Origin of the sequence: Halosimplex carlsbadense 2-9-1, assembly GCF_000337455.1 — an archaeon.
GTDB lineage: Archaea > Halobacteriota > Halobacteria > Halobacteriales > Haloarculaceae > Halosimplex > Halosimplex carlsbadense.
The window spans coordinates 221,381-279,051 of sequence record NZ_AOIU01000033.1 but is presented as its reverse complement, the minus strand read 5'-3'; the positions used below and the strand labels follow the sequence as shown (position 1 = coordinate 279,051).

51 protein-coding genes and 2 pseudogenes (2 of these 53 running past the window's edge) are annotated in these 57,671 nt (G+C 61.1%); 35 read left to right on the top strand and 18 right to left on the bottom strand.

The annotated features are described in order from the left end of the window. The 3 genes from C475_RS15475 to C475_RS15465 form a co-directional block, all read left to right on the top strand. Positions 1-308, top strand: the final stretch of a protein-coding gene (locus C475_RS15475) for a carboxylate--amine ligase (protein ID WP_152436456.1). It extends 889 nt beyond the left edge of the window; only the last 308 of its 1,197 coding nucleotides appear in the window; its start codon lies beyond the left edge, outside the window; the stop codon is at positions 306-308. A gap of 229 nt (positions 309-537) precedes the next feature. Then, a complete protein-coding gene (locus C475_RS15470) occupies positions 538-1,539 on the top strand; it encodes a GNAT family N-acetyltransferase (RefSeq protein WP_049930727.1) in 1,002 nt (333 codons plus the stop codon). Positions 1,540-1,696: 157 nt separating this feature from the next. After that, the gene (locus C475_RS15465; protein WP_006884795.1) at positions 1,697-2,944 is read left to right on the top strand and encodes a prenyltransferase/squalene oxidase repeat-containing protein; all 1,248 of its coding nucleotides are present in this window, start codon (positions 1,697-1,699) and stop codon (positions 2,942-2,944) included. Positions 2,945-2,990: 46 nt separating this feature from the next. Here the strand turns inward: C475_RS15465 and C475_RS15460 are convergent, their stop codons facing one another. After that, positions 2,991-4,010: a lipid II:glycine glycyltransferase FemX gene (locus tag C475_RS15460; protein ID WP_006884794.1), complete on the bottom strand. Its 1,020-nt coding sequence runs from the start codon at positions 4,008-4,010 to the stop codon at positions 2,991-2,993. A 161-nt stretch (positions 4,011-4,171) separates the two neighbouring features. Further along, complete coding sequence (locus C475_RS15455; RefSeq protein ID WP_006884793.1) at positions 4,172-5,782, bottom strand: alkaline phosphatase family protein; 1,611 nt, start codon at positions 5,780-5,782, stop codon at positions 4,172-4,174. Between the two features lie 340 nt (positions 5,783-6,122). Between C475_RS15455 and C475_RS15450 the strand changes: the two genes are divergently transcribed. Then, positions 6,123-6,518, top strand: coding sequence for a hypothetical protein (locus C475_RS15450; protein WP_152436455.1), 396 nt, complete (start codon positions 6,123-6,125; stop codon positions 6,516-6,518). A gap of 105 nt (positions 6,519-6,623) precedes the next feature. Here the strand turns inward: C475_RS15450 and C475_RS15445 are convergent, their stop codons facing one another. Continuing rightward, entirely contained in the window at positions 6,624-7,565 is a 942-nt protein-coding gene (locus tag C475_RS15445) for a polysaccharide deacetylase family protein (protein WP_006884791.1), read from the bottom strand. A gap of 233 nt (positions 7,566-7,798) precedes the next feature. On the opposite strand from C475_RS15445, the pseudogene C475_RS24940 reads away from it, so the two are divergent. The 8 genes and pseudogenes from C475_RS24940 (at position 7,799) to C475_RS15415 (ending at position 16,044) form a co-directional block, all read left to right on the top strand. Continuing rightward, positions 7,799-8,071: pseudogene (locus C475_RS24940) on the top strand (ribbon-helix-helix domain-containing protein). 79 nt (positions 8,072-8,150) lie between these two features. After that, positions 8,151-8,348, top strand: a complete 198-nt coding sequence (locus tag C475_RS22445) for a type II toxin-antitoxin system RelE family toxin (protein ID WP_235728466.1) — start codon at positions 8,151-8,153, stop codon at positions 8,346-8,348. A 124-nt stretch (positions 8,349-8,472) separates the two neighbouring features. After that, the gene (gene glmU, locus C475_RS15440; protein ID WP_006884789.1) at positions 8,473-9,678 is read left to right on the top strand and encodes a bifunctional sugar-1-phosphate nucleotidylyltransferase/acetyltransferase; all 1,206 of its coding nucleotides are present in this window, start codon (positions 8,473-8,475) and stop codon (positions 9,676-9,678) included. Between the two features lie 40 nt (positions 9,679-9,718). Continuing rightward, entirely contained in the window at positions 9,719-11,509 is a 1,791-nt protein-coding gene (glmS, locus tag C475_RS15435) for a glutamine--fructose-6-phosphate transaminase (isomerizing) (RefSeq protein WP_006884788.1), read from the top strand. A gap of 181 nt (positions 11,510-11,690) precedes the next feature. After that, positions 11,691-12,875, top strand: a complete 1,185-nt coding sequence (locus tag C475_RS15430) for an NAD-dependent epimerase/dehydratase family protein (protein WP_006884787.1) — start codon at positions 11,691-11,693, stop codon at positions 12,873-12,875. 3 nt (positions 12,876-12,878) lie between these two features. Then, entirely contained in the window at positions 12,879-13,853 is a 975-nt protein-coding gene (locus C475_RS15425) for an NAD-dependent epimerase/dehydratase family protein (protein WP_006884786.1), read from the top strand. A gap of 157 nt (positions 13,854-14,010) precedes the next feature. Next, positions 14,011-14,973 carry an NAD-dependent epimerase/dehydratase family protein gene (locus C475_RS15420; RefSeq protein ID WP_006884785.1) on the top strand — a complete coding sequence of 321 codons (963 nt, stop codon included), beginning with the start codon at positions 14,011-14,013 and terminating at the stop codon, positions 14,971-14,973. A 249-nt stretch (positions 14,974-15,222) separates the two neighbouring features. Beyond that, on the top strand, positions 15,223-16,044 hold the full coding sequence (locus tag C475_RS15415; protein WP_006884784.1) for an undecaprenyl-diphosphate phosphatase: 822 nt from the start codon (positions 15,223-15,225) through the stop codon (positions 16,042-16,044). Between the two features lie 70 nt (positions 16,045-16,114). Here C475_RS15415 and C475_RS15410 read toward each other — a convergent pair whose 3' ends face one another. The 4 genes from C475_RS15410 to C475_RS15395 all read right to left on the bottom strand — a co-directional run bounded on the left by C475_RS15410 (position 16,115) and on the right by C475_RS15395 (position 19,370). Next, the gene (locus tag C475_RS15410; RefSeq protein ID WP_152436454.1) at positions 16,115-16,756 is read right to left on the bottom strand and encodes a hypothetical protein; all 642 of its coding nucleotides are present in this window, start codon (positions 16,754-16,756) and stop codon (positions 16,115-16,117) included. Further along, the gene (locus tag C475_RS15405) at positions 16,756-18,144 is read right to left on the bottom strand and encodes a DUF4330 family protein (protein WP_006884782.1); all 1,389 of its coding nucleotides are present in this window, start codon (positions 18,142-18,144) and stop codon (positions 16,756-16,758) included. The genes C475_RS15410 and C475_RS15405 overlap by 1 nt, the downstream gene beginning before the upstream one ends. Before the next feature lie 87 nt (positions 18,145-18,231). Further along, positions 18,232-18,639, bottom strand: coding sequence for a hypothetical protein (locus C475_RS15400; RefSeq protein ID WP_006884781.1), 408 nt, complete (start codon positions 18,637-18,639; stop codon positions 18,232-18,234). Positions 18,640-18,944: 305 nt separating this feature from the next. Beyond that, positions 18,945-19,370: a VanZ family protein gene (locus C475_RS15395; protein WP_204366174.1), complete on the bottom strand. Its 426-nt coding sequence runs from the start codon at positions 19,368-19,370 to the stop codon at positions 18,945-18,947. Positions 19,371-19,509: 139 nt separating this feature from the next. Between C475_RS15395 and C475_RS15390 the strand changes: the two genes are divergently transcribed. The 4 genes and pseudogenes from C475_RS15390 (at position 19,510) to C475_RS23255 (ending at position 23,980) form a co-directional block, all read left to right on the top strand. After that, positions 19,510-20,922, top strand: a complete 1,413-nt coding sequence (locus C475_RS15390; protein ID WP_006884779.1) for a sugar transferase — start codon at positions 19,510-19,512, stop codon at positions 20,920-20,922. A 388-nt stretch (positions 20,923-21,310) separates the two neighbouring features. After that, a complete protein-coding gene (locus tag C475_RS23260; RefSeq protein ID WP_152436452.1) occupies positions 21,311-22,306 on the top strand; it encodes an O-fucosyltransferase family protein in 996 nt (331 codons plus the stop codon). Between the two features lie 101 nt (positions 22,307-22,407). Next, positions 22,408-23,040, top strand: a pseudogene (locus tag C475_RS22440) (IS6 family transposase). 58 nt (positions 23,041-23,098) lie between these two features. Then, positions 23,099-23,980, top strand: a complete 882-nt coding sequence (locus C475_RS23255; RefSeq protein WP_152436451.1) for a glycosyltransferase family protein — start codon at positions 23,099-23,101, stop codon at positions 23,978-23,980. A gap of 712 nt (positions 23,981-24,692) precedes the next feature. Here C475_RS23255 and C475_RS15380 read toward each other — a convergent pair. Beyond that, complete coding sequence (locus C475_RS15380) at positions 24,693-25,439, bottom strand: glycosyltransferase family 2 protein (protein ID WP_049930715.1); 747 nt, start codon at positions 25,437-25,439, stop codon at positions 24,693-24,695. Positions 25,440-26,119: 680 nt separating this feature from the next. Here C475_RS15380 and C475_RS22435 point away from each other — a divergent pair. From C475_RS22435 to C475_RS23250, 4 genes are all read left to right on the top strand, one after another. Then, positions 26,120-27,298 (top strand): glycosyltransferase family 4 protein, encoded by a 1,179-nt coding sequence (locus C475_RS22435; RefSeq protein ID WP_006884776.1) that lies wholly within the window; start codon positions 26,120-26,122, stop codon positions 27,296-27,298. A 1,003-nt stretch (positions 27,299-28,301) separates the two neighbouring features. Next, entirely contained in the window at positions 28,302-29,369 is a 1,068-nt protein-coding gene (locus C475_RS24935) for an ABC transporter transmembrane domain-containing protein (protein ID WP_235728465.1), read from the top strand. Between the two features lie 83 nt (positions 29,370-29,452). Then, positions 29,453-30,115: an ABC transporter ATP-binding protein gene (locus C475_RS24930; RefSeq protein ID WP_235728464.1), complete on the top strand. Its 663-nt coding sequence runs from the start codon at positions 29,453-29,455 to the stop codon at positions 30,113-30,115. Between the two features lie 1,449 nt (positions 30,116-31,564). Further along, on the top strand, positions 31,565-32,368 hold the full coding sequence (locus tag C475_RS23250; protein WP_152436450.1) for an O-antigen polysaccharide polymerase Wzy: 804 nt from the start codon (positions 31,565-31,567) through the stop codon (positions 32,366-32,368). 446 nt (positions 32,369-32,814) lie between these two features. Here C475_RS23250 and C475_RS15370 read toward each other — a convergent pair whose 3' ends face one another. The 4 genes from C475_RS15370 to C475_RS15355 all read right to left on the bottom strand — a co-directional run bounded on the left by C475_RS15370 (position 32,815) and on the right by C475_RS15355 (position 38,518). Beyond that, positions 32,815-35,778, bottom strand: a complete 2,964-nt coding sequence (locus C475_RS15370) for a LamG-like jellyroll fold domain-containing protein (RefSeq protein WP_006884775.1) — start codon at positions 35,776-35,778, stop codon at positions 32,815-32,817. Between the two features lie 136 nt (positions 35,779-35,914). Beyond that, positions 35,915-36,883, bottom strand: a complete 969-nt coding sequence (locus C475_RS15365; protein WP_049930741.1) for a GDP-L-fucose synthase family protein — start codon at positions 36,881-36,883, stop codon at positions 35,915-35,917. Beyond that, positions 36,880-37,941, bottom strand: a complete 1,062-nt coding sequence (locus C475_RS15360; protein WP_006884773.1) for a GDP-mannose 4,6-dehydratase — start codon at positions 37,939-37,941, stop codon at positions 36,880-36,882. Before C475_RS15360 ends, C475_RS15365 begins: the two co-directional genes overlap by 4 nt. Positions 37,942-38,047: 106 nt before the next feature. Beyond that, positions 38,048-38,518 (bottom strand): GDP-mannose mannosyl hydrolase, encoded by a 471-nt coding sequence (locus tag C475_RS15355; protein ID WP_049930714.1) that lies wholly within the window; start codon positions 38,516-38,518, stop codon positions 38,048-38,050. Between the two features lie 1,156 nt (positions 38,519-39,674). Here C475_RS15355 and hisC point away from each other — a divergent pair. From hisC to C475_RS15295, 12 genes are all read left to right on the top strand, one after another. Beyond that, the gene (gene hisC / locus C475_RS15350) at positions 39,675-40,757 is read left to right on the top strand and encodes a histidinol-phosphate transaminase (RefSeq protein WP_006884771.1); all 1,083 of its coding nucleotides are present in this window, start codon (positions 39,675-39,677) and stop codon (positions 40,755-40,757) included. Beyond that, complete coding sequence (locus C475_RS15345) at positions 40,757-41,281, top strand: adenylate kinase family protein (protein ID WP_006884770.1); 525 nt, start codon at positions 40,757-40,759, stop codon at positions 41,279-41,281. Before hisC ends, C475_RS15345 begins: the two co-directional genes overlap by 1 nt. 13 nt (positions 41,282-41,294) lie before the next feature. Beyond that, positions 41,295-41,903 carry a CDP-alcohol phosphatidyltransferase family protein gene (locus tag C475_RS15340; RefSeq protein ID WP_006884769.1) on the top strand — a complete coding sequence of 203 codons (609 nt, stop codon included), beginning with the start codon at positions 41,295-41,297 and terminating at the stop codon, positions 41,901-41,903. A 105-nt stretch (positions 41,904-42,008) separates the two neighbouring features. After that, on the top strand, positions 42,009-42,683 hold the full coding sequence (locus C475_RS15335) for a helix-turn-helix domain-containing protein (protein WP_006884768.1): 675 nt from the start codon (positions 42,009-42,011) through the stop codon (positions 42,681-42,683). Between the two features lie 80 nt (positions 42,684-42,763). Next, complete coding sequence (locus tag C475_RS15330) at positions 42,764-43,555, top strand: glucose 1-dehydrogenase (RefSeq protein ID WP_006884767.1); 792 nt, start codon at positions 42,764-42,766, stop codon at positions 43,553-43,555. Between the two features lie 3 nt (positions 43,556-43,558). Beyond that, a complete protein-coding gene (locus C475_RS15325; RefSeq protein WP_006884766.1) occupies positions 43,559-43,948 on the top strand; it encodes a cupin domain-containing protein in 390 nt (129 codons plus the stop codon). Between the two features lie 276 nt (positions 43,949-44,224). After that, positions 44,225-44,572 carry a hypothetical protein gene (locus C475_RS15320; protein WP_006884765.1) on the top strand — a complete coding sequence of 116 codons (348 nt, stop codon included), beginning with the start codon at positions 44,225-44,227 and terminating at the stop codon, positions 44,570-44,572. Positions 44,573-44,718: 146 nt separating this feature from the next. Beyond that, positions 44,719-44,916 carry a hypothetical protein gene (locus C475_RS15315; protein ID WP_006884764.1) on the top strand — a complete coding sequence of 66 codons (198 nt, stop codon included), beginning with the start codon at positions 44,719-44,721 and terminating at the stop codon, positions 44,914-44,916. A gap of 358 nt (positions 44,917-45,274) precedes the next feature. Then, the gene (locus tag C475_RS24420) at positions 45,275-46,027 is read left to right on the top strand and encodes a hypothetical protein (RefSeq protein WP_006884763.1); all 753 of its coding nucleotides are present in this window, start codon (positions 45,275-45,277) and stop codon (positions 46,025-46,027) included. Between the two features lie 115 nt (positions 46,028-46,142). Continuing rightward, entirely contained in the window at positions 46,143-47,432 is a 1,290-nt protein-coding gene (gene dinB / locus C475_RS15305; protein ID WP_006884762.1) for a DNA polymerase IV, read from the top strand. Between the two features lie 71 nt (positions 47,433-47,503). Beyond that, a complete protein-coding gene (locus tag C475_RS15300) occupies positions 47,504-48,223 on the top strand; it encodes a fumarylacetoacetate hydrolase family protein (RefSeq protein WP_006884761.1) in 720 nt (239 codons plus the stop codon). 76 nt (positions 48,224-48,299) lie between these two features. Continuing rightward, positions 48,300-49,613, top strand: a complete 1,314-nt coding sequence (locus C475_RS15295; RefSeq protein WP_006884760.1) for an MFS transporter — start codon at positions 48,300-48,302, stop codon at positions 49,611-49,613. Positions 49,614-49,650: 37 nt separating this feature from the next. Here C475_RS15295 and C475_RS15290 read toward each other — a convergent pair whose 3' ends face one another. Both C475_RS15290 and C475_RS15285 read right to left on the bottom strand, forming a co-directional pair. Next, entirely contained in the window at positions 49,651-50,439 is a 789-nt protein-coding gene (locus C475_RS15290) for a CAP domain-containing protein (protein ID WP_006884759.1), read from the bottom strand. Between the two features lie 86 nt (positions 50,440-50,525). After that, positions 50,526-50,873, bottom strand: a complete 348-nt coding sequence (locus C475_RS15285; RefSeq protein WP_049930740.1) for a hypothetical protein — start codon at positions 50,871-50,873, stop codon at positions 50,526-50,528. A gap of 600 nt (positions 50,874-51,473) precedes the next feature. Here C475_RS15285 and C475_RS15280 point away from each other — a divergent pair. After that, a complete protein-coding gene (locus tag C475_RS15280; protein ID WP_006884757.1) occupies positions 51,474-51,761 on the top strand; it encodes a hypothetical protein in 288 nt (95 codons plus the stop codon). 161 nt (positions 51,762-51,922) lie between these two features. Further along, positions 51,923-54,028 carry a helicase HerA domain-containing protein gene (locus C475_RS15275; RefSeq protein ID WP_006884756.1) on the top strand — a complete coding sequence of 702 codons (2,106 nt, stop codon included), beginning with the start codon at positions 51,923-51,925 and terminating at the stop codon, positions 54,026-54,028. A 25-nt stretch (positions 54,029-54,053) separates the two neighbouring features. On the opposite strand, the gene C475_RS15270 is transcribed toward C475_RS15275, so the two are convergent. The 4 genes from C475_RS15270 to trxA form a co-directional block, all read right to left on the bottom strand. Continuing rightward, entirely contained in the window at positions 54,054-54,611 is a 558-nt protein-coding gene (locus C475_RS15270; RefSeq protein WP_006884755.1) for a sugar O-acetyltransferase, read from the bottom strand. 98 nt (positions 54,612-54,709) lie between these two features. Continuing rightward, positions 54,710-55,993 (bottom strand): MFS transporter, encoded by a 1,284-nt coding sequence (locus tag C475_RS15265; RefSeq protein ID WP_006884754.1) that lies wholly within the window; start codon positions 55,991-55,993, stop codon positions 54,710-54,712. Positions 55,994-56,071: 78 nt separating this feature from the next. Next, positions 56,072-56,452 carry a hypothetical protein gene (locus C475_RS15260; RefSeq protein WP_006884753.1) on the bottom strand — a complete coding sequence of 127 codons (381 nt, stop codon included), beginning with the start codon at positions 56,450-56,452 and terminating at the stop codon, positions 56,072-56,074. A gap of 31 nt (positions 56,453-56,483) precedes the next feature. Then, positions 56,484-56,840 carry a thioredoxin gene (gene trxA / locus C475_RS15255; RefSeq protein WP_006884752.1) on the bottom strand — a complete coding sequence of 119 codons (357 nt, stop codon included), beginning with the start codon at positions 56,838-56,840 and terminating at the stop codon, positions 56,484-56,486. A 250-nt stretch (positions 56,841-57,090) separates the two neighbouring features. On the opposite strand from trxA, the gene C475_RS15250 reads away from it, so the two are divergent. Next, positions 57,091-57,671, top strand: the 5' portion of a protein-coding gene (locus C475_RS15250; RefSeq protein WP_006884751.1) for a helix-turn-helix domain-containing protein. It continues 82 nt past the right edge of the window; the window shows 581 of its 663 coding nt (coding positions 1-581); the start codon lies at positions 57,091-57,093; its stop codon lies off the right edge, out of view.

Below are 57,671 nucleotides of genomic sequence, written 5' to 3'. Positions count from 1 at the left end.
GGGCGCGCGGCGAACCCGAGGCGATCGACCCGACGTACGAGACCGGCGTCGGGACGCACATGGCCTACGGCGAACTCTCGCACCTGTCGAGTATCCGCAGCGACGACTCGCCGTTCCTCGACCGCCCGGCGTTCGGGGAGACGCTGTTCGAGGTCGCCGCCTCCTGTCTCAGGGACCCGCGGTTCGACTACATCCGTCTCGACGATCCGCGACTGTTTCTCAGTGCCATCCGGGACGCGCTCGCCGCCGAGGACTCCGGCGGCAGGCAGTACGTCGCCGGAGCGGCGACCGACGAACCGCCCGCCTGAACTACGTGCCGTAACTGCGCCGTCCTCCGTCCCCCGTCTCACGGATCGACGGACTGCACTTCTGCGATAGTCGTTCTCGCGCGGTGTTCGTTCCGCTCCGAAGCGCCGCTATCGGACGTGACGTCCGACACTCCTATCGGGCTCCGGTAATCGGTATTTGACCGGCCTCCGTCGCCCGTTATAGAACGTAAAACAAAGCGGATGCTTCCCGGAGCGGTACCCGAAACACATGCGTATCGAAGAGATGGGGATAGACGAGTGGGAAGCTGCCCTCCCGCAGGGTGGGTTCGAGGTGTTCCACACGCCGCAAGCGCTCCGGGTGCTCGAAGCACACACCGATGCGACGCTGCGGCTGTACGGCGCGTTCAAAGGCGAGGTTCCGGTCGGCCTGTTTCCGGTGTTCGTCGGTTCGAGAGCCGGCGGGAGACTCGTCACCTCACCGCCCCCGGGGATGTCTGTGCCGCGACTCGGGCCGATCGTGATGCCGACCAGTCCGAAGCAGCGAAAACGCGAATCGGTCAATCGGAACTTCGTCGAACTCGTCCTCGACGAAGTCGGTGCCGACTCCGCACGGTCGCTGGTCCGGTTCGTCTGCCCCATGACGTACGACGACCCCCGCCCGTTCCAGTGGGCAGATATGGACGTCAGCCAATCGTTCACCTACGTTCTCGACCTGCGGTCGGAGACCACCGAGTCGATCAGGAGCCAGTTCAGCAAGAGTCTCAGGCGGGAGATCCGCCGAGCGGAAGCGGCCGACGTCTCCGTCTCTCTCGAGGGAACGGAGGCGGCGGAACGGATCTACGACGACGTCGCCGACCGATACGCCGAACAAGACGAGACGTTCCCGGTCGGTCGAGAGTACTTCCGCGACCTCGTCGGGACGCTGCGCGACCGGTGTCGCGTCTACACCGCTCGCGACGCGAACGGAGCGTTCCTCGGCGGGATCGTCGTCCTCTACTCCGACGACGTCGCCGCGTTCTGGCAAGGTGGCGTGCGTGCAGACTACGACGGCGCCAGCGTCAACAGCTACCTCCACTGGCGGATCATCGCCGACATCATACGCGGCGACGCTCCGGACGTGTGGGGCTACGACCTGGTCGGCGCCAACACCCCCAACCTCTGTCGGTACAAGTCCAAGTTCGGCGCCGACCTCGTCGCGTACAACACCGTCGAGTCGGCCGGGGCGCAGATGTCGGTGGCCAAGCGCGCCTACTCCCTCATCTCCAACTGATGCTCCCCGACTCGCCGGCATCCACGACAGCGCCATCTCGCCCAGTGCAGACCCGACCGAACCCGCGTCACGGCGGGACCGGGTCGCCGGATAGATCCCAGTTCGGTCGCCGAGGGTCGGTGACCACTCGCGTCACACCTCGTCTCGACCGATGCCTGTGAGCGACCGGTTAGACGGCAGTGGCGAAGACCAGCGGCCGACCGGCGAAGCGAACCCGGTCGCGGACGTGCTCCGAGACACGCTCGCGTACGCCCGAGACCGGTCGTACCGCGGTTGGGACTACGGCGACGGCATGAGCAGTCGGCTGTTGCGGGCCGCACCGGTCGACAGCAAGTGGCTGAACATCGCGGTCCAGGAACTCGCCAAGCGACCGCCGGTCAACATCCGTCCGCTGTTGCGCGTCGAGCAGCGTCGAAACTACAAGGGGACCGCCCTGTTCGCGATGGCCAACTGCAACGCCGCCCACCTGGATCTGGGCGGCGGCGACGTCGACTACGCGGAGGAGGGTCACGAGCTCGCGGCGTGGCTCGTCCGCAACCGGAGTCTCGGCTTCAGCGGCTTCTGCGGCGGGCACAACCACCCGATCCAGCACCTCGACGGGCGCGGCCACCCGAACGACCCCGACGTAGTCTCGACCTCCTACGCCGTCAAGGCGCTGCTGGCCGCCGGCGAACTCGACCCGCAGTTTCCGGCCATCGCGAAGACGGCCTCGGCGTTCGTCGAGTGCGACCTTGACTATCGCTCCGTCGAGGGGGGCGCCGCGATCGATTACCACCTCAACCACCCGGATTCGTCGATCACGATCAACGCCAACGCGCTCGGCGCCCGCCTGTTGACCGACCTTCACGCGCGTTTCGGCCGGGAGTCCGACCGCCGGAAGGCGGCCCGGATCCTCTCGTACGTCGCCGACCGCCAGACCGACGAAGGGGGGTGGTACTACCGCGACCCGCCGTCGGACTCACACCTCTCGATGGACAACCACCACAACGCCTTCGTGCTCGAATCGTTCCTCCGGTTCCGGGAGGTGGTCGACACCCAGCGGTTCGACGGGACGATCGACCGCGCACTCACCTTCTACCGCGACGTGCTGTTCGAGGAGTCCGGCGCGCCGAACTTCGACGAGTCGAACGCATATCCGCGGGACGTACACGCGGCGGCGAACGGCGTCCTCGTCTTCACCTACGCCGGTGATATCGAGTTCGCCGCGCGGATCGTCGACTGGACGCTCGACCATCTCTACTGCGGGGACGGTCGGTTCTACTTCCGAAACCATCGGTTCTACACGAAACGCCACGTCCTGATGCGGTGGTGCGTGGCCTGGATGGCGTTCGCCCTCTCGGAGTTTCTCGCCCGCCTCGACGACCGTGCCGACAGGACGGACCGCCGTCTGTCGGGCGAGGAGTGAGTTCCAGCGCCAGGGGTCGGCGCCGGGAGTGCCGGCGTCCGCGCGGTTACTTGTACCCCTGGAACCGCTTGTAGAGCGACGAGAGGACGCCGACGCCCAGCTCGGAGTACTCGGCGCTGTAGAACGACTCCAGTTCGGGGTTGAACTTCGCCTTGTACCGGTTGATCCGCTGGTTCTCGGCGCCGACGAGGTCGTAGGCCGATCGACCGGCTTCGATCGCGTCCTGCATCACGCGCCAGTCCAGGAGGTCGTTCACGGGCAGCCCGACGTCGAGGTCGGTCCGAACGCCGCCCTGCCAGCGCGACACGGTATCGTCGAAATCGAGGATCAGCATTCCCCCGACGAACTCCCCGTCGACGCGGCACACGTACGGTTTCAGGTGCCCGTCGGGGAGGCGTTCGTAGAGGTCGACCGCGAACTCCGTGGGCAGGTCGAACGCGATGCCCTGGGAGTTGTAGCGGTTCGAGACCTGTTCGAGGATGGACTCGATCGCTTCCCCCCCGCCGACCGTGATCTCGTACCGGTCCTCGTCGGCGTTGCGGACGTTCGACCGCGCGTCGCTGCTGAACCGGCCGAGGAGCTCCTCGGCGCCGCCGTTCAGGTCCACGATGTACGTGTACGACGGGGTCGCCGACCAGTCGTTCCACTTGAACGGTCGCAGGTCGTCGTAGCGGCCGCTGGTCCGGATGTGACCGTATCTCGGGGCGACCTCGGACTCGACCCAGTCGAAACAGCCCTCGACGAACCGCTGTCGCCGTCGGTCGCGCTTGCGCTGTTTCAGCTTCCCCATGTTGAGCATCGCCGGACCGAGATGGGGGATCCGCAGGTCCGGCGGTGGGGAGAACGCGCCGCGGATCGGCCCCTTCGACGCCTCGAACAGCGGGAACACACCGACCGGTTCTTCGCCCTTGAATCCGACCAGCGGATGCAGCGTCGCTCCGGCGTAGGTCGCCTGTAGTTCGAGCGACTCGTACAGGTGGAACAGGGTCCCCTGTGGCGAGCGCGACACGCGGTCGTTCCACGCCTGAATATCCCCCTCTTCGGCACTCTGAACGTCGATACCCATCAGTCCATAGCAGCGCGGTACCGACAATTGTTAATAGCTCAATACCGGTTCGCCACCAGTCTCGCCTCCGTTGGTACCGACTCTATTCCCGGGGCGATACCACCGTCGTCCCCGGTGGGTGCGAACGGGTACGAATCCGGAACGGGCCTCACAGAGGGGAATCATTCCAGGTATCCGAGGTCAGCGAGCCGCTCCTGGACGACCGAGTCGCTGACGGTATCTCCAGCCGTTTCCTTCCGGGTGGGGTACCGTCTCTCGCCGTGCGACGGGACGAACGGGAGCGGGCGCCCGTCCATGCGCTCGTCGTACGGGACGCCCATCGCCGCCATGACCGTCGGCGCGACGTCGAACAGGTGTGGCGATCCGAAGTCACCGTCGGTATCGACTCGGTTGCCCGCTGCCGCGATGACCCCCTCGCGCTTGTGGTTCCAGGGTTCGGACGGCTCGCCGAACGGCTCCGTTCCGACGGTCGCCGAGAGGAACTGGTCGAACTCGTGGGGCACTGTCACGATGTCGACGGCCTCCTCGGCCGCCGGCCCGTGGAAGTACGCCTCCCGTGGCGCGACTTCCTCGAACGCCGGCCGGCCGTCGGGCGTTTCCAGACCGGCCAGCAGGTCGATGAGCGAACTGCGGACTTCCTCGTACCGGCGCTGTGGGACGGTCCCCTCGGGGTCTCGACCCGCCACGTTCATCCGGACGCCGAGTTCGATCCGCGAGCGCACGTACGCCTCGGAGGAGGCGAACGCGACCCGTTCGGATCCGGCCCGGACCGCTCGGGCGGGGGCGAGTTCGCGGACGACCCCGTCGATGCCGAGTCGCTCGCAGGCGCGGCCGATGCGCTGGCTCGTCAGCCCGACCGCCGACAGACCCGCCATGATACGCTCGACGGCGCCCGTCCCGGACTCCTCGTCGTCGGCCCGCGCGGTCAGCCGACCGTCCCTGACCGTCGACCACGTCGGCATCCCTGTGCCCTCGGTCGTCGTCGATACGTACCCCTCCATCCGGAGGATCTCGTTCGTTCGCACCTCGTGGCCGTCGTACGGCCCCATGCCGTGGTCGCTGACAACGAAGACGGTGTCCGGATCGCAGGCGGAGAGGATCTCCTCGACCTCGCTGTCGACGGCCGCGTACACGTCCCGAACGAGCGCCGGGTCGTCGGGGAACTCGTGAAACAGCGTGTCGGTCTGCTGAAACTGGACGAACCCGAACTCGGGGTCGAACCGGTCGGCGAGATAGCGGAACGCCTCGCCTCGCATCGCCGTCAGCGCCAGGTACTCCGCCCGCGCCTCTGTCCGGGATACCGTCTCGCCGGTGTGTTCTGGATACACCCGGTAGGGCCCGATCGCGTCCCGGATCTCAGAGCGGAGCCCGTCAGGGTGACAGGTCGGGTCTTCCGGCGCCATGTAGCCAGGAACGAGCGCTCCGTCGAACGGGCGTACGGGAGCGGTAACGGGGGCGTTGACGACGACGCTCGATACGCCGTTCTCGTCGAGCAGTTGCCACAGTGGCGGCTCGCGCAGGTCCGCCGCAGAGACGACCCGCCAGTCGTACCCCTCGAAGGTGACGAAATCGTAGATGCCGTGTTTGCCCGGATTCTTCCCGGAGTACAGCGACGGCCACGCGCTGGCCGTCCACGGCGGAATTTGGGACTCCAGCGGCCCGCTCGCGCCTCCCTCGAAGAGCCGTTCGAGCGTCGGTATCGCGTCCGCTTCGAACAGCGGATCGAGCACGGGATAACAGGCGGCGTCGATCCCGACGACCAGCGCTTGCATACCTCGTGAGACGCGGTGGTAGATCGCTTTGTTATTGAGTGTATTCGGCCGCCCGTTCGCAGTCAGTGTAGTCCACTGGGACGAGCCGTCAAGCGATCGAGTGGCCGACCGCGCGGGATGGAGCGCCGCTCACGATCCAGGTACACCGCGAGTCGTGTTCCGGTAGCCGCCGGCTAAATGGCAGTGTATCCGGGCTGTCGGACGGTTAGCTATCGTTCGTTATCGGGCGTATACTGATTATTGACCGTTTGTACCACCGTACATGGTCAAACGGTTCTTCGAACACGCGTTCGAGGTTCTCGTCGCACTCGTATTCCGGGAGCGACGTTCGGACCGGGGTGTGGAGACCGACCACGGAACTGCGGTGGAGTCGACCGGCCTCGCGACCGACGACGAGTACGAGTTCGGTCACTACGTCGAGGCGAGGCCGGAGGTCGAGCAACTTCGGTCCGACGGTCGACACGACGAACTCGAAGACCTGCTCCGGTGGTGTATCGAGTTGGCCGAGGCCGAACAGCTGGTGGTCGAAGACCTCGCGAACTTCGGCGACCTCCCGGCGGTGTTCTACACCGATCTGGCACGGCTGTACCGCGATGCGAATCGATACGAGGACGAGGTAGCGGTCCTCGAACGCTACGTCTCTACGCAGGAGCGACTCGGCGCGCCCGTCGAGAGCGAGGTCGAGGCCCAGTACCACCGGGCACAGAAACGGGTCGCCGAGTGGATCCGTCAGTGACCGCTCGGTCCCGTCGGCAGCCGCTGAGTGCCGCCAGCATCCGCTCGGTTTCGTCGGTATCGGCCCCGTGCCTCGTCGGTCGACGACGGCTGTCGTGGCCCGCAGTCACGAAGTGCGACCGTCGCCAGACGCGTCGAGTCCGCTCTCGGGCGCCCCCATGTCCTCGACTTCCCTCGGGGTCCGTCCGTCAGCGATATGTCGCGAGTAGTACGCGCCGGGGGAGCCGATCCAGGCGTCCATCTCCTCGGCCGTCTCGATCAGCCGGCGGTACAGCCGGGTGTGGCCGGGAAACTCTTCGGACGCGAAGTACCGCGGGTGCCACAGCACCGTCATTACCGCGTCGTTGGCCGCCGCTTCGTCGAGCAGGTCCGCGCAGACGGCCCACGCCTCTTCGAAGGACGCCCCGGGGTCGGGCAGGTCCGTCTCCATGAACGTCAGCGGGAAGACTGCGAACTCGTCGTCGAACGGCCGCCGAACGTCGTAGCCGTGCTGGAACCCGTAGGTGTCGGCGCCGAGGGTCGCGTCGTAGTCGAGTCCGATCGCTCGGTGGTGGCGCCACGACTCGGGCGGGTCGAGGTTGAGGTAGTGCTGGCGGCCCCCAGTGATCTCCTCGCCGAGCGTTCGTTCGATGCGGCCCTTCTCGTGGGCCAACCGCTCGCGGTCGTCGCAGGAGTCGTACGAGCCGTGGAGCCCGACCTCCCAGCCGCCGTCGGCGAGTTTCCACATCGTTTCTGCGATCTCCGGCCGGGTGAGGTCGTACCGGAAGAGCAGCTGGACCCACTCGTTCCAGTCGCGGAGCTGGGTCGTCGACTTCTCGGTCAGTGGCGGCTCCGAGAGGAAGTAAAAGGCCGAGCGGACGCCGAGTTCGTCCTCGATCCGGGCGATCCGGTCGAACTGCCAGTAGGGGTTAGCCTCCGGACGGAGCGCGGTGAGGTGGCTCGGCTCTCGCTCCAGCGCGGTGTAGAACAGCGCGTGCGCCCAGGTCTTGTACGGTCGGTCGACGTCGTGCGTGAGACACAGACTGAACTCGTGTTCGCTATCACTCATTGGAGATCGAGCAGGGTATCCTCGTTCAGATGACACGTGGCGCAGATACGGCTTAATTATAGGGTCCATACGAGGACCCTCGAGACGATCTGACCATGCCGTGCCTCCTCGTACTACCCTCGCCCTGCGTTCGGAGCCTTCCTGAGGAAGCACAGACATTTCGTCGCCCCACTCGGACAGTCCCGAGAACGCCAATAGTGTTTTGTGTGTGTGTGCGTCCGACGTGCGCCTGTATGTCGAAAACTGATTCGGACGGGAACGATCCCGAGATCGACCGGATCAATCTCCGAATTGCCCGGTCGTTTCTCGACGTGGTCGACGAGACGTGGCGTGAACGGGATTCAACAGCCGGAGTGAGTTTATCCGTTATGCACTCCGCGACTCCGTAAATCATCCCGAGAGGGCGGGCGTCTGGAAGGATCTGGCGATTAGCGAAGCACAGTTCGACGACGGTGAGGATTTCGAGCGAGGAGATGCGGGAGAAGTATGGGACAGACGCCGAGTGACGACGAGTGGGGTTGGAAGTTCTCTCCACGCGGAGAATCTCAGTTCGCGCAGTTAGATCCGTCCTCTCAGCATAGAATCATGGACAAGCTGGACGAGGTGGTTTCATCCGAACGGCGCGACCCGGAAGAGTTTCTCGAACCGTTAACGGGATCGCCCTACCGAAACCTTCGGATCGGCGGATATCGAGTTTGTTGTCGTCTGCATCACGAAGCTAAGACGCTCCGCGTCGAGAGCGTCCGGAAGCGCGAGGGTGCCTCCAAGGGCGACGATGACTGAACACGTCGGTCACAGCTACCCGGACTCTCCGAGCGGCCGATTCTGAACGAGACGACGACGCCAGACGACGCGTGTCGTATCCTCCGCCCAGAAAGTTGAAAGTGGGCGACCACGACCACTCTGTATGAGCATCGACACGGCGGTGGTCCTCGCGGCGGGTGAGGGGACGCGGCTGCGGCCGCTGACGCGCAACCGGCCCAAGCCGATGTTGCCGGCGGCCAACCGGCCGATCCTGGAGTACGTCTTCGACGCGCTGGTCGCGGCGGACGTGCGGCAGATCGTGGTCGTGGTGGGGTACAAGCGCGGGCGGGTACAGGACCACTTCGGGCCGACCTACGACGGGGTCGACCTGGAGTACGTCACCCAGCACAAGCAGCTCGGCAGCGGGCACGCCCTCCTACAGGCCCGCGCGGCCGTCGACGGACCGGCGCTGGTCGTCAACGGTGACCGCGTCATCGACGCCAACATCGTCCGCGACGTGGTCGAGGAGTTCGAGCGCAGCGGCGACCCGTCGATCGCCGTCCTCGAACGACCCGAGACCAGCCAGTACGGCGCGGTCGTGCTCCACGAGGGCGACGTCGCCGAACTCGTCGAGAAGCCCGACACCGACGAATACCGGCTGATCAACGCCGGCGTCTACGCCTTCGAGTCGTCGGTGTTCTCGGCCATCGACGCGACCGATCGCTCGGACGGCGAACTCGCGCTGACCGACACGATCGGCCGGCTGATGGACGACGGCCGGGTTCGCGGCGTCAGGACCGAGGGGATGTGGGTCGACGCGACCTACCCCTGGGACCTGCTGGCGGTGGCCGACGAAGTGCTCGCCCGCGGGCACGTCGACGAACCCGCTCGCGGCACCGGCGCCCGCGACGCCGACGTGTGGGTCGACCCTGCGGCGACCGTCCACGACGCGGCGGTCCTGCAAGGCCCGGTCGTCGTGGGACCCGACTGCGAGGTCGGACCCGGTGCGGTTGTGGGGCCCGACGCCGCGCTCGGCCAGAACGTGACCGTCGGCGCGAACGCGACGGTCCGCAACTCCGTCCTCGACACGGACACGCGCGTCGAGTCGGGCTCGACGCTCATCGACGCCGTCACCGGCCAGGACGTGACCCTCGGCGCCGGGACGGTCGTTCCGGGTGGCCCGGCCGACGTGCGCGTCGGCCGCGAGGTGTTCCGGGACCAGCGCCTGGGTGCCGTCGTCGCCGACCGCGTGACCGCCGAGGGCGACGCGAGTTTCTCGCCGGGGACGCTCGTCGGCCCGGGGGCGCACATCGGGACCAGCGTCCGCGCGAGCGGGCGCATCGCCAGCGGCGCGGAGGTGGTTCGATGAGCGGCTTCGAGACGCGCGGATCGACCGAGGTGACTCACTAATGTGTGGTATCATCGGCTGTGTGGGCCGGGAGGACGAGACGCTCGACGTGCTCGTCCACGGCCTCTCGAAACTGGAGTACCGCGGCTACGACTCGGCGGGCGTCGCTCTCTCGGGCGACCGCGTCGACGTCTGCAAGAAATCCGGGAAGATCGAGGACCTCAGGGGAGCCCTCGAACCGCGTTCGATCGGGGGCGCGGCCGGCATCGGCCACACCCGCTGGTCCACCCACGGCCCGCCGACCGACGCCAACGCCCACCCCCATCTCGACTGCACGGGCGACGTGGCCGTCGTCCACAACGGCATCATCGAGAACTACCAGTCGCTCCGCGACGAACTCGCCACCGCGGGCCACACGTTCAAGAGCGACACCGACACCGAAGTCGTCCCCCACCTCGTCGAAGACGCGCTGGCCGACGGGGCCGACAACGAGGGTGCCGTCCGCGAGGCGATCTCGCGACTGGATGGGAGCTACGCAGTTGCGGTCGTGGTTTCGGGTGACGACACCATCTACGCCGCGCGCAACGACTCGCCGCTGGTGCTCGGGATCGACGACGATTCGTATTACTTGGCCAGCGACGTGCCCGCGTTCCGCGATTTCACCGACCGAGTGGTCTACCTCGCCGACGGCGAGTTCGCGACGCTCTCGGCCGACGGCTGGCGGGTCTCGGACGTCGACGGGGCGACGGTGGACAAGGACGTCGACACCGTCGACTGGGACCCCGAGGAGACGGGCAAAAGCGGCTACGACCACTTCATGCTCAAGGAGATCAACGAGCAGCCGCGGGCCATCCGACAGTGCCTCCGCGGGCGCGTCGACGAGATGGCCGCCGAGGTGGATATCGGGGACCTCGGCGACCTGTCGCCGACCGGCGTCCAGTTCGTCGCCTGCGGGACGAGCTATCACGCCGCCCTCTACGGCGCGCAGTTGCTGCGCGACGCGGGGATTCCGGCCCACGCGTTCCTCGCCAGCGAGTACGCGACTGCCGTCCCGCCGATCGGGGACGCGCTCGTGGTGGGCGTGACACAGAGCGGCGAAACTGCGGATACGCTCTCGGCGCTCCGCGAGGCTCGCAAGCGCGGTGCGCGGACGTTGGCCGTGACGAACACCGTCGGGTCGACCGCGGCCCGGGAGTGCGACCACGCGCTGTACATCAGGGCCGGCCCGGAGATCGGCGTCGCGGCGTCGAAGACCTTCGCGTCGCAACTGGCCGCGCTGAACCTGTTCTCGCTCGGGACGACCCGCGCGGACGGGCGCCGGGACAGTATCGGTGCGTTGCGTGACCTCCCGAGTAACATTCAGGCGATCCTGGACGATTCACGGGCGGAGGCCGTGGCCGAGGAGTACGTCGACAGCGACGCCTACTTCTTCATCGGCCGCGGCCTGCAGTACCCCGTCGCGCTGGAGGGCGCCCTGAAGATGAAGGAGATCACCTACAAGCACGCCGAGGGGTTCGCCGCCGGTGAACTGAAACACGGGCCGCTGGCGCTGGTTACGGGAGAGACGCCGGTGTTCGCGGTAGTGACCGGTGACGGCGAGATGGCGCGCAAGACCATCGGGAACGTGAAAGAAGTGGAGGCTCGGGACGCTCCAGTGGTCGCAGTGACGGACGGGCAGTCGGACGTGGAGCGGTATGCTGATGAAGTGTTGCGGGTGCCCGAGACGCATCCCCAGGCCGCCGCAGTCCTGGCGAACGTGCAGTTGCAGCTGGTGTCGTACTACGTGGCCGACGAGCTAGGGCGGTCGATCGACAAACCGCGGAATCTGGCGAAGAGCGTGACCGTAGAGTAATCCGACCGTTCCGTTCTTCCCGTCCCTGACTCAGCTTCTTCTCGATCACCTCCTCTCGCCAGGCTGCCCACCGCCTCTCGCCGTTGTCTTCCGGACTTGGTCCTCCGTCCCGTTTCGTGAGCCCATCGCTCCACGAAAAGATATTTAACTGCTCCGAGTTACTCACAATCTGAGTAACTCAATGACGATCCTCGTCACCGGCGCCGATGGCTACATCGGCTGGCCGACCGCACTGCGTATCGCGAACCGGACGGACGACCGCGTGCTCCTTGTCGACAACTTCGCCCGCCGCGAGTGGGTCGAGGAGGTCGGATCGAAGAGCGCGACGCCCATCGCGGGCATTGACGGGCGCATCGAGGCGGCCGAGGAGGTCTTCGGCATCGGGAACATGTCCTTTGTCGAGGGCGACCTCGTCGAGAAGTCGTTCGTCGACGAGCTGCTCGCTGTCCACGAACCGGAGGTCGTCGTCCACGCGGCCGCCCAGCCCTCCGCGCCGTACTCCCAGATTAACGGCGAGCGGGCCAACTACACCCAGCACAACAACATGCAGGCCACGCGGAACCTGCTGTGGGGCCTGGAGGAACACGACCTCACCGACACCCACTTCATCGAGACCACCACCACCGGCGTCTACGGCGCGCCGGAGTTCCCCATCCCCGAGGGCGGCGCGGTCATGGAGAACCAGGGCGACAGCGACGAGGTGCCGTTCCCGGCGATGGCGGGCTCGTGGTACCACCTCACCAAGAGTCACGACGCCGCGAACATGCGCCTGGCTCACCAGCAGTTCGACATCCCCATCTCGGACGTGCGCACGGCCATCACCTACGGCACCGAGACCGAGGAGACCCGCGAGGACCCGCGGCTCAAGACCCGCTTCGACTTCGACTACTACTTCGGGACCGTCGCCCACCGCTTCGCCGCCCAGGCCGTCGCGGGCTACCCGGTCACCGTCTACGGCAAGGGCGAACAGCGTAAGCCGTTCATCTCCCTGGAAGACGCCGTCGAAGGGCTCGCCAACCTCGCCCTGGCCGACCACGAGGAGCGCCCGGACGACCTCACGGTGTACAACCAGGTCACGCGCGCCATCTCCATCGTCGAGATCGCCGAGACCATCGCGGGCGTCGGCTCGGAGTTCGACCTCGACGTCGCCGTCGAGCACTTCGAGAACCCTCGCGACGAGGACGAGACCCACAAGATGGAGATCGAAGACGACCGCTACGCCGACCTCATCGGCGACCAGGCCCAGGACTTCGAGAGCGGCATCCGCGACGTGTTCGAGTCGCTGACGGCTCAGGCAGACACAATCGCGGCCCACGAGGACCGGTTCCTCCCGGGCGTCCTCGAAAACTGGGACGCCGAGGAGTAAGCCGTGGACGTACTCGTCACCGGCGGGTGTGGCTATATCGGAAGCCACCTCGTCCCGAAGCTGCAGGCCGCCGCCGACGTCGACCGCGTGGTCGTCCTCGACAGCCTCGTCTCCGGGTCGCCCCGGGCCCTGTTCGGCTGCTTCGACGACGGCCTGGACTTCCGCCGGGGCGACGTGCGCGAGTACGGCGACGTCGAGAGCGCGATGCGCGAGGTCGACCGCGTGGTCCACCTCGCCGCCATCACGGGCGCGGCGAGCACCCACGACCGCCGCGAGGAGACCTTCGCCGTCAACTACGACGGCACCGAGAACGTCCTGACCGCAGCCGGGAAGCTCGGCGTCGACCACGTCGTGTTCGCCTCCTCGTGCAACATCTACGGCCGCGCGACGAGCACGGACATCGACGAGACGGTCGACCCCGACCCGATCAACCCCTACGCCGAGACGAAGTACCAGTCCGAAGACCTGCTTGCCGACTACTGCGAGGAGTACGACATGACCGGCACCGCACTTCGGATGGCCACCAATTTCGGCTACTCGCCGGCGGTCCGGTTCAACCTCGTCGTCAACCACTTCGTCTTCCGCGCGGTCACCGGCCGGCCGCTGACGGTGTACGGCGACGGCTCGAACTGGCGTCCGTTCGTCCACGTCGACGACGCCGCCCGCGCCTACGAGCGAGCCGTCCGCGAGCCCGACGCGTGGGACGAGCTGGTGTACAACGTCGGCTCGAACGGCGGCAACTACCGCATCGAGGAGATCGCCGAGGTCGTCCGCGACGAGGTCGGCCCGGTCGACATCACCTACCTCGAAGACGAGCATCCCGGCCCCTCCTACCACGTCAACTTCGACCGACTGGACGACACGGGCTTCGACACCGAACACACCCTCCGCGAGGGCGTCCGCGACCTGGCCGCGCGGTTCCGTGACTCGGAGCTGAACGCACATGCGGCCGTCGGCGGGACCGACTCCGATCGATGAGTCCCAACGCCCTCACCGAAAGACCCGCTCGTGGGACATCGGCCCGAGCGGGCGTAACGCCCATTACGTCGGATCAGAAACGACGTAATGCTTCGGGTCCCGTCCGCCGAACAGCAACGTACAGCCCATCCCACTCGACAGACACGACACACAGACTATGACAGACCAACGCACCGTCGCCGTCACCGGCGCGGCGGGATTCATCGGCAGTCGCGTCGTCTCCGAACTACAGCAGGCCCACCCCGACTGGACGATTACGGCGCTCGACAACTTCTATCTCGGGGACGTGCGGGAGATCGGCGACGTGACCGTCGAACACGTCGACGTACGCGACCGCGACCGGCTGGAAGAAGCGCTCGACGGTGCGGACATCGTGATGCACCTCGCGGCGGTCTCGGGCGTCGACGACTGCGAGGAGAACCAGGACTTAGCCTACGAGGTGAACGTCCAGGGGACGAACAACGTCGCGTGGTTCTGTCGGAAGACCGGTGCGGCGCTCGTGTTCCCGTACTCGATGGCGGTGCTGGGCGATCCCGTCGAGTTCCCGATCACCGTCGACCACCGCCGGGACCCGATGAACTGGTACGGCCGAACGAAGCTGCTCAGCGAGCGCGCCATCGAGACGTTCGCCGAGGGCGAGTTCCCTGCCCACCTGTTCCTCAAGTCGAACCTCTACGGCGAACACGAGATCGACGGCCAGACCGTCTCCAAGGGAACCGTGATCAACTTCTTCGTCGGCCGCGCGAGAGACGGCGAACCGTTGACCGTCTACGAGCCCGGCGACCAGGCGCGCAACTACGTCCACGTCGTGGACGTGGCTCGCGCCTACGTCCGTAGCGCCGAGCGACTGGTCGACCAACTCGACGCCGGCGAGACGGGCGTCGAGAAGTACGAGATCGCCAGCCAGGAGGACCCCGGCATCACGACCGTCGCAGAGATTGTCCGGGACATCGCGGCCGAAGAGATCGACTTCGAGCCGGATATCGAACTGCTGGAAAATCCCCGCGACGAGACGCTCGTCAGCGAGTTCGAGGTGGATACGACGCGCGCTCGGGAGGCGTTAGGATGGTCGGTCGAGTACTCGGTCGAAGACAGCATTCGCGAGTTACTCCAGACGTAGCCCCGTCTGAGGACCACTTCCGTTCTATCCTGCGTGCTGTATCCCGTATCGGTGAGGGGAACACCGCACAGATCGCATCGGACTCAAGCAGTACGACGAGGTGCCGAAGCGCTCGCCATCGTCCCACCGGAGTACGACTCCTTCGACGAGTTCGCGTAGTTACGGTCCTCCGATCCGGTGCCACTCGTTCCCAGCTCGGTTCGGGTACGAAGCGAAAACTCATTGGCCCCTGGTGTCCCGACCCTGAGTATGCAAGTCGACGAGACGGTCGTGGCTGTCATCCTCGGGTTGGTGCAGGGGGCGCTGGAGTGGCTTCCCGTCTCAAGCGAGGGTACCGTCGCGCTCGTGTTGACGCTGTTCGCCGGTGAGGCACCAGTCGTCGCGACCCGGTTCGCGCTCTTCCTCCACAGCGGGACTGCCATCGCTGCGACGGTCTTCTATCGAAGCGATATCGTGGCGCTGCTGCGCACACTACCCGACTGGCAACCGCGCGCTGCCTTCGACGACGAGTCGGCCTCGCTCTCCTTTTACGTGCTGGCGACGCTCGTTTCCGGGGTCGTCGGGATCTCGATGTATTTGACGCTGGCCGAACTCGCCTCGGAGCTCGCGGGCGGCGGGTTCGTTGCGCTGATCGGCGCGCTGCTGGTCGGGACGGGACTCATCCAACGGACCGCCGAGCAACGCGGTCACGGTGGTCGTGAGTCGCCTGATGCGGTTGATGCGCTCCTCGTCGGGGTGATGCAGGGGCTCGCGCTTCTCCCGGGCGTCTCCCGGTCCGGGACGACCGTCAGTGCGCTCCTGTTGCGCGGCCACGAAGGGGAAGCGACGCTTCGGCTGTCGTTCCTGCTATCGATCCCCGCATCGCTGGGTGCGGGCCTGCTCGTCGTCGTCGACGAAGGGGTTCCGGCAGTTTCGCCGGAAGCTGCGATGATCGCGATCGGCGTCAGTGCCGTCGTCGGCTTTCTGACCGTCAGCGCGTTAGTTGCGGTCGTCCGTCGAGTCGCATTTTGGGGTGTCTGTGTCGGCTTCGGCGCGCTGGCTATTCTCGGCGGTGCGCTGCTGGTCGTCTAGCCTCTAGACTGCTGTCTGATAGAGCACAGGGTGTGGGCTCCGAGAAAGGGGCGATCGCGGATCCCGGCAGTCACTCTTCGCGTCGCTCGGCCTCGATACCGGCGTTCCGATCTGCAGTGTCGCGAGGCGCTTCGGGTGGCTCGGGCGGTTCAAGGAGTGCGATGACGACCGCCGCGGACCGCGAGTCGGCCAGCGTCTCCCAGGAGACGGTCACGCGCGTTCCGGCGAGCGCGAGCGCAGCGACGATCAGGGTACCCCCTATCGCGCTGGTCGTCGCTGTGGTCAGGGCAACGGCGATACAGAGATTCGCCACGGCCGCGACGAGTGCGACGCCGCTGGCGATCTGGATAGGGCGAGCGCGGAGGGCCGCGGTTGCGCGAACGAATAGCCGGCCCGAACGTGCCTGGCGCCAGCCGTCGGCGAGGAGGCCGAGTACGATATCGAGTACTGCAATGATCGGGCCGACGATACGCGTCTCGCGAAGGTCGATAACGACGACTTCCGGGTCCGGTTCGGCCGTCAGCCAGCGGTAGAGCCACGAGGCCCGACACACCTGCTGTCCGCGTGCGGCAGTCTCAGCGAGGCGGCTGTGCGAGACCACCGCGGCCACCCGGCTGGCTATCGCCCGTGCCCAGCGCGCTGTGGTCGCCGCGGTGAGACGGCGACGGACTGTCGCGAGCGCGGTCGCAGTTCGGGAGTCGCGTACGGCCATTATCCCCCGTCGAGGTCGACGACGGTCGGCTGGATCGTCGTCGAGTCCAGGTCCAGCAGGACGGTTCCGCCCTCCTGAATCGTCTCGCTCTTGAACTGCACCCGCGAGTCACGCTCGCGGACCTGGAGTTCGACGGTGAGCGTTACGTCCTTGTTCACCGGATGTTGGCGCTCGAAGATCTCGCCGCTCTCGCTCGTGAGCGTGATCGTCGCCGGTTCGGTGGTCACGTCGGTCACTTCGGCGATCGTCCGGCCGCCGTTGGTCTCGGTCAGTCCCTCCCGGATGCTGCCGGCTCGTTCCGGTCGAATGTTGTCCAGCTGGAGTTCGACGGTCCGCGTCGTCAGTTCACCGGGCTGTGACACCGTCCCGATGCGGGTTATCTGTCCGGTGAAGTTGTAGGTGGCCGTCTCGAACGGGATCGCCGCATCTTCGCGGACCTGCTGGGGCCCGAACCGCGGCACGTCGCCGTACTCCAAGGTCTGTAACGTGAGGCTCACGTAGACTCGCCGCTGGTCGGGATCGTCCGTCCCGTAGACGGAGACGGATTCGATGGTCGCGACGGTGTCATCAGTGACGGTGAACGTATCCCCACTGGACATCGCGCGTGCCGTTTCCGCGTCGACGACACTTGTGACGACCACCTCCTGGCTTCCCCGGCTGAGAGTGTCACTGAAGCGGTCGACCGTCCCGCTGAACTGCGCTCCGGCGAGCGGGAGTGTTACGTCCCGACCGGCCTGTATCGGTGTACCGCCGAAGCGGTTCTCCTCACCGTACGTTCGCAGCGTCACGACGGTGTAGACGGACCGCCGGTCGTCCGCCTCCGCGTCGTAGGTCGCGACTGCGTCGACCGATCCGACCGAGCGACCACCGACAGTGATCTCACTTCCGGTGTCGATGCCTGCTGCGACGCCGGTCGGGGCAGTCCCGGTGACGATGACGGACCGTTCTTGGGTGGGTAGCGTTGCGGTGTTGCCTACGTCCTGAATCGAGCCGTTGACCGCGTACGCATCGGTATCGAATTCGAGCGTGCGGCCCAATCGAAGCGGTTCGCCACCGTACGTGAAGGTTCCTTCAGTGACCTGGCCGGCGACGGCAACGCGGACGAGCGCGTTCACGTTCGATTCGTTCGAGGAGACGTGGATATCCGAGATCGTCAGATTGCCGGGGCTATTGGTGAGATTCGACGTGTCGCCGGTCGAGAGCTGTTCGACCACGTACTCGGGCTGGGTCCCGAGGTCGACGGTCGCATAGCGTGTCTCGTCGGAGCTGGCGCCGCCCGCGACGAGCGCCACGCCGGCGACTCCGACCGCGAGGACTAGCAGAACGACCAGCGCGTCCACGACGTTGACCGTCCCGAACAAGCGGCCCTCCTCGTCGATGATCGGCATCTACCTCAGGTCTCTAGCAGTACGGATAAAGTGGTTTCGCTCTTGAGATGAGCGTTGTCTATAGAGGGCGCGAAAGGATTATACCGACTACTCGGTTTCATCGCCGTCCGCGGACCCGTACGTCTTGGCCGGGTCGTCGAGGTCGACGGTGACGAGGCCGTTGTCGTCGTCCCACTCTGGGACGTACTGGGTGGTGATCTCGGGGAGGAGTTCGTACGTCTCGAGAAACGCCTGGCCGGCGATCGTCCCGCCCGAATCAGTCTTCGAGACGGTGTACGCCGCTTCGTCCGCGTCGTTGTCCCCGACGGGCTCGATCCCGATTCGGTCCTCTTCCTCGTCGAAGTACAGGATCGCGCCGTCGTCGTCCTCGAAATACTCCTCGAGGGCGGCCTGGTTCACGCCGACCGAGCCTGACTTGCGTAGCGATATCTTCGGGCTGGTTCCCGCGGGTCGGCCCCGACCGCGCCCGGTTTCGTCGAATTTTTCGAATCCCATTGATTACGTTATCTCTCTGCTCTTCTAAAAGAGTTTGGCTAGTTTTATCGTCTTATATCGTATTTAATCTGTTAGCCTGGCTTTCGTAATTCGCGTAGAAAGATATTCCCGATACGCCGCTGACGGATGTGATCGAAGCTCTCAGTGAATTTTCGCAGAGAGCGTTGCACGCGTCTCCTCGCAGCTACAGCGATCGGCGAATCGTCCGAATATCGTTCGGTGCCGGAAGTATGGGTCGGAGTGAGCGATAGGGAGGGTCGGTACGAGGCTATCGAGCAGGTTCTGTGTGGGTCGGTGAACGGATATCACTCCGGCAAGACATCCGACACGAGTCGTCGCGCTCTGATGTACTCGATTCGTCGCTCGATCGGGAACCACAGCGCCACGAGCGCGGCGCCTAGACAGTTCGCCATCAGGTCGCCCCAGCCGAAGTAGCGGTAGGAGATCATTCCTTGAAGCAGTTCGACGGCGATTCCGACACCGATCGCTCCCCCGAGGACGAGTGTGGCGCGGCGGTAGGGTCGGTCACGCCAGGTCGCCGTCGCATACGCCAGCGAGAGTGCGACTCCAGCGTAGGCGACGAAGTGCAAGCGCTTGTCCCAGAACGGCGTCGGTTCGGGTGGGCGCGGCGGTGCGCTCGCTAACGAGAAGTACACCACAACAGCTAGGACGACAGCGACGCTGCTCCAGCGAAGCGCACGGGGTAATAGCGGGACAACTGGCCGGATCACGGCCTGGGTATCTACGTCGGGGAACAAGTAGCTTCTCGACTTACTCGAACCGAAGTTCCAGAGGACACCCGGGTTACAGTCGTTGAGCAGGGGAATGTGTCGTAGCTCTTATAACCTACCACTATAGTTACAAGGGTGAATGGCTGTACGGTGGCACTACCGAGTCGCGAGCGTCGTCGGCGTGGCCGCGCTGACGGTGTTTGCGGTCTGGGCCGCCAATCTCCCGCTCGTCCAGGAACTGTTCGCGCAGGTCCCCTACTTCGGGCGACCGGCGCCCGCAGTGTTGACCGGCAGCGACCTGACCGGCGCCGTCTCGACGGCCCTGGTCGTCACGCTCGCGGCGATGTGGCCACTGTTCAAACCCCGGCCGCGCCGGATCCTGGACACCGTCCTGCTGACCCACAAGCGGGTGCTGCTGGCGATGGTCGGACTGGCCGCGCTCGGATATTACGACTACAGCTACGCACTGCCACGGCCGACGCTCATCCTCATGACCGCCTTGCTGATGGGCGCGTTACCCGCCTGGACGACGGCGATCAGACAGCGCCCCTCGGCGCAGACGCGGGCGGTCATCATCGGCGACGACCCACAGGCCATGGAGGATCTCCTCGCGTCGACAGACGTGCCCGTGCTGGGTTACGTCTCGCCGCCCTCGTCGTACGTTGCTGAGGGCGAACGGATGATCGGCGCCCCCGAGATGGCCGACGGCGGGTCCGCCAAGAGTCGGCTGGACGAGCTGTCGAACCTCGGCGGGCTCTCGCGACTCGACGAGGTGTTCGTCAAACACGATATCGACACGGCGCTGCTGGCGTTCACCGAGACCGACCGCGCGGAGTTTTTCGGCGCGCTGGCGGAGTGTTACGAGCATGGGGTTGCGGCGAAGGTTCACCGCGACCACGCCGACGACATCCTGACGAAGTCAGTTGCAGGTGGTGACTTGGTCGAAGTCAACCTCGAACCCTGGGACTGGCAGGACTACGTTGCCAAGCGAGTCTTCGACGTGACCTTTGCGCTGTCGGCGCTAATCGTGCTTTCGCCGTTAATAGTGCTCATCGCAGTTGCAATCAAACTTGACGATCGTGGGCCAATATTGTACAGCCAAGAGCGAACGGCCGAGTTTGGAGACACGTTTATTGTGTATAAGTTCCGAACAATGACAGTTGGAGATGAGAACAAGACGCCCAGTGAAGACCACAGGAACGACCGTATCACGCGCGCTGGACAAGTGCTGCGGAAGGCACACTTAGACGAGATTCCGCAGTTGCTGGCGATCTGCACTGGAAAGATGAGCGTCGTGGGCCCACGAGCCGCTTGGACCGATGAGGAGACGCTAATAGAAGACGAGACTGATAGCTGGCGTAAGCGCTGGTTCGTAAAGCCCGGACTAACGGGGCTGGCGCAGGTCAAAGATGCGTCATCGACTCGACCTCAAGAGAAGGTCCGATATGATGTCGCATATATCCGTCATCAGTCATTTTGGTTTGATCTGAAGATCGTGATTAGACAGGTGTGGAAAGTGTTGGTGGATATATTCGATACCATTATTCGGTGAAAGAAACTGCTCGCGTGAGGAAGATTGCAAATATATCATTGTTACTGAAACTCTATTATCAGAATCCAATAGTGAAGGACTCACATGACTAGGCTTCGAGTGATGATCCACTATTGGAAATCAAAGCAGGTGGCAACTAGCTACCTAGCGCTGGCCCTTGCCGAAGACGGGACAATATATTAGTCATTAGGACGTACTTCCGGATACTGTCCTTACACTCAATGGAGCATGTCGATAAGGTTTACTTGAAGGGTACATACCGCTCTCAACTACGCCAGGAGAACCTTCAAACTTTTAATGCTACCGGGGTTTCAGGAGGTCGGGAACTCATTGAAATAAACAAAGAGATTTATATCCTCTAGACAGAGTCGAATTAAGTAGATACCTAATGACGGGTAAGAAGCATATTATATATACTAGCGGCGGTGGAAGATTAGGAAATCAGTTAGTTAATTATGCAAATCTATGTGCTATAGAGATGGAATATCCTGGTGTGAGTGTTATAAGTTTGCCATTTCAAGACTACTCAGAGATTTGCAGTAGGGATTCCCCAGTGTCCTATGTTGTCGACTCAGATGGGCTGCCAAATTCTTATAAACATATAATCAAACACCTTTGGGATGGACCAATTAGAACGGAGTATTCTCGATTCTACAATGCCTCAGTCCTTCATGCTTTCTCGATCGTTTCTTCGAAAGGGGAGAGTGTAATCGGTGGAGACACCCATACGCAACTCCCGATACTAGGGAGAGAATATGAGGAAATCGCTATTTCAGAGGAGAATTTATTTCAATTTTTTGATGGTGAAAAAGTTTCCGTAGTTTCTGGTTGGGGTGTCCGTGCCTGGCCGTTAGTTAGGCAATACAGTGACAAAATCCGTGATGAGCTACAAATTGATAACAACTATATTTCTAAAGCAGAAGATCATCTTAGTCCCGTCCGAGAAGAATCTGACCTTGTTCTTGGTGCACATATCCGCCACAGCGACTATAGGACATGGATGTCTGGGCAGTACTTCTTTCCATTTGTCGAGTATATCGATTTATTAGAGGATTATGTTGAAAAGAGGCACCCGAACAAAAATGTGTCAATATTGGTCTTTTCTGACGAGCCACAGCCGGTCGGTGAGGTTGACAACAAATTTAAACCTTCCATATGTCAAGACGATGGTGCTGAGAGTGACTATCCATATGACTTCGCTGAACTGTCTCTTTGTGACCGGATTATTGGGCCCCCAAGTACCTTTAGCACGTTTGCAGCCTTCTTGGGCAATAGTCCACTAGTTCCAATATATCCGCACGTCAGGAGCAAGGGTTGGGAAGTACTCAAAGAGCCTTTAACCGAAGCAAAAAACCATCCCCACTTCGGAAGTGCAGTTAAGTAGTAATTTGTATAAGTGTTCGACAGTTGCGTCACCTTTGGTCCTTAGAGAGGGTGGTGTTTAATTAAGCTTGAAACGTGGACAGGCGAATTTCTTGCTGGTTTATAACAGAAGTCGCCTGCTTCAGCGGCCAAAGAGAGTGAATATATTTAGATTTGTGGAGCGCAACCACACTCCGAATCAGCGATGGTACAGGGTATCAGTCGCACGTTGCGGGCCTATTGCTGTCGAATATCACAGATCTACCCGAAAATTTGGGTGTCAAGCAGAGTTGTAAAGTGGTCCATGATTGGGTGTAGAAAGCGGACTTTCAGTCCGAATCCGGTCGATCTCCAAATCAGGTCGTGCTTGACAAAACAGTGATTCGGATCAACGAAGCAATTCTGGCTGTACGCTGCCGCAGGCCCCGAACGAACGACCACTTCAGGTCCGACCCTATTTAACGACCAAGACAGCACTCATCGAGATCTTCCTCTCCGAACTACGAGAAAAACAAAATGTCGAAACTACTGGCTTTCTAGTCGACGGCGCTCAACACCTCCAAACCGCGCTACAACGAGCTGGACACCAATTTTAGATGTGTCGCCACAAAAATCGCAGAATTGTCGAACGAATCTTTCAAGACTTGAAGTGCCGAACATCGTTGTTTCCGAACTCCTTTAGTCATGTTGAACTGGAAATAGCCGAATATTGGTTTTCAAACCTTTGCTTGCTGGAAAATGTCACTAAATAAATAATAATGCGGCCAGAAGCCAAGTGTTTATTTGGCCAGCATAGCAATACGTGGCAATCAAGATGACTAGTAACGCTGGAAAAAGTTATCAACTATACTTTGCCGGGCTGGCTAGAGACTGTGAGGAAAATCTAGAAGAAAATATCAAAAACATACTCAAGATAGGTAGGTCTGAAGAAGTGGAAGACTATAATATCGTAGTCGCAGAAAACGACTCTAAAGACAACACTAAAGATATTCTAAGTGAAATAAAAAACAATAATAAAAATTTTTATGTTCTTTCATTTGATGGAATAGATAAAAAATATCCGGTAAGAGAGGAAAGGATATCCCATCTTAGAGAGTGCCTGTTTAGAAAAATACGAAGGATTTCAGGGGCAAACGGCTCTGAAACCGGCCGCCTGTATATACCTATTGATCTTGACTCAAAAATTGCACAATCAATCGAAAAAAACCAGTTTTTTAATGAATGTGAGCGGATTATTAATGGCGATGCAGATGCGATTTTTCCTGTATCCCGACCATATTACTATGATATATATGCGCTAAGAGCCGAAGATTGGGTGGAAAACAATTACTGGAAGAATGTTGTTGAATCAAAAACTTTGTTTGGTTCCGCCATATCAAAGGTGAGATATAAGTACCTGAAGCAAAAGCACATAGATGAGCTGATCCCCGAAGGACGAATCCCTGTTAGAAGTGCCTTTGGGGGGGTTGGAATCTACAATTTGGAAAAATTAGATGGTGCAAGTTACAAGTTAAATGGAGAGTATCCTCAAAACGCATGTGAGCACGTCCTGTTCAATGAGTCAATTAAATCAAAAGAAATTAGCACAGATTTTGTGGTTAAGGCACCCACAGAACACATACAATATAAGATACCTGTAGTATCCAAGATAAAATCATATCTCTCATCTGGTCATAGTTATTGTAAGAGTTCTTAGAGACGCGGTGTTATGTTTATACACTCCTGCATCTGGTTAATGTAGCTCGTCCACATTCAACTTATCCAAGAATTATCATTGTCATAGATATTGAATCGCCTTTCAGCGTTCAGAGGTTCTTAAGTTCACTTCGTGACAACCAGTTCGATATTATTGAAAATAGTAAAATCCGGACATAACAAAACTGGCGGTTATGATGCCTGACTTAACAAGACTCTCATATTGGCGCTTGATAACTGAAGATATACTCTCCGCCAACGTCGCTATTTGGGGAGAGATTGTCTAACCGTACAGACGTGATCATAGTGTTTGGACAATTTGTGCGTGGTAAATTGGTTTTTCCAGTGTTGTTTTTAGGGTTCTAACAATTAAAACAATGAGTAGGTGATGTCTCGTAGTCGAGAACTATGGCTCATTGCACCACCATCATAATCAAAAGTAAAGATGGCCTCCGACCGATGGAATAATTAATGTTTGCGCGAACGAGCACCGATTTGACTGATTACCGCAGCATAGGGGTAGGGAGCCCAGTTCAGCCCAGATGAAAGAAGAGCCGGACCTAGCCAGTCGTCAATCTGATAAATGATCCTGATCAGATCATACCTGAAGCCTTAGATCGCGGATTTAACACGGTTGAGTGGCAAATATTTTGTAATAATGATCTAACAGTTGTGAAGGAATTATGTTATAAATTATAAGACGTAGGTCGGTTCTATGGCTTCTTTACATATTGGGTGATCTTTCTCAGTGGTTTTATGATGCCAACAAGTGGCCCAAATCTATGATTATGTTTCTGCCACGATTTGGCAACTTCCACATTTGCGTTAAATATGTTTGATAATGACCGGTTGCTTTGACCCCCGATCGACATTCGGACGAGTACTTCATTAATATAAGTTGCTGGAACCGCTTCTTCTACAAGGAGCCGCAACAAGAATTCGTAATCTGCCGCGATTTCGAACTCAAGATCAAATGTGCCATATTTTTTATACATCCCCCTACGCACAAAGACAGTCGGGTGCGGAGGCATCCACCCGAAATAAAACTTTTGAGAAGCATATGGTCCACTTTTCCAATATCGGACAACCGAATCGTCACTATTTACATACACTAGATTGCCATAACAGATATCTGTCTCAGTTTCATTAAAGGTATTGACAACGGTCCGAAGAACGTCCGGGTGTTGGTAGCGATCATCTGCATTCAGAATGCCAATAATGTCGCCGGTCGCTAAACTGATCCCCGTATTCATCGCGTCGTAGACGCCCTCATCGGATTCTCGGACAAGTACGTCTATCTTTTCTTGATACTCATCTAAAATATCCGTCGTTTTGTCCGTTGACTCTCCGTCGATGACGATCACTTCTAATTCAGGAACATCTCGCTGAGAGAAGATCGATTCAAGCGTGTCTGCTATCCGGGGTTCATTATATACCGGTGTGATGATGCTGACCTTCATTCTTAGTTCTTTGTATACACCGCTTCTAATCAAATAACGCTCTCGACCTCCTAATGAGTCTACTGTATTGGCTTCCTTGATGTTAGAATCTGAGCTAGTGCTTCTTAGAGGCAATCAGTGTCCAAATGACACTTGTTTTAATCGACTCATACGCCAAATCTCCGAACTCACTGGCATGGCGCTGTGCATTAGGATGGGGGGGGGGNAGTGTCCAAATGACACTTGTTTTAATCGACTCATACGCCAAATCTCCGAACTCACTGGCATGGCGCTGTGCATTAGGATGGGGGGGGGGTGCAATTAAATTCTGACACCAGTGTAAAGAGTTAGCTGACACATTGGCGCAATGTTCGTTGCGAAGTCCACAATGCCATGATGTTCTGAGTTTTTAATATAATAACCTACCACGATTATACTCGTGCCCCCGCAGCGCGTAAAGCGCTGAAATCACCGCTTCCTAGGCTAAATATTAGTGAAGCCGAAGACATCACCTCAAGCCCTCTGTAAGCGACTATCTGAGGATCACCTAGTTGAATAATCTAAAGTGCCTTTTATTTTACCTATCAGATAGACGGTGCGACAGTAAAACAACTGCATCGGCTATAAGATACTTATGCTGATTGGTTTCAACATACCTAAATCTTATAGACGCTACGTCTTGAGTAGGACTAATAGAAAAGATGAAGATCGCACATATTCAACATCCATATCTGCCAGGTTATGGGTACCAAGAAAACCATCTGCCTGCACATCAAGCGGATCTGGGCCACGATGTGAAAATAATAACTAGTACAGAAATACCCCCAAAGTTCAGATCCGAGTTTGAAAGAGAATTCTTCGAAGCAGGGGAATACGAATATAATGGTGTAAAAACTATTCGGCTACCCCCATGGTTCAAAATTAATGCTATAGAAGACCTTGCTTTGCGAGGACTCTGCCCAAAATTAAACAAATTTGATCCAGATATTATCCATGCCCATGGACTTATTTCGCCCAGAACTTTGCAGGCATACTTGTATGCAGAGAGAACAAACTCTAAAATATTCGTTGACACCCACATTGACAACGGAAATTTAAGTCTGGGTTCATTCTACAAAATTGGGCTATTTTCAATATATAACTATATTATAATTCCACTAATATCTAGAAAGTGTGCATCTTATATTGCAGTGAATAGATACGCGGAACAATTCCTCGAAGATTCTACTACTGTTCCAAATTCAAGAATTGACTTTCTTCCACTGGGCATATCTAAGTCGAATTTCACCCCTAACAATAAAAAGCGTGAAAAAACTAGGGAAAAGCTCAACATACCTCTCGATAGATTTGTTATGATCTTCGCGGGGAACGTAGAGCCGACCAAAGATCTGGAGACATTGTTACGAGCACTCGCCAGCATTTCCTCAAAATATGAATTAATTGTATTAGGAAGCTGTGACCAAGATTATAAAAACAAATTGGAGGTTGTATCTAAGGAACTGGGTATAACAAATAAAGTTACATTCATTGATGCCGTCCCTCATGACACACTTTCTTGCTATTTGAATGCTGCTGATCTTGGTATCTGGCCTGGAAAGTTGGGAATTACATGTATTGAGGCTATTGGGACAGGCCTGCCACTAATAGTCTCCAACGATGCTGCAATGGAGTTTCTAGTTTCGAACAATAATGGATTCACCTTCGATAGAGGGAGCCCGCGGTCCCTATCGAGTCGTATTCAGTATTACATTGATAATCCAGCTACTTTGGAATCACACAGTCAAAATGCGGCATCGTTTGCATCAGACGAATTGTACTGGGATACTATAGCTGAAAAATCAATAACCATATATAGTAAACGAACTGATCAAGATCACTAATAATGCTACCAAATATAAAGAATTTTATGCTTCGGTGCTGCGGACTTGATTCCTACTAATGCCAGAGGCATCACTGCTAATCTCAGTATTAATCAGAAGCGGCAAATTCCCTCTACCATAATTGGTAAAATATTTGTAATTCAGTATAGGGGTCATAGAATTAGGACTAAATATTCCTATATGTATGATCCATTGTCCACTTTGTTGTCCTAACTACCTACTCAACTCGTGGGTCAGTTCGTCTCCCACCCGAGAATCGTCAGAATGGTACCTAATGGACGCCCGGATCAGGATTATATAATAACACGCAGATAAAAACAATAGTACATAAGTACTAGAATTAAGTTAGTTAATCAGGTAGTACTTGAGGAAAACCAGGAGCAGACCGTCGGGAGACGAGGACAACATTATGAAGCGGTGTGATCCCTATGAGAGGTGACTGGACCATTGACGATCTTTGGGCAGCGGTCCTTTGTCAGACACCACTGGATACGTCCCAGTCACCCGTGGGCTAGTGTGGTGAAAGCGCCTTCCTTGTGAGATGCCAGAACGAGCCAGCAGAAGGGGAATGGTTCGTTCGGGGCGGTTCGACATAAAAGAAGAGCGGGTGACTAGAGCTGTTCACTGTGTCGTTGAGGAGAGCTTGGATTGATGTCGTGGATTTTTGGGGTTTGACACTTACAATCAGTCTACTGAGTTGCTGGCATTGTGGGAACCGCCGGTGAACATATTGTGGCCAATGGTTTCGCGGCGGTACTAAAATCGGAAGGATTTATACTTGACGGGCAGTACATCTGGTCTGAAATACTCTCCTCTAAGGAGATGCCGACTCTGCATCACCATGTAAGAGTGTATCTGGGGGATACGAATGAACCATCCAACACTGAACATGACTCTTTTCAGCCTAACCTGGCCTGACCACAGACACTTTGATGGAATAGTGACTACCAAGTCCGTATTTAATCCCGCAACAGAAGGTGCAATCGGAACTCACTACTAACATATGACATCAAAACAAGACACTAAGAAAGAAATAACATTTCGTGATAAGGTAGAAGCTTTGTATCAGGTAGCAAAATTCCGGCCGAAGTTCGCAGTGGCGGTGATCGTCCTCAGCACACTTGCTGCGATGCTAGAAGGATTCGGACTAAGTTTTATCCTCCCAATTATTGATGTTGCTCAATCAGGTGGAGCAGAACCTAAAGATGCTAGTGGAGTTCTTCAGGTATTCTTGCGCGTGTACGATATTCTCAACTTGCCGTTCACGATTGAGTATTTAGTCACAGGAGTAATTGGGATTATGACGATCAGATTCACCGCCAGTTTTCTTGTGGGATGGTTTCGAGCAGCCATCGAAACGCAGTACGTTCGGTATCTCCAAACAGAGGTGTTCGATCGTGCACTCGATGCTCGGATCTCATATTTCGACAATCAGGGTTCAGACGCGATTCTGAATACTATTGTAACCCAGTCAGAGTATGCCGGTCAGGTGATACGGTTTGCGATTCAGACTATTGAACAGGCGATGCTATCACTCGTGTATGTGAGTATCGCACTGTACTTAGCTCCCCAGCTGACGCTTGCTGTAGGGGGCTTCCTAACTGTGGTATTTTATTTTTTCAGTGACTATCTTGAGTCAGGTTATTCTCTTGGAGATCAAGTGGCGACTGCAAAGGAAGAGATTCAAGAATTCGCCCAAGCAGGGACTCAAGGGATTCGTGACGTGAAGCTATTTGGAGTGTCCTCTGAACTTCGTCGTAAATTCAAGGGCTCCGTCGAGTCATTCGAAACAAACAGAATTATACTCCGAAGAAACGAAGAAGCAATCAAGAACTTCTACCAATTAGCAACTGCAGTTGGCGTCTTCGTGCTGTTGTACGGGGCGTTAACATTCTCTTCATTGTCGTTCGGAGCGCTTGGAATTTTCCTTTTCGCAATGTTTCGTCTCGGACCTAAGCTCAGCGCCCTCAATAACAACTTTTATCGGACGCAGGGCGAACTGCCTCACCTTGTCAAAACTCAGGCGTTTATAGATACTATAAAAATAATCGAGAGCAAAAAAAGTCGGTAGAATCCGCTCCTGGATCTATAGATACTATATCGTTTGAAGATGTGTACTTCAGTTATGAGGAGGGTGAGCCAGTTTTGGAGAATGTGTCCTTCGAGTTTGAGAGTGGTGACTTCGTTGCTTTCGTCGGACCATCAGGAGCAGGAAAATCAACTATCACGTCACTATTAGCGCTATTATACCGGCCGGACTCTGGTGTAATTCGGGCAAATGGTTCATCCATTGGCAATTTCGGTGCGGGGGACTGGCGATCACGTATTTCTGTAGTGAGACAAAACCCGTACATCTTCGATACAACTCTCCGAGAAAACTTGACAATCGGAAACCGGAATGCGACAGATGACGAGATTGAGACAGCGTGTAAAGTTGCTCAGGTAACTGAGTTCTTAAATGAATTGCCAAACGGATACGAAACAGAACTGGGCGACCAAGGTGTAAAGCTTTCGGGTGGCCAGCGTCAGCGACTCGCAATCGCCCGTGCACTCTTAAGAAATGCAGAGTTATTAATTCTTGACGAAGCAACGAGCGATCTTGATTCATCGTTAGAAGCGCAAGTTCAAGAGGGCATTGAAAATCTGGATCGAGAATATACTGTGCTTACGGTTGCTCATAGGCTCTCAACTGTCAGGAATGCTGATCGGATCTATGCGCTGAAGGACGGACGCATCGTTGAAGAAGGAACGCATGATGAACTCCTCAATGAAGAGGGAGTGTACGCATCACTGCATGGAATGCAATTTTCCTCATGACTGGACACTATTTCAAGGCATGGTCTGAATAGCGAACAATCCTCATATGAAGTTTCTATACCAACTTCTATCATCTTTGATCATAGTATTCCATGAGCAAACCCAAAGCAGAAATTTGGGGGGCTTTGATTTGGTTGACTGAAACAGTTTAGAAGTAACGACACTCGGTGTTTCAGTTTTCGGGAAGTTTGATAATATTCTGATTTCCGTAGCGAGCCATCTGAAACAGAATCCAATTCGCTACAGCGCGGCTTGGATGTACTGAGCAGCTCGGTGAGAAAGGCAACAGTTTCAACATTGTGCTGTGCCGCAGTTTGTGGCCGAGGCTCTCGATAGGGGCTGTGGTGATCGTTGGAAAGGGCTGAACGTGAGGCGAAACTAGCTTCGATCTACGACGATATAAACCCAGAATGGCTAAATGACGTCTGAATTACAATTTTGCCGGGTGCGATCTGACTCGAGGACTAGCTAGGTATAAGCCTGATATCAACTCCTGGGCGGAATAATGGACCGTACTGTAGCTCTGATCAATGCATAGAGGTCCAGATAAATACATAATAAATTGTACGGATAAATTATATTCAGTCGAGTATTCAGTGCCGTCGCCGATCCGGATGTCCGGCTACGGCCCAGAATGACAACTTTATTTAACTACTATGCCGCTGTCACCGGCAATTTCATCTATCAGGCAGAAGTCATTTTCATCACTTCGACGCGCAATCTAGTAAGACAGTTGCCACAATGCCACCCACGAATCGCTACCGATACACTGTCATGAAGCAATTCATAACCGTTTTGTTCTAGTATTAAAATTAGTCTCACGTGGACCGAAGGTCCCATTTCAGGGTGCAAATCCGAGGCAGAAGGAAGCTGTATTTATTAATAGTATTTACGTTGGTTTCTACTATAGCAGTCTCTATCTCAAGGGATCCTATGACCCCATCGATCTACGGGGTTGTTTATATTTTATCTTTCATCCCTATTTGCTTCCTTTGTGTTGGTATGATACATAGTTCTATTACCAAAAGTAGGTTTTCTCTAGATATGGTCCATTGGTACTTTACGTTGGTGTTCTTGGTAGTTGCTCCAATTGGGCAGTACCTTACACAGTCGTACCGCTACTCCCCTGCCACAGAATATCTATTAGCCACAAACATCCTCATTATATTCTGGTGCCTGTGTTACATAGTTGGACGTTTTCTAGTGAAAAATGCCGGTTCAACGCCTCTTGACTTTTCTTTGTTTGTAACTGGTGTCAATCGTGAACAGCGTATTGTTCTGTCAGTTGTGAGTTTGATAGCTTCGGTATCTCTAGTACTGATTTATGGGCCCTCCGCTTTCCTCACGCGTCATCTACGGTCGGTGGCTGTTGAACAGGCATTCGGTGATTGGGGCCCAATTTCGTTTTTCCTTCTAAGATGTATTAGGCCTTTTTCGCTTCTCTGTGTAATGGTTGTTTATACAAAATTTGCCAAAGTTAACGATGGACGAGCTGCATTTTATCACTCACCGGTTCTCCTACTTGCGTTCTTCGTAAATAACCCTATCTCTACTCCAAGGTATTATGCACTAAACATTATTTTTGGGATATGCTTGTTGGTGTTAATTAAATACCTGTCTACTGGATGGGCTCCATTTTCGATACTTATGGTTGCTCTCCCGGGTGCGCAGATAGTTGATGCATTCAGGTATGCCGAGTCTTTCTCTGATGTAGTCAGGTCAGTAGCTCTATCACCCTTTTCGTATATTCTTTCTCAAACTTTTGATGCTCACGAGAATATTAGCCATACTATTCACTATACAGACGAAGTTGGATTTGAAATGGGTAGTCAGTTGATTGGTGGACTCTCATTCTTCATTCCGCGAACGGTCTGGCCGAACAAACCGGTCGGTTCTGGAATATTTATTTCGAACTGGTTGGGTACGCAGGGGCATACGGTGTTAAACACCAATATAGGCGTTCCATTCTTGGCGGAATCATACCTAAATTTTGGCATATTAGGCATACTGGGAATGGGTATCCTCACAGGGGCCGGTATCCAAATTTTTGATAGGAGACTTGATATTTCTATTGGCAGACATGTTGATAATTCAGATTCAGTTGATCTATGGCTACAGCTTGGCGTATTTTCTACTGGGAACTTACTATTGTTTTTTCGAGGAAGCTTTCTTTCGGCAACATCATATCTATCATTGTTTGTATTGGCATGGATTAGCATGGTTATGCTCGTCGAGATCGTAAGATGGCGATGAAAGTGTGACAATGTATCAAAAGCCGGTGTAGCGTTAGCTATGTTGGTCTCAATTGAGAGACACAGGATCCTACAAAACTGACACGGAATCGAAGCCAGCATTCGAGGTAGACTTATCTAGCCATCGCAGGCCCAGCCCTCCCGTAGTAACCTTCCATCCTCTTAGCACAAATGTGATGTTTCTATCACACGGGCTGTGTGAATCTATTCATATTTGACTACCTCCTCGGCATGAACTGATCAATCATCTCGCCCATGAGGTCCGGAACCGACTCAAAAATTGGTTCCAAACTGTAGTCATAGGGATGGACCGCTTCCACACGTATTTATACGACAGTCATTCAACTGTGAAACAGTAGTCTCGACGATTCAGTGCTTTCATATTCGTGATCAATTGAAACGAGGACTTAGTGGCTTGACTTAGCAAATGGGGTTAATACCGCGGTCCTATTTCCTAAGATTGGTAAGTTCTTCGTCGGACAACACCCTATTGTGGATTCGAACTTCATCAAGCAGACCAGCATAGCCGTGTCCGGACGGTGTCGAAAATTGATTCCCCAAGCGTAGTGTTCCACCCCAATCCAACTTTCCGACAGACACTCGATCACGGGCCTTTCTCTCATTATTAATGTATATCGTGCGGACTGATCCATCGTATGTCATTGCAATATGCTGCCACTCATTTGTCTGGATGCCACGTCCGGTTAGCCGGCCATCATCAACACCAGGCAGTCGGAAGCTGATCTTCCCACTTTGTTCAAAAACCATAATTCTCCCAGTTGGTGTTCGTATGATATCTCGAAAATCGTTATCTTCCGAAACATCAAGAGCGGCCGGTTTAGCCCACAGAGAGATAGTAAACGTCTGTAAGGATGTTACAGGGCTCTCAACAAAGTCGGACGAGTTTTTTCCACTGAATGATAGTGCAAACTCTGACCGTCCCCTGTTTGTCCACTCAGCCTCATGAATTCGACCATGGTGTCCGCCGACACGATCATACGCCCACTCACCGGAACCCTCGTTAAAAGACCAGTAGGCGTAACCATTTCCACTGAACCCTGATATGACGCTTCCCTGTTGTACGTCATCTTCTGACACACTTAGACGGTTTCCATTAACCTGATAAATTCCAGGTAGTGGTACCACTGCCTGGTAAATGCCTTGGTCGCCGGTATGCCTTTCAATCGCAATGGACTGCGATTTCTGCCCAATCTCTGCCGTTACTTCAATGTTCAATGTCCTATTTTTCGGCGCAGGACCAGTTACCAATGCTCCAGAAACCGGAGTAAATACCCGCAGTGAATCCGTTGAATTCATCCACACTGCGCGATAATTTTCCGTGTCAATCCCAAAGGTGTCGCTCCAGAGTTGGTCATAAAGTTCACCGAATTCCGTCGTGGCGGAGGGATCGCTCTCTTCTATAGTAATGAACCCAGCACGGTTTCGTAGTTGCTCATACCACTCTGCACTATTACCCGAGGTCACAAAGTCTTGAAAGTTTGACTGAGCATACCCGTACCCTCGAGATTCTCCGTTCACGAACCAATTGTACACTCGATTACGACCCCACTGACTAAACACATAATTTTTCGGATAATCCCATCCCTGTTCTTTAGAATGCTCTCGCATAAACTTTGCAGCCTCGTACATCGAATCGTCGATCACTAACTGCGAGTGCCGAATAGGCGTCAACAACCCGCCGAGACTCCCCGCCCCGAATCCGAGCACGCCGAGATGAAGCAATTGCCGGCGATTGGGCCGAACCAGTTCACCGGCAGAGCTAAACTCATCTCCACTGCTACCGACGACCCTAGGGCCATCAGCCAGACGATTATCAACGAACGGCGTGGGAACCGACGCCAAGTCGACCCACGCCGCCAGATGGACGAACCCTAACCCACCAAACAGCGCCGCAAATAGTGCCAGTTGGCCCGCAAACCGAACCTGGATCGCAGACAGCAACAAGAAGTACCAGCCGTATACAGTGATCAGCAGCCAAGCCGGCGCGTGGCGCCGATAGCTCATCCAGAGGGCCCAACACATGTGCCCCAACGCTAGGAAGAGCCCGAACCCGAAGAGGAATATCGGACCGATGATCGTCCCCAAGTCGCCGGACACTATTGAGGTCGTCTCCGCGATCCCCTCGGTCGTCAGCAGGAAGTCCATACCGCGCTCTAACTCCGTCGCAAACACCGGTACCAGCGACCACAAAGCGACGATACCGAGGACTAACCCGACGACCGAGACCCCCACAACCAACCGCGAGGACACCTCAGCACGCCGCGCACCCTCACCCAACACGAGCAGGCCAGCGATCCCGACCGACAACAGTACGGGCGCGACGATGACCGCTGGCGTGTGCCACCCCAGCGAAATGTGCGCGAGGACAGCCACGAATGTCCCCATTGACACACCGGCCAGCAGGGGCCTGCCAGCCCGAAGCGGCGACCCACCGTCTCGCAACACCGACGGCACCAGTCCCAGCGCGAACAGTCCGAGCGGCACCAACAGCAGCGGTCCGGCGTCCCACGCGAGCATCTGTCCGGCGACACCGACAGCGAGGGCGCCGACCCATGCCCACGTCCGCCGCTCCAGAATATCACGACCGACCACGGAGACGGCCGCCAGCACAGTCAGCGCCAGCCACGGGTAGTCGAAGGCGTGATGATCCGCAAACCCGAGCCCAGTGCGAAAGGCGTGACCCGGCGTCACCGCCAGGAGCGCGACCGCGGCGATACCGACCCGCTTGTCGTCGGTCACCCGCACCGTCAGCGCGTACACCAGCAGCGCGGTCACGACTGCGGAGACGACAGGGAACCACGCCAGCACGCCGTCAACTGCGGATTCCCCGCCCAGCAGCGCCGACACCCACCACATCGACACGAGCATCAGTGGCTCACCGTGCGCCACACCCGACGGCAACGATGACAACACGGACAGGTCGAACGGATTCGAACTCACCGCCAGCAGTTCGTGAACGAGATAGCGATAGTAGTAGGGGTCGTTGCCCGACAGCACCACGTCGCCGCCGCGGAACACCGACTGCAGCGGCAACACTCGGAAGACGACGACCAGCGCCAGCGCACCGAGCAAGCCGGCGACCGCCACCCGATCAAACTCGACAGATAACGACTCGGTAAATGACGCCGACTGCTCGTCGTCAGACGACACGCTTCCATCACCATCTAGTGCTTGCCGAACAGCTTTCGGATCCGCTAGCGTGTACTCACCGTTGACCTCCTCGACGATGCCCCGAGAGACCAGCTCACCGAACGCGCCCGAATCCAGCGACACGTCGTCGAACGCCCAGGACTCGGTCGACTCATCAACTGCCAAGACTTCCTCAAGCTGCGACTCCAAGTGAGACTTGTCTGCGAGGAGGGCTTCGGTCTCTGTCCGCGCGTCAGCCATTACTGCACTACAATTGGCCGGAGGGTATAAATAACATACATTCCTCGTACCGCCGCCTGGTTACCCGCAATAATTAGTGTCGAAGGTTAAAAACCACAAACAACGACTGTAGAGCATACATTAGCAAGCTAAACCATTAGTCGGGAATAACTATCTGTTTGCGGTTTTCCTCGTACCAGTCGATCGTTCGTTTGAGTCCGTCTCTGAAGGCTGTCTGCGCTTCCCAGTCGAATCGCTGTTTCGCTCGCGAGACATCAAGTCTCCGACGAGGTTGGCCGTCCGGCTTCGAAGTATCCCAGTTGATGTCGCCCTCGAAATTAGTGAGATCTGCGATCAATTCAACCAATTCCCGAATGCTAATCTCGGTTCCGCTTCCCAGATTCACCGGGTCGCTCTGGTTGTAGCGCTCCGTGGCAGTGAGAATACCGTCTGCCGCGTCCTTCACGTAAAGGAACTCCCGGGTTGGCTCTCCCGTTCCCCACGCCGTAATTGAGTCCTCACCATGCTCCCGCGCCTCAACGCATTTCCGGATGATCGCGGGGATGACATGGCTTGTCTCCAAGTCGAAGTCATCCTGCGGCCCGTAGAGATTGACGGGCATCAAGTAGATGCTGTTGAAGCCGTACTGTTTCCGATACGCCTGCGATTGGGTCAGTAACGCCTTCTTTGCGATGCCATACGGAGCGTTGGTCTCTTCGGGATATCCGTCGTACAGGTCGTCCTCGCTGAACGGGATATCTGTCATCTCCGGGTATGAGCAAATCGTCCCCAAGATGGTGAATTTCTCCACGTCAAATTGCCGAGCCTGTTCCATGAGCTCGATGCCCATGATCGCGTTATCATAGAAGTATCGGCCAGGGTTCTCTCGATTCGCACCGATCCCGCCGACAGTCGCCGCGAGATGAATGACGACATCAGCATCTGAATCCTCAAACGCCCGCTGGATGTCAGATTTCTCGCGGAGGTCGTACTCTGCACTTCGTGGGACAAAGGTTTCGACACCAGACGATCGTGATTCGAGACTCTCAACGAGGTGTGAGCCAAGGAAACCCGACCCACCAGTCACCATGACGGTTTTGTCGCCCCAGAACTGGCTCTCGCTCATCGCCAGTCCACCCGCCCGTACCACTGCTCTCGGTTCTTGTCGTACCAGTCAATCGTCTCGTGGACGCCCTCCCGCCAGCTCACTTCAGGCTCCCAGCCAGTCTCCTCGTGGAGTTTTTCGTAGCCAACGAGAAGCTCCTCGACATCGCTGTCACCTGGCCGGTACCGATCCTCTCGTTGGACGATCTCGGGATTATTCCAGTAACCGTGTTCACTCCCAACCTCGAGAATCAGGTTCGTCCACTCCCGCATCGAGATGTTCTCGCCGTGGCCGTAGACGTACTGCTCACCCGGAGTGCCCTCCAATGCGACGTGAAGGTGACCACGGACGCCATCACTCACATGACACATGTCCCGTTTCGGCTGGAGGTTTCCGAGCTTGACGACATCGTTCTCCAGTGCCTGTGTGATGATCGTTCCAGTGATGTACCGTGGATTCTGACGCGGACCGTAATTGTTAAACATCCGCGTCGTGACAGTTGGCAGTCCGTACCCGTCGTGGAAGTTCATCGTAAGGAAGTCAGCCGCAAGCTTCGAGGTCGCGTAAATACTGGTGGGATTCACGGGCGACCGCTCGCTCAGCAGTACCCGTCCGTCTTCCTGGAACTCGTGCTTTTCCTCCATTTCGTCCTTGATATTGCCATACTCTTCGCTTGTTCCAGCGGTATCTATCTTCGCGACATCGAGATCGAGGTCGACCACCGCTTGCAAGAGGTTTAGCGTCCCTGTGACGTTGGTTTCGATCGTCTCATACGGTCGATCCCAAGACTCGCCCACGTGAGCCTGCGCAGCGAGATGGAAGATCAGCGAATCGCTGTAATCTTGCAGGCTTGACAGCGCCTCACGGACGGAATGGCTGTCTCTGAGGTCGCCACGGTGGACTGTGACCTCCTTTGACTGGTGGACGATGTTGTTGAGTTCGCCGCTGGATGTCGCACGAACAAAGACGTGGACATCGGCTCCAGCGTCTACGAGCCTATCAACCAGGTGTGACCCCACGAATCCATCAGCCCCGGTGACGAAGACCGGGCGATCTTCGACTTTCGTATCGATATCCATCGTTATTGGCTCTAGCCTAACCACGTATTTAAGTTACTAATATCAGGAACCTCCAGTCGAAGTAACCCGTCACGGTAGCAGGCAGACAGGCGTTGAAGATGTGTACTTAATTTTCGGCAACCTGGAATCCTGCATCCACCAAGTAATCTTTCACGTAGGGGTGCAAGTCGATACTGTCGAAAGGTGAAGCGAACGGGCGAAGTGACTCGTGTTGGTCGTCAAACTCGAGTTCAGCATCGTCAGCAGTGACGTGGTAAGCGATCGGGACGTAGTGTTTCCCATCGCTGTTGTCAACATCAGCGATGTCGTAGAAATGTTCGTAGACGCCAAGTTGCTCCTCAATCGACACAGACACACCTAACTCATCAGCAGCCACGCGGTGGACGGCATCTTCTAAGGACTCATGTTTACGGACTGTCCCACCAGGCATGAACCACTCGCCCTTCGCAGGCTCATTTGTACGCTTTCCAAGTACCACGCCATCTGGGTGCTCAACGACTAGGTCAACAGAGACAAGCGGTACGTTTGCTACAATAGTTTCCCAATCAGACTGGGGGACCGGCTTCTTCTCAGACATACAGGGGGTAGTAGATCATGTCATACCCATCTTGTGGTCGTCGGCAGATTAACCGTCCACCATCGCCGGCCTGAGCACCGTTCCGTTCGGACTCACCTCGTCGTCTCAACTCAGAACCCGGTCAACCCGGAAACATGGGCGATGTGGAGTGCTTCTCGATTCGTGAAGATCCTGCCTATTTCAATATTTTCGAGACTAAACGGTCTGTACTTCAGTCCACTCGGTCCCCGTGTGTCTCTCCGGACTCGTGTGCTCACAGCTAACTCCCACTCGAAGCCATCGGGACACATTGGCGAAGGCATGATGGGTCACCACACAGGCCATCCACGACTGGTTGACCGGTAATCGTTCGGTCATCTAAATCTAAGAACCCCTCCCGTGACGTTGGAAAACGGACGGCCGCTCGTTCAGTTCACACACCCGACGAACTATGTCAGTCACCACACCATTCTCAGCAAACCCGCCGTGATCTACAACCCCCCGAAATCCCCGAATCGAGAGGAACACCCCTATGTATCGCCTTTGATCCGCACGTACACCCTGGCCATTCCCCGCTAGTATACCGGTTTCCTACCCCGATTCGCGTCTAGACTCCCCAGAAATCTCTAGATTGCGACCACCCGACCACATGCTCGATTCTGCTATTTTCGGCCCACAACAGCGTTTTCGAGCCGAATCCATCGAACACGACGCTGGCCGAAACATGTCGACATCCCTATTTCGCTGCACCCCTGAAACCGGACATACCTAGCGTATGAAGGGGTGTTCCGCTAAGTATGGGACAATTCAGAATTATGGTAGCTCCAGGATCCCAAGCAGGCGCCGGCCGCGCTCCGTGGGGATTTCGGCCACCTGAGTCTCCCCGGGGTGGGCCCGCCGTCTCGCTTGGGCGACCAATCGGTGTTTTCGCTTCGAATCCGTGTATTTTCCACTATACTAGCGGGGATCTTCTTACCCTGTATCCTGGAATTCCAAGCGATTCAGACCGAACTGACGGCAATCTCCCGATCTCAGTGGGTTGCAGATTCGATCGAGCGCTACTGAAAGGCGCCTTCCACGGAACAGCTGGTGTCTCCGATCAGTGGCTCACGACTTCACTCGCGGGTCACTGACGCCGTGTGAGCACGCTTAAGATGCGGCCGGCGCTGGTTCCGGTATGGAACCACGGGACCTCTCCGACCACACCGTCTACCGCGCCGGGAGGGGCATCGAGGAGGTCGCCCGCGAACTCGGGCTCGACCCCGACGACCTTGTCAAGCTCTCCTCCAACGAGAACCCCTTCGGCGCCAGCCCGAAGGCCGTCGAGGCCGTCCGCGAACACGCTGACCGCGTCTCCAGCTACCCCAAGTCCGCCCACACCGACCTCACCGAGAAGGTCGCCGACCGTCACGGCCTGGCCCCCGAGCAGATCTGGCTCACTCCCAGCGGCGACACCGCGCTGGACAACCTCGCGCGGGCGTTCATCGAGCCGGGCGACCGGGTGCTCGTTCCGACGCCGGGCTTCGCCTACTACCCGATGTCCGCTCGCTACCACCACGGCGAGGTCGACGAGTATCGCCTGGAGAAGGCCGACGACTTCGAACAGACGCCCGAGACCGTCCTCGACGCCTACGACGGCCACCGGATTGTCTACGTCACCAGCCCGCACAACCCGACGGGCTCGGAGATGAGCCTGGACGACGTGCGGACCGTCGCCGAGGAGACCGACGAGGAGACGCTCGTCGTCTACGACGAGGCCTACATCGAGTTCACGGACTCGCCTTCGGCTATCGACCTCGTCGAGGGGCGCGAGGACGTGGCCGTGATCCGGACGTTCTCGAAGGCCTACGGGCTCGCGGGGATGCGTCTGGGCTACGCCGTCGCGCCCGAGGAGTGGGCCGACGCCTACGCCCGCGTGACCACTCCCTTCGGCGTGACCGAGCTGACCTGCCGGGCCGGTCTCGCGGCGCTCGACGACGACGACCACGTCGAGCGGACCGTCGAGGGCGCCAGATGGGCCCGCGAGTACATGCACGAACACCTGGACGCGGACACCTGGGAGAGCGGCGGCAACTTCGTCCTCGTCGAGGTCGGCGACGCGAGCGCGGTCGCCGACGCCGCCCAGCGCGAGGGCGTCATCGTCCGCGATTGCACCAGTTTCGGCCTGCCCGAATGTATCCGGATCACCTGCGGTACCGAGGCCGAGACCCGCCGCGCGGTCGAGACGATCAACGAGGTCCTCGCGGAGGTCTCCGCCTGATGCGCGTCGCCGTCACCGGCACGCCCGGAACGGGCAAGACGACCGCCGTCGAGCGGCTCGCGGACGCGGACGGGCCCGCCTCGGGTCTGGCCGTCGAGCATCTCAACGACGTGATCCACGAGGAAGAGTTCGTCGTCGAACACGACGACGAGCGCGACTCGGCGGTCGCCGACCTCGACGCGGTCGCCGACTACCTCGACGGTCGCGACGACGTGCTGTTCGAGTCCCACCTCGCTCATCACTTCGACGCCGACCGCGTGGTCGTTCTCCGAACCCATCCCGAGGAGCTGGAGCGTCGGCTCACCGACCGCGGAGAGTCCGACGCGAAGGCCGCGGAGAACGCCGAGTCGGAGGCGCTGGACGTGATCCTCTCCGAAGCGGTCGAGCGCCACGGCGAGGAGAGCGTCTACGAGATCGACGCGACGGAGACCGAGCCCGAGGAAGTCGCGGCGGCGATCGAGGCGGTCGTCGCGGGCGAGCGCGAGCCCCAGGCCGGTACAGTTTCGTTCCTCGACTATCTATGACCGCCTCGAGCAGATGACACTGGACAGGTTCCGCCCCGCGGTGAAAGGCGCCATCGCGCCGTCGGTGACGCTGGCCAAGCGCGTCGGGCTGACGCCCAACGGGGTGAGTGTGCTCGCGTTCGCGCTCGCGCTCGTCGGCGGCGCCGCCTTCGTCGTCGCGCCGCGTCGCGATCCCCTCCTCTACCTCGGCGGCGCGGTCGCGGTGGCGCTCAACGGCTGGCTCGACCTGGTCGACGGCGAACTCGCCCGGGAGATGGGCACCGGCAGCGACGCGGGCGACCTGCTCGACCACGTCCTCGACCGCTACGCCGACATCGCGATGATCGCCGGGCTCGCCGCCGGCCTCGAGGCCTACGCCCTGGGACTGGCCGCCGTCACCGGCGTCCTGATGACCTCCTACCTCGGGACCCAGGCCCAGGCCGTCGGCCTCGACAGGGTCTACGGCGGGCTCGTCGGCCGCGCTGACCGCCTGGCGCTGGTCGTCGCCGTCGGCGCGGCGGCCGCGTTCGTTACCGAACCGTTCTCCGGGCTGACGGTCGTCGGCTGGCTGCTCGTCTTCTTCGCCGTCGTCGGCCACTTCACCGCGCTCCAGCGGTTCTACTACGCCATGAAGGCGCTCTGACGTACGGACGAACGGCGCCGTCCTGACCGAGACGCGGGCGTCTCTGCTCGGACGGCGTCAGCCGCTGACCGATGATTTATTCCCTCCCAGAGCAACCGTTGGGTAATGGCGATCACAGCCGAGTTCGTCATCCGCTCGCCGTCGCTCCCGCTCACGGACTTCGCGGCGTCGCTGCCGTCGGGTCGGTTCGAGTGCGAACACGGTCTCTGTCTCAAGCGGGACTGCGACGTGTTCGTCGCCCACGTCGACCCCGACGACGGCGTCTCCGAGGCCGACCTCGCGGCGCTCGAAGCGGTCGTCGAGACGTCGGCGCTCGGGCGGCGAGACGGCAGGGACGTCTATCGGCTCACCGTGGAGCTGGGGGCGGTCGCCGAGGCGTTCGCCCCCGAACGGTTCACCGCGGTCGAGGTGGAGCCCGTGGTCGTGACGCCGGAGGGCTGGTACGAGAAGAAGCTCTTCGAGAGCTACGACGAGCTCGACGGGATCCGGACGCGGTTCGAGGACCACGGCATCTCGATGGAGATCGTCTCCGTCACGCAGGACGCTGACTCGACCGCCGAGTCGCCGCAGTACGGACTGACCGACCGGCAGTACGAAGCCCTGACCCTCGCCATCTCGCGGGGCTACTACGAGAGCCCGCGCGAGATCACGACCGAGGAGCTCGCCGAGGAGATGGGCATCTCACAGCCGTCCATGTCGACGCTCCTCCGCCGCGGCGAACGGCAGCTCCTCTCCTCGACGCTCGAACCCCACAACCGGTTGAACGCGCTCTCCTCGTAGGCCCGAGTCGACTCCTCCTCTTAAACGCCCTTTCCATATAGCATCGACTCTATGCGCGGGGCGGTTCGAGCGAAGGTACGATGACGGAAGACGGTGAGGACCGACGACAGCCGGCGGTAGCGTACAGGAACTTCGACGACAAGGTCGCCTTCGTCACCGGGGCCGCGAGCGGCATCGGCCGCGCGACCGCACTGGCGTTCGGGCGGCAGGGCGCCAGCGTGGTCGTCGCGGACGTGGCCGAGGACGACAACCGGGAGACAGCGGAGCTGATCGAGGACGAAGGCGGGCGCGCGCTCGCCGTCAGCTGCGACCTGCGGAAGTCCGAAGAGGTGCAGGCGGCGATAGAGACGACGGTAGACGAGTTCGGTCGCCTCGACTTCGCCTGCAACAACGCCGGCGTCGAGCAGGGGCCCGAGAAGACGCACGAACTCGACGACGACGAGTGGGACCGCATCGTCGATACCGACCTGCGCGGCGTCTTCCTGTCGATGAAGTGCGAGATCCCGGCGATCCTCGACGGTGGCGGCGCGATCGTCAACATCTCGTCCGGTGCCGGGATCAGTGGGTTCCCTGGGAGCGCGTACGGCGCCGCGAAACACGGCGTCGTCGGGCTGACGCGGTCGGCCGCGCTGGAGTACGCCGAGACGGACCTCCGTATCAACGCCGTCTGTCCCGGGATCGTCGACACGTCGATGATGGACCGGTTCACCGGCGATACCGAGGAGGGGCGTCAGGAGGTGATCGATCAGGAACCGGTCGGACGAATGGGGAACCCGGCGGAGATAGCCGACGCGGTCCTCTGGCTGTGTTCGGACGCCGCCTCGTTCGTCCTCGGACACGCGATGGTCGTCGACGGCGGTCAGACTGTGTGAATCATGAACGTGACACGCATCTCGGCGGACGATAGGGACGAAGCGGACCACCCCGTGCAGGTAGGGACGCCGCTGCTCTCGGCCGGCGTCGAGAGCGCGTTCGATGGGAACACCGCACAGGCGGCGGAAGTGACTTTCCGTCCCGGGGAGCGAACCAAGTTCCACGCCCACGAGGGGGTACAGATCCTCTACGTCACCGAGGGGACCGGCGTCGTGGGCACCCGCGAAGGCGAACGCGAGGTCTCGGAGGGCGACCTGGTCGTCTTCGAACCCGGAGAGGAGCACTGGCACGGCACCGGCGAGGACGCCGAGTCGGTGTTCAGCCACGTCTACTTCCTCGCGGAACCGGACGACGCCGAACTAGCGATACAGGAAGCGCCCGAAATCGAATAGCGGCCCGACGCGTTCGTCACGGAACCGCTCTCGGGGCCGACCGTGGTGGGCTGGCTGCTCGTCTACGACGTGAAAGCGCTGTAGCGGGGCGACCGAGACCACCATCGGCGTTCCAGCGACTGACGGATACGTACCGCTTCGACGCCGACTACTTTCACGGCGGAAAAACCACTTTCACCCGCAGGACGGCGCGGCGATCACCCCCGACAATCGGCGTTCACTTTCACTCCGGAGGTGCGGCTAACGGCTTTTGTACAGGAGTCGCTGGTCGGAGGTGTGACGGCGAGCGAGTACGCGGACGACGGCACGGCAGGTGACGGCAGGGCGGGCGACCGTCCGCCGGCGCCGGCGGAGGGACCGGACGAGAAAGACGCCCCGTGGCACCGGCGACGGTGGACGACCATCGTGCTGGAGGAGTACGGCGGCGGCTGGCGGGCGACCCAGACGGGCGTCGCCGCGGAGGGACACGGCGACACCGCCGCCGACGCCGCCGCAACGTACTGCCGGCGGATCGCCGAGACCGGCGACCGGCGGTCGGGCGGCGGGGGCGACGAAGGACCGGAGTCCGACACCGCGGACGCGGGAGCACCGGTGTCGAACGGCCGGGGAGGCCGCGATGGCTGACGCGCCGCGACCGGGTTCGCGGGTCGTCTACCGATGTCGGGCCTGTGGGTTCGAGTTCGGCATTGGAGCGGTCGGGGCGGTTCCGTGCCCGCGCTGTGGCTGCATCGGCGACCACGACCGGACGGGGACGGCCGCGGAGGCGACGGATGGTGGCCCCTGAGGCCCTCGCCGACCTGCTCTCTGACCCCTACCGAGTGGCCTGCCCGAACGGCCACACGGCGCTGAAGCCCGCGACGACGACGCCCAGCGCCTACTGCAGGACCTGCCGCGAGTCGTATCACGCGAGCGAACTGGTCGACAGACGGGTCGGCTCCTGCAAACCGTACCGGAACGGGAAGGACTAAGTATGTGTGGCAATAACACACAGATGGAGCCATACGGGGCTCCCGACGTGAATCAGCGTCGTGAACTCCCGGAATATTGGCACTGTGCACGAACAAGCGGGCGAATCGCGACGGGGACTGGCCACCCCGTCGCATCTCGAGGCTTTTATCGGCGTACCTCGGTGAGAGCGACTGATACAGTACTGCGGAGCCGGTTCGCTGACTACGCGAGCAGTGGCGAGCCCTCGGTCGCGGGTAAGTATCGAATCGGGACCGCAGACGAACGGGGAGTTGGGACCGCAGACAGCACCCGTGACAGTCGCGATCGATCGAACGCCTCGGCCAGTAACTCTATTGGGGAGGACGGAAACGAGAGTGTGTGAACGGACGCTGGGGCGGTCGCGCGATTTCGGAGAACGTCGTCCTCGTGGCGATGGCGCTGGCGGCGCTGTTGCTGGCGATGTCGCTGGTCGCGTCCATCTCGGGCGGGCCGGCCGACCCGGACCGCCCCCGAGCGAGTTTCGTCTTCGAGCCCAACGGGACGGACGTGGTCGTCACCCACTACGGCGGCGACCGCCTCAACGGCTCCCACGTCGCCGTCGAGTCGGCGACTCGCGGGCGGCTCGGCAGCTTCGCCGGCACGGACGAGGGAGGCTGCGCGACGCCGGTCGAAAACGTCACTCGCGGCAGCGAGTGCCGGGTCCCCGACGCGGTCTACGAACAGCTCTACGTCGTCTGGAACGGCCCCGGCGGCGACCGGCTCGTCCTCGACCGCCGGCCCGCGGACCCGACGCCGTCGCCGACCCCGACCGCGACGCCGACACCCACCGCGACGCCGACGCCCACTCCCACCCCCACACCGAGCCCCACGCCGACCCCGACACCGGGTGCGGTGACGCCCGGGACGCCGGGCAACGGCACCGCGACGCCGGGCAACGGGACGGCCGCCCCGAACGGGACGGCCACTCCTGGACCGAACGGGACCGCTGCGCCCGAGGGCACCACCGCGCCGAACGGGACGAGCGCGCCGCCCGGGGGCGACGGCGGGACGGGCACGCCCGCCGCCACGCCGATCGGTGTGGCGACGCCGGGCAGTTCCGAGGCCCCGGCGCTCGCTCGCGTGGGCGGATGACCGACCCCGCGGGCGAGGGGTTCTTGCCCCGGGGCGCTAGAGAAGGCACAGAGGAGATGACCGCGAGCGAACGCCGTGCCGAGCGCCGTCGACCGGCGCCCGCGGGAGGGGCCGGATGAGCGGCGACCTCGGGAGCCTCGGCGCCGACGCGACGCCCGACCAGGTGGTCTGTCACGTCGACATGGACTGCTTTTACGCGGCCTGTGAACGCCTGCGCGAGCCCGCGCTGGAAGGCCGGCCGCTCGTCGTCGGGATGGGCTACGAGTCCGCGGAGACCCACGGCGCGGTCGCCACCGCAAGCTACGAGGCCCGCGAGTTCGGCGTCGAGAGCGCGATGGCGATCTCCGAAGCGCTCGAACGGCTCCCCCGGAAAGTCGACGCCGCGCGGGACCCGGATCTGGACGTCGAGCAAGCGGGGTTCTACCGGCCCGTCGACCTCGATTACTACGACGAGGTCGGAGCGGAGGTGAAGGCGATCCTCCGCGACGCGGCCGAGGTCGTCCGGGAGGTCAGCATCGACGAGGCGTACCTCGACGTGACCGACCGGGTCGCGTGGGACGAGGTCGAAGCCTTCGCCCGCGACCTCAAGGAACGCATCGGCGAGGAGGTCGGAGTCGTCGCGAGCGTCGGCGTCGCGCCGACGATGAGCGCGGCGAAGATCGCCAGCGACTACGACAAACCGGACGGCCTGGTCGTCGTCGAACCGGGCGAAATCCGGGAGTTTCTCGCGCCGCTGGACGTGGCCGAGATCCACAACGTCGGCCCGGTCACCGCCCGGCAGTTGCGCGAGATGGGTATCGAGACTGCCGGGGACCTGGCCGCCGCCGACCCCGAGCGCGTCAGGGGCGAGTTCGGTGAACGGGGGCTGGCCGTGCGCCGGTACGCCCGCGGCGAGGACCCACGGGAGGTGACGCCCGTCGGCGAGCCCAAGAGCCTCTCCCGGGAGTCGGCGTTCACCGAGGCGACCGAGGACACCGAGCGAAAGCGCGAGAAGGTCCGCGCCCTCGCGGGGGACGTGGCCGACCGCGCCCAGCGCGAGGGCGCGCTCTACCGCACCATCGGGATCAAGGTCGTCACGCCGCCCTACGACGTGAACACGCGCGCCGAGTCGCTGCCCGGGCCCGTCGACGACCCGGACCTGCTCGAATCGACGGCGCTGGATCTCCTGGCGGAGTTCGACGACGAGCGCGTCCGCAAGCTGGGCGTCCGCGTCTCGAAGCTCGACTTCGCCGAGAGCGACCAGGCCAGTCTGACCGGGTTCGAGGGCGGATCGTCGGGGTCGGCCGACGGCGCGACGACGGACGGCGAGAGCGTCGCGTCCGCGGACGGCGATACGGACGGGTCGGACGGTCGAGACGCCCCGAGCGACCCCGAGGGTCAGCGCTCGCTCCGGGAGTACGAGTAGTTCGTCGGCGGTACGAGCAGCCCGCCGGGTGATACCGGGGATTGTTATCGGAGAGCGTCGAACTGCGAGCCATGCGACTGGCACGACTGCAGACCCCCGACGGCGTCGTCGAGGGCCGCTACGAGGACGGGACCGTCGTCACCGAGGACGGCGAGTACCTCGTCGGCCGCGACGGCGAGTTGACCTACCCCTGTTCGCCGTCGGCGCTGTACTGCGTCGGGCGCAACTACGCCGCGACGCTCGACCAGATGGACTACGAGCGCCCCGAGGAACCGGACTTCTTCATCAAGCCTCCGGCCGCCCTCGTCGGCCCCGAGGAGCCGGTCCGCTACCCCGAGTGGACCGACGAGCTCACCTACGCCGGCGAACTCGTCGCCGTCATCGACGAACGCTGTCGGGACGTAGCGCCCGCGGACGTTCCCGAAGTCGTCCGCGGCTACACCGTCATGAACGACGTGGACGCGCTCGACCAACAGGGCCGAACCGCCCGGAAGGCGTTCGACACCTCGGCGCCGCTGGGGCCGTGGATCGAGACCGACGTGGACCCGACGGGGCTGGACATCGAGACCACCGTGGGCGGGGAGCAACGACAGGACGCCAACACCGAGCTGATGCTGTTCGAGCCCTACGAGGTCGTCTCCTACCTCTCCCGGCGATTCACCTTCCGACCCGGCGACTGCGTCGCGTTCGGCAGTCCCGCGAATCCGGGTACCGTCGAGCCGGGCGAGACGGTCGAGATCACCTACGAGGGCGTCGGGACGCTGCGGAACGAGGTCGTCGAGGGCGAGTGACGAGCCCGGCTACGTCGGACGGGAAGCCGTTCCGCTATCGTCGGGGTAAAGACGCTCGATGGGGTAGGAGCCTCCAGTGAACGGTAACGACAGGGCGATCACGGGGATCGCGTCGCTGGCCCACGGGGCGGTCCACACCTACGAGATGACGATCCCGCTGTTCGTGGTCGTCTGGCTCACCGAGTTCGACGCCATCCCGCTGGGCGTCACGAGCGTCGACGTGACGACGGCGACGGTCGGCGTGGTCGTCACGCTCGGCTACGGCCTGTTCGGCCTCGGCGCGCTCCCCGGCGGGATCCTCGTCGACCGCGTCGGCTCGCGGCGGCTAATCAGCGCCTGCCTGCTCGGGATGGGGCTCTCCTACGTCTTGCTCGGGCTGGCACCGAACATGCTCGTCGTCGCCGCGGCGCTGGTGCTGTGGGGAATCGCCGCCAGCGTCTACCACCCCGCCGGCCTCTCGCTCATCAGCAAGGGCGTCGAGGAGCGCGGTACCGGTCTGGCCTACCACGGCATGGCCGGGAATCTCGGCATCGGGCTCGGCCCGCTGGCCGCCACGGTCATGCTGCTGTTCGTCGAGTGGCGCACCGTCGCGCTCGTCCTCGGCGCGCCCGCCGTCCTCGCCGCAGTCTACGCGGCCCGCGCGGACTTCGACGAGACCGCCGCAGTGGCCGAGAGCGGCGCCGCGGCCGACGGGGGCTCGAAGGCCACCAGCGGCGTCGACGACCTGGGCGAGTTCCTCGCGGAGTCGCGGCGACTGCTCGCGGGCGGGTTCGTCCTCGTGTTCGTCGTCGTGATGTGCTCGGGGCTGTACTACCGCGGCGTGCTGACCTTCCTCCCGGAACTGCTGCGGGACCTCCCAGGGTTCGAGCCGATCTCGGTGGACGCGCTCCTCCCCGAGTCCGTCAGGTCCGCCTTCGGCGTCGAACCCGGCGCCGGGCAGACGCTGAAACCGCAGGACTACTTCTACTCCGGGCTTCTCCTCGTCGGCGTCGTCGGCCAGTACGCCGGTGGGAAGCTCACCGACCGCATGCCCGTCGAGTACGGGCTGGCAGGGTCGTTCGGCGTGCTCGCGGTCCTGGCAGTGCTGTTCGTCCCGGTCTCCGAGGCGGGGCTCGGCCCGCTGGTGGTCCTGGGCGCGCTGCTCGGTGCGTTCCTGTTCGTCGTCCAGCCGATGTACCAGGCGACCGTCGCCGAGTACACGCCGTCGGGGACACGCGGGCTCTCCTACGGGTTCACCTACCTCGGCGTGTTCGGCGTCGGCGCGCTCGGCGGCACCATCGCCGGCGGGATCCTCGCCGTCGCGAACGCGACCGCCCTCTTCCTCGTGCTCGCCGGCATCGCCGCCGTCGGGTCCGTTACCGGGCTCGTGTTGGCCCGCCGGGCCGGCTGAAGTCGGCCGACGCCCGAATCCGCGACCCCCGCCTCACTCAACAGAAGTTCTGCGTGGCGACCACCTGCGTCCGCCCGTTTTCGGGGTCGAGGACGACGCCGATCCCCTCGCGGTTCCAGTATGGCCGCAGGAGGTTCTCCCGGTGGCCGGGTGAGTTCATCCACCCCTCGACGATGCCGCGGGCGATCCGCGTCTCGTTGCCGTCGTAGCTGACGACGCCGTCCTCGGTTTGCACCGGGGTGTATGCGTACGTGTACGCGAGGTTCTCGCCGCCGGTCACGTACCGCTGGCCGCCGGTGTCGACCCGGCAGTCGTAGCCGAAGCGGTCGTAGCGGTCGAGCAGAGTCTGCCCGTCGGGCGCCGTGTGGGCGAAAAACTCCTCGTCGGCCATCCGCCGGCTGTAGTAGGTAGCGATCTCGGCCAGGTCCTCGTCGGAGGCCAGCGGTTCGAGACTGCGGTCGCGTCGGATCTCGTTTACCCGTTCGTGGATCGCCCGCTCGATCCGGACCACGTCGATCTCGGCGGCGGCTGTTCCGTCGCCGACCGCGGACGAGTCGTCGTCGGTCAGCGCGACCGGGCCCGAGCCGCCGACGACCGTCTCCTCCCGGTCGGTCGCGGGCGGGTCCACAGACCCGCCGTCGGTCGCGGTCCCGTTCGGCGCGTCGACAGCGGGACCGGGTCCGCCGCCGAGTGCGACGAGTCCCAGCCCGACCGCGGCGGCAACGGCGAAGACCAGAACGACGAGAACGCCCGCGACGGCGCTTCGACTGGCGAGCGCAGTGGATCCGGGCGCCCGGGCGGTGTCGCGACCGCGGCGATGGTCCATCGGACGGGTGTAGCCGATACGCGCGGATAGGGTCGTCGCTGACGCTCGCTTGACCGCCGATCCGATACGCTGGTCGGGCTGGCCGCTCAGTCGACGCCGTTCTCCAGGTTATCCAGTAGTTTGCCGACGAACAGCCCCATCCGCGGGGACAGCTCGTCGTTCTCGGGGGTCTCGACCGGGTGGGCGGCCATCGTCTCGACGAAGCGCTCGCCGAAGGTCATGGTGTGCATCATGTCGACCACGTCGACGGTCAGTCCCGCGTCGGAGGTGTTCATCTCGGGGTGGCGCTCGCGCTCGGCGGTCGAGTAGCTGATCGTCCACGAGGGGCCACCCACCGCGTCGACCACCGCGTCGAGCGGACCGATCTCCAGCGGCCCGTCGGGCGCACCGACGTAAACGGTCCCCTCCTCGACGTGGGTCTCGTAGCGCGTCACTGTCCCGTCCACTCCATCGGTCGCGACCACTCTACGCCCGATTCGGGCCCCGCTGGTAAATGTATTGACCATCGTTGCGGTGACGGTTCGAAGCCGTCACCGAGTCGATCGAGTCACCGTGACCGCTCTCGGCGCCGCCGAGGCGCCGACAGAAAGTATTTGTGAGAAGACACGATAGGGGTTCGGACGATGGATTCGCCCGTTCGGCGGCGACGGCTGCTCCGCGCCGGGATGGCAGCTCTCGCGACAGCGGGCGCCGGATGCAATCGAAATACCGCGGACGGGCCCTCGCCGGAACCGTCCGGAAGTGAGCCGAGAGGGCCCGAGTCTCGGAAGCCGGGAGCGCGAACGGACACCGAGTCGCCGGCGGCTCCGACAGCCACCCCACCCGAACTCCCGTTCGATGTCCCTTCTCGTGAGGACTGCGTCGTCCCGAGGCGGCCCCGACCCACGCCGGGAGCGGGGTTCCAGCCGAGAGAGTATCCCCAGTACGCGAGCCCGCCCGACGCGACGTCGGCGGCGGCCTACGCCGCCGCCTACGAGGAAGCCTATCGGTTCAATTCGTATCTCGATTCCGAGGCGAACGCGGACACGCGACAGTTGACCGTCGATGCGGACGCCGAAGACCGAATCACGGAGGAGACGACGGACGGGTTCCTCGTCGGTGTCGAGGGCGAACTATCGGTGATGCAGGACGGGATAATCGAAGACAACCCGGTAGTCGGGGTCTACTACCTCGGCCCCGGCGTCGGGCTCCGGGGTGAAATCCGCGAGCCGACGCTCTACGAGGTCGAGACGCTCCGTTCGATCACCGTCGAGCGGTCACGAGCTCTCTACTGCCAGGGGAGTCGAGACGAGGGACCCGAGAGTGATAGAGGGAGCACGTGACGCCGGCTCGATACGCCGAAGCGCTTCACCGATACGAACCCGGATCGGGGACGGTGTCTCCGGCCGGCGTGACCTGCGATCGCCCGCCGACCGGCCGATTTCCGCGCGTCAGACGGAAGTCTGACGGGGGCTTATGGCTCGGCCGCGGGTTTCGATCGGTAATGGCAGAGACAGAGTCGATCACCGTCGCGGACGTGAGCGACGGACCCTGTGGGAGCGGCGAGCCGGGCCGGGCCGTCGACCTGCCGGTCGTCGAGCTGCTGACCGGCCGCGGGTTCGTCACCGGCAAGTCCGGTTCGGGCAAGTCCAACACGGCCAGCGTCGTCGTCGAGAAACTGCTCGACAACGGCTTCGGCATGCTCATCGTCGACATCGACGGCGAGTACTACGGCCTCAAGGAGGAGTACGAGATCCTCCACGCCGGCGCCGACGACGAGTGCGACATCCAGGTCACCGTCGAGCACGCCGAGAAGATCGCCACGCTCGCCCTCGAACAGAACGTCCCCATCATCCTCGACGTCTCCTCGTTCCTCGACGAGGACGAGGCCGCGGACCTCCTGACGGAAGTATCGAAGCGGCTGTTCGCCAAGGCCAAGAAGCTCAAACAGCCCTTCCTCATGCTCGTCGAGGAGGTCCACGAGTGGATCCCCCAGAAGGGCAGCGTCGGCGAGTGCGGGAAGATGCTCATCAAGATATCGAAACGGGGCCGCAAGCACGGCCTGGGCATCGTCGGCATCAGCCAGCGCCCGGCCGACGTGAAGAAGGACTTCATCACCCAGTGCGACTGGCTCGTCTGGCACCGGCTGACCTGGAACAACGACACCAAGGTCGTCAAACGGGTGCTCGACGGCGACTACGCCTCCGCCGTCGAGGACCTGGACGACGGCGAGGCGTTCATGATGAACGACTGGGCCGAGGAGATCCAGCGGGTCCAGTTCCGTCGCAAGCAGACCTTCGACGCCGGCGCCACGCCCGGCCTCGACGACTTCGAACGCCCCGACCTCAAATCGGTCAGCGACGATCTGGTCTCCGAACTCGCCGAGATCAGCGAGGAGAAAGAGCAGACGGAGGACCGCATCGCCGAGTTGCGCGACCAGCTCGACGAGAAGAACTCCCGTATCGCCGAGCTGGAGGCCGAGTTGCAGGACGCCCGGGACATGCAGCGGATGGCCGACCAGTTCACGCAGGCGCTGGTCGACCACGTCAAGGGCGCCAACCCCGGTCGCACCGAACAGGCGCGGATGCGCGACCGCCGCGCGGCCGCGACGGGCGATCAGTCGTCGCTCGACGACGCCGACGAGTGGGCCGACGGCGCCGCGCCGACCGAGGCGCCCGTCGACGACGAGCCGCCGCTGCCCGACGAAACCGCCCGCGAGGACGACGGCTACGACGGCTCGACGATGACCTGGCCGGGCGACGAGGCCGCCCGCGCCGAAGCCTGGGAGGGCGGCCCCGACGCCGACGAGGGAGACGACGCGACCTCCGAGCCGGGCGCTGACGCCGCCCCGAGCGACGACGGCATGTCCTTCGGTGGGATGGCCGAGGCGTTCGCCGACGACGACGCCGAACCCGCGGCGGGCGCCGCGACGGACGGCGGCACCGCCGCGCGACCGGACGACGGGCTCGACGGCGGCGACGACGCGTCGATGACCCGCGGGTTCGACGGCGTCGAGACCGACCCGCTGGGCGACCGGGCGACCGACGCCTTCGAGGCGGGCACGTCGACGGCCATCGACGACGAGGCGGTCGAGGACGCCGCCGCGTTCGCCCGCGACATCGCCGACGACCTGGCGGACTTAGAGCCCGAGACTCGCCGGATGCTGCGGTACTACCGCGACCACGGCCCCGGAACGCCGATGGACGCGCTGTTCGCCGCGGGCGGGTCCGACGACCGAACCGGCGCGTACGCCCGCAATCGGCGGCTACGCGTCCACGGGCTCGTCGAGCACGTCGGCCGCGGCCGCTACGACTACCGCGTCCCCGCGCTCCTGGCCGAGCGCACCGACTGCGAGTCGGTCGACTCGTTCGTCCGGCAGGTCGAGCGCGCGCTCGACGGCGACGACCTCGAAGCCCCGCCGGCCGAGGACGCCGCGGACATGCCAGCCGAGAACGAGGGCGCCGAAGACGTGCCGACCGAGAACGCCAGCGGAGACGAATCCACTGGCCCCGCTCTCGACGACCTGGCCGCCGACGACTCCGACAGCGAGGGAGCCGACGACGAGATCTCCGCCGCGGCCGGCAACGACGAAGTCGAGATCATGGACTAACGGGTCGTCGGTTCGGACTGCGGCGCTATTCTATCTCTCTGACGACCTCGGCGGGGTTCCCCTGAACGACGACGTTCGGGGACACGTCGTCGGTGACGACGGCGCCGGACCCGATCACCGCGCCGTCGCCGACGGTCACGCCGGGGTTGATCACGGCCTGTCCACCGATCCACACGTGGTCGCCGATCGAGACCGGCCGTCCGGATTCGAGCCCGCTCGCCCGCTCCTCGGGGTCGAGCGGGTGCGTCGCAGTGTAGACGTGGACGCCGGGTCCGAGGAGACAGTTCTCGCCGAACTCGACGGGGCAGACGTCGAGGACGACGCAGTCGAAGTTCGCGTAGAAGCCGTCACCGACGCGGATCTGTTCGCCGTAGTCACACCGGAAGGGCGGCTCGACGTGTACCGTCCCCTCGACGGCGCCGAACAGCTCGCGGATCAGCCTCTCGCGTCGGTCCGTCTCGCCCGGCTCCGTGGTGTTGAACGTCGCCGTACGCTCTCGCGCCCGCTGTCGGGCCGCGACGAGATCCGGGTCGCTCGCGTCGTACAACTCCCCGTTCAGCATCTTCTCGCGCTCGCTGTCCATACCGGCGGGGAGTCGTCCCCGCTACAACTGAGTTGTGCTGTCCCTGCCGGCGAATCGGTTGGAAACGCGGGTCGGGACCGTCCCCGAATCACCGCGTCTCAGATCTCCGGCAGCCGCAGGCCCGCGGCGACCATCGCGAGCGCGCCGACGGCCAACAGGGCGATCCCCGGGAGAAAGGAGCCGGTGAGGTCCCGGAGGCCGCCGACGAGGAACGGACCGAAGAAGCCGCCGAGTTCGCCGACGGCGAACACGAGGCTCACGGCGGTCGCGGTGAGTCCGGGGCCGATCTCCTCGATCTCGGTCGGGATAGCGCGGACGAGCGGGGAGACGCCGCCGACGCCGGTCCCGACGACGACCGCGGCGGCGCTCGCCGCGAGGACGCCGCCGCCGACGGCGAGGCCGACGAGGCCGACCAGCGCCGCGACGCCGCAGGCGACGACCGCGCCGCGGCGCCGGTTCAGTCGATCGGAGAGCGGCGGGACCACCACTGTCCCGGCCGCCTGGCCGACGACGAACAGGGTGGCGACGGTCGCGGCCCTCGCGGTCGTCGCGCCGCGCGCGCCGGCCAGCGTGGGGAGCCACCCCTGGAGGCTGTGGTTCAGCAGGAGGTAGACGGTGCCGACGACGACGAGCAGGCGCATGACGCGGTGGGAGAACACCCGGGCCACGTCCGCGCGGAGCGACCCGAGGGAGAACTCCGAGTCGGCGTCGTCGCCGTAGGGCGTCCCGTGCCGGCGAGCGTGCCAGACGGCGACGGGCACCCAGACGACGAGGAAGGCCAGCGCCGCGCCGCCCAGCGCCCGGAAGGTCGGGCGCCACCCGCCGAGGGCTGGACCGAGTATCGCGCGGCCGACGCTGTAGGCGGCGGCCGTCCCGGCGTAGGAGCCGAGGATGTACACCGTCGACATCGTGCCGAGCAGCCGCGAGGGGAAGACGCTCGCGACAAGCTTCGGGAGTCCGAACGTGATCCCCGTGGCGCCGACGGCGAACAGGACGGTCGTTGCCAGCATCCCGGCGAAACCGGTCGTCGCCGAACGGAGTAACTGTGCGACGCCGAAGATCCCGGCCGCGAGCGCGATGCCCCGACGGGCGCCGATGCGGTCGAGCGCGAGCCCGGACAACAGCGAGAGCGGGACGTACGTGAGCGGGACCGCGCCGACGAGCGCGCCGGACTGGGTGTCCGAGAGCCCGAGTTCTCGGCCGATTGGTTCGAGGAAGGCCGCCAGCGCGAACCAGTTGGCCGTCAAGAGGAGGTAGCTCACCGCGCCGAGGACGACCAGCGCGTAGGAACTCGGTGGGACCGCGTCCTCCGCCCCGTCGTCGCCCGGGCCGTCACCGTCCGCGTCGTCGCTCGACTCGTCCCGACCCGCGTCGTCGACCATGCCCCGCCTAGCGACGAGCCGAGGAAATACCCTCCGGCAGCGGAAGCGAGGGCGGGTCGGGCGACGATCGGGGTCGGATCAGGCCGAGGCGCCGGCGACCGCGCCGTCGACGACCGCCTTGCGCGGCACGACTTCGATGTCGGTCGCGGCGCCCACCGCGGCGCCGCCTTCGACGGCCTCGACGCGGAGGACGACGTCCTCGGGGCTGGCGCAGCCGCAGTTGACGAACTCCTCCCACTCGTCGCCGACCGCGACGGGCCCGGCGTGGGCCCAGCGGAGGTATCGTCGATAGGAACGCTCGGCCATCTTCTCGACGACCCAGGCGCTGTCGGCGACCCACCACCCGTCGTCGCCGTCCGCGTCGACCTCGGGCGACCGGAAGGAGACGACGATCCGGTCGGCGGGGTCCGAGACCGTCGACGGATCGGTGGTGTTCACCGCGCGGTCGGTCCCGGTCATCTGCCCGCCTCCGGAGTACCGTCGCGGGCCATCACTCGGTGTAGCCCTCGATCAGCTCGCGCAGCTGGGCCTCGGGCTGTGCGCCGACGACCTGTTCGACCTGCTCACCGTCGGCGAACAACACGAGCGTCGGAACGCCGCGGACGCCGTAGCTCGACGCGAGCCCCTGGTTTTCGTCCACGTCGACCTTCGCGACCGTCGCCTCGGTCGTCTCGGCGATCCGCTCGACCACCGGTTCGAGCGCCTTGCACGGACCGCACCAGTCCGCGTGGAAGTCCGCAAGCACTACGTCCGCCGTCGCGACCAGTTCGTCCAGATCGGATTCGCCGTTCACCGCCACCGGTACGTCCGTCGAAGCCTCGGAGCCGTTCGCTGTCTCGGTTGCCATCGTCCCATCGTACGGCCGCCACTGCTTTATAATTTTGGGTATTTAGTACAATACCGCCCCGTCCGGAATCCAAGATGCCGCCACACACTCCTCTCGGGACATCGAGAGACACGATTACGCACTCTGTATTGTTCATATCCCACAATACAGTGGTCGGAAAGCGGTCGGTCCGGCCCGCGATCAGCACCGGTCGATGACGGGAGATCCCCGCGTGACGGTCGCTTTTATGGCTTCGGCCCCAATCAGTTCCGTGAGTGTCATCGGCGACTTCACGGTGCCGGCGGCGTCGTTCGCGCTCGCGGACGCGCTCGCGAGCCACCCGGAGACGCGGATCGAGGCGGACCGCCAGGCGACTCACAGTCCGCGCGAGGTGTTCCCTTTCCTCTGGGTCACGGGTGGCGACCTCGATGCGTTCGAGAGCGCGTTTCGCGACGCACCAGCCGTCGAGACCGTTTCCGTCGCCGAGCGGACCGACGACGCGGCCATGTTTCGGATCGTCTGGGACGAGCCGTTTCAGGAGCTGATCCACGATATGATCGACCACCACGCTTCCATCCTGGAGGCGTCGGCCAGCGAGGACACCTGGTCGCTCCGGCTCAGGTTCGCCGAGGAGCGAATGGTCTCGTCGTTTCGAGAACACTTCGAGGAGACGGGTCGCCGCTTCGAAGTGCGCTCGCTGTGGCACCCCTCGGATCCGCACCAGCGGGAGTACGGACTGACCGCCGAGCAGTACGACGCGCTCGCGACGGCGGTCCGTGCGGGCTACTTCGACGTGCCGCGCGGCGCGTCGGCGACGGAACTCGGCGAGCGACTGGACATCTCCGGGAACGC

Bases quoted from the DNA above. Each gene is read 5' to 3' on its own strand.
- C475_RS15455 (WP_006884793.1), bottom strand. From the start codon at position 5,782: ATGCAAGCGCTGGTCGTCGGGATCGACGCCGCCTGTTATCCCGTGCTC.
- C475_RS15315 (WP_006884764.1), top strand. From the start codon at position 44,719: ATGGTGGCCCCTGAGGCCCTCGCCGACCTGCTCTCTGACCCCTACCGA.
- C475_RS22445 (WP_235728466.1), top strand. From the start codon at position 8,151: ATGGACAAGCTGGACGAGGTGGTTTCATCCGAACGGCGCGACCCGGAA.
- C475_RS23250 (WP_152436450.1), top strand. From the start codon at position 31,565: ATGGTTGTTTATACAAAATTTGCCAAAGTTAACGATGGACGAGCTGCA.
- C475_RS15405 (WP_006884782.1), bottom strand. From the start codon at position 18,144: ATGCCGATCATCGACGAGGAGGGCCGCTTGTTCGGGACGGTCAACGTC.
- C475_RS15445 (WP_006884791.1), bottom strand. From the start codon at position 7,565: ATGAGTGATAGCGAACACGAGTTCAGTCTGTGTCTCACGCACGACGTC.
- C475_RS15390 (WP_006884779.1), top strand. From the start codon at position 19,510: ATGGCTGTACGGTGGCACTACCGAGTCGCGAGCGTCGTCGGCGTGGCC.
- hisC (WP_006884771.1), top strand. From the start codon at position 39,675: ATGGAACCACGGGACCTCTCCGACCACACCGTCTACCGCGCCGGGAGG.
- C475_RS24935 (WP_235728465.1), top strand. From the start codon at position 28,302: ATGACATCAAAACAAGACACTAAGAAAGAAATAACATTTCGTGATAAG.
- C475_RS15290 (WP_006884759.1), bottom strand. From the start codon at position 50,439: ATGGACCATCGCCGCGGTCGCGACACCGCCCGGGCGCCCGGATCCACT.
- glmS (WP_006884788.1), top strand. From the start codon at position 9,719: ATGTGTGGTATCATCGGCTGTGTGGGCCGGGAGGACGAGACGCTCGAC.
- C475_RS22435 (WP_006884776.1), top strand. From the start codon at position 26,120: ATGAAGATCGCACATATTCAACATCCATATCTGCCAGGTTATGGGTAC.
- C475_RS15400 (WP_006884781.1), bottom strand. From the start codon at position 18,639: ATGGGATTCGAAAAATTCGACGAAACCGGGCGCGGTCGGGGCCGACCC.
- C475_RS15330 (WP_006884767.1), top strand. From the start codon at position 42,764: ATGACGGAAGACGGTGAGGACCGACGACAGCCGGCGGTAGCGTACAGG.
- C475_RS15360 (WP_006884773.1), bottom strand. From the start codon at position 37,941: ATGGATATCGATACGAAAGTCGAAGATCGCCCGGTCTTCGTCACCGGG.
- C475_RS15335 (WP_006884768.1), top strand. From the start codon at position 42,009: ATGGCGATCACAGCCGAGTTCGTCATCCGCTCGCCGTCGCTCCCGCTC.
- C475_RS15355 (WP_049930714.1), bottom strand. From the start codon at position 38,518: ATGTCTGAGAAGAAGCCGGTCCCCCAGTCTGATTGGGAAACTATTGTA.
- C475_RS15340 (WP_006884769.1), top strand. From the start codon at position 41,295: ATGACACTGGACAGGTTCCGCCCCGCGGTGAAAGGCGCCATCGCGCCG.
- C475_RS15260 (WP_006884753.1), bottom strand. From the start codon at position 56,452: ATGACCGGGACCGACCGCGCGGTGAACACCACCGATCCGTCGACGGTC.
- C475_RS15415 (WP_006884784.1), top strand. From the start codon at position 15,223: ATGCAAGTCGACGAGACGGTCGTGGCTGTCATCCTCGGGTTGGTGCAG.
- C475_RS15460 (WP_006884794.1), bottom strand. From the start codon at position 4,010: ATGGGTATCGACGTTCAGAGTGCCGAAGAGGGGGATATTCAGGCGTGG.
- C475_RS15275 (WP_006884756.1), top strand. From the start codon at position 51,923: ATGGCAGAGACAGAGTCGATCACCGTCGCGGACGTGAGCGACGGACCC.
- dinB (WP_006884762.1), top strand. From the start codon at position 46,143: ATGAGCGGCGACCTCGGGAGCCTCGGCGCCGACGCGACGCCCGACCAG.
- C475_RS15410 (WP_152436454.1), bottom strand. From the start codon at position 16,756: ATGGCCGTACGCGACTCCCGAACTGCGACCGCGCTCGCGACAGTCCGT.
- C475_RS15420 (WP_006884785.1), top strand. From the start codon at position 14,011: ATGACAGACCAACGCACCGTCGCCGTCACCGGCGCGGCGGGATTCATC.
- C475_RS15270 (WP_006884755.1), bottom strand. From the start codon at position 54,611: ATGGACAGCGAGCGCGAGAAGATGCTGAACGGGGAGTTGTACGACGCG.
- C475_RS15470 (WP_049930727.1), top strand. From the start codon at position 538: ATGCGTATCGAAGAGATGGGGATAGACGAGTGGGAAGCTGCCCTCCCG.
- C475_RS15265 (WP_006884754.1), bottom strand. From the start codon at position 55,993: ATGGTCGACGACGCGGGTCGGGACGAGTCGAGCGACGACGCGGACGGT.
- C475_RS15365 (WP_049930741.1), bottom strand. From the start codon at position 36,883: ATGAGCGAGAGCCAGTTCTGGGGCGACAAAACCGTCATGGTGACTGGT.
- C475_RS15325 (WP_006884766.1), top strand. From the start codon at position 43,559: ATGAACGTGACACGCATCTCGGCGGACGATAGGGACGAAGCGGACCAC.
- C475_RS23260 (WP_152436452.1), top strand. From the start codon at position 21,311: ATGACGGGTAAGAAGCATATTATATATACTAGCGGCGGTGGAAGATTA.
- C475_RS23255 (WP_152436451.1), top strand. From the start codon at position 23,099: ATGACTAGTAACGCTGGAAAAAGTTATCAACTATACTTTGCCGGGCTG.
- C475_RS15370 (WP_006884775.1), bottom strand. From the start codon at position 35,778: ATGGCTGACGCGCGGACAGAGACCGAAGCCCTCCTCGCAGACAAGTCT.
- C475_RS15380 (WP_049930715.1), bottom strand. From the start codon at position 25,439: ATGAAGGTCAGCATCATCACACCGGTATATAATGAACCCCGGATAGCA.
- C475_RS15345 (WP_006884770.1), top strand. From the start codon at position 40,757: ATGCGCGTCGCCGTCACCGGCACGCCCGGAACGGGCAAGACGACCGCC.
- glmU (WP_006884789.1), top strand. From the start codon at position 8,473: ATGAGCATCGACACGGCGGTGGTCCTCGCGGCGGGTGAGGGGACGCGG.
- C475_RS15300 (WP_006884761.1), top strand. From the start codon at position 47,504: ATGCGACTGGCACGACTGCAGACCCCCGACGGCGTCGTCGAGGGCCGC.
- trxA (WP_006884752.1), bottom strand. From the start codon at position 56,840: ATGGCAACCGAGACAGCGAACGGCTCCGAGGCTTCGACGGACGTACCG.
- C475_RS15430 (WP_006884787.1), top strand. From the start codon at position 11,691: ATGACGATCCTCGTCACCGGCGCCGATGGCTACATCGGCTGGCCGACC.